The sequence below is a fragment of the Larkinella sp. genome, from assembly GCF_965227735.1.
GTDB lineage: Bacteria > Bacteroidota > Bacteroidia > Cytophagales > Spirosomataceae > Larkinella.
Map to the genome: position 1 here is coordinate 2,018,247 of NZ_OZ245776.1, position 57,671 is coordinate 2,075,917.

A 57,671-nucleotide genomic window follows, 5' to 3' on the forward strand; every position below is an offset into this window, starting at 1 on the left:
ACCCGGCTTTTTGCGGCTCTGCGACTCATCAAAAATGACTTTGAAAAAGGGAAAACCGAATTCAATGCCGCGATTGCCGACGGAATTTTGACTAGCCAGAGCGATAATATTTTCTACAAATACATCGCCGGTGACCCCAACAACTTCAACCCCTGGTATGTCCATTATTCGATCAACACCCGGAACGACTACGCCATCAGTTCCACACTGACGGATTACCTCGAACCGCTGGCTGACCCCCGGTTGCCGGTGTATGGCGAAGTGCTGCCGGGCAACAAGATCGTGGGACTATCCTACGGTTTGTCGACCGCCCGCAACATTCCCAGTATCTACAGCCGCGTGGGCGACTCTTTCCGAAAAGACAATTCCCCGGCTGCGGTCTATACCTACGCGCAGGTGCTGTTTGTGCTGGCCGAAGGAGCCAAAGTGGGTTACCTCAGCGGGGGCGACACCAAAGCATCCGAATACTACCTGGAGGGGATCAAACAATCCTTTACGCAATACGGTGTGTTCGATACCGCCAAATACAGTGCGTACATCGCCAATCCGGCCATTGCCTATTCGGCCACCAAAGGTCTCGAACTGATCATTACCCAGAAATGGGTGCACCAGTACCTGAACGGCTACGAAGCCTGGACCGACTGGCGGAGAACGGGTTTCCCGAAACTGACCCCCGCTCCCAACGGCTCGATCGCTTCCATTCCGAGGAGACAGGGCTACGCCGTGGCCGAAAAATCGCTGAATTCGAAAAACTACGCAGACGCGATTGCCCGCCAGGGAGCCGACAACCTGACCACCCGGATCTGGTGGGATAAATAAAATCGACCCGGCAGCAACGGCTTGAAAACGGGATGGTTTTCAAGCCGTTGCTGCCATGACCACTGCGGGTAAATCCACCCGCAAAACCCTGTTGAAAATGGCTTACTTCGTCATGAAAGTAACGGTGTCCAACATCGAACGCTTGTGGTTTGCGGCCAACACCCCGCTTCAGCAACTGAAAATCAAGGCCAATCCGGAAATCTGGAAAGCCTGTCAGGAAGTTGCCGTCCGATTTACCCCGCCTTCCGGTCGCAGTACGGTTGAAAGATACCGAAAATCGGATCGGGTCGCTTTTGCCAAAGCCGTGCAGGAAGTATACTGGTCAAAAAACCGGAACCAAACTGACCATTCGTAAAGGGCAGTGGGAGTTCAAAAAACATTTCCATACTATCTCTATAAATTATGTAGAATAATTTGGAAATACGAAACGGTCGTCCTTATCTTTACACCGTCTTCAATTACTACCTGCAAAGTAGTCGTGGATTTATACAACAGCAGCGAAGGGGCAGCCCGGAAGCATCCTTCTGTTTCTATCCAACGGAACCAGGATCTGTTCACTTATTGAAACGTATAAATTCGAAATCCCATGCAAACACTTCTTTTACTCCGCCAGCCTTCAGGCTACCCGGTTTTTGTCGACTCATCCCGTTTCTTTTCTTATTGTTGCCCGTAACTCCTCCTGCTGTGTCTTCGGCAGTTTTATAATCTCCTCCAATCTGATTTTCAACGTGGTTTATCATCGACTGATGTGGAATTAGACCTGAGGATGTTTGCCAACTTCCCGTTTTGGTACGATTTGTTGAAATAATCAGGGTCCCGATTATTTTGCTAATCGCATTGACGTATATCTATACCGTTAAAAAGCTCTTCTATACTCCCTGCAATCACAATGCTTCATTAGTATTTCACTTTCAAATTCAATCACGTATGAAAATCAGCAAGTCCATCAGGCTGTTTGCTCTGGCTGGCGCAGCCACCATCAGCAGCTTTGCCAATGCTTCGGAAGGTCCCGGTTTTGGGAAACCGGGCATCAAGACGCCGAAGGCGGGAATCTGGCGGGGCGAATTCGTCATCAGCGAGACCAAAATTCCGTTCAATTTTGAGTACAATGTCAAAGACCCGGAACATCCGGTGCTCACGTTGCTCAACGGTACCCGTCGTGACGATTTCAAGGTAAAGCAAATCGGCCCGGATTCCATTTTCGTCAAAATGAACACGTACGACGCGGCCCTGGTGGCACGCGTAGAATCCGACGGCAACATTACCGGCGAATACCGGAGCCTGGTGCCCGGTTTTCGGGGCAATTCGCTTCCGTTTGTGGCCGAGCACGGGAAGAACTATCGCTTCGTGGAAAAGGGAAAAGAACTGCCTACAAAGCATAATCTGACCGGGAAATGGGATCTAAAAATTTATAGCAAGGCTAAATTACCGGACAACGTGGCTTTGCTCAGGCAGGAAGGTAACAAGTTAACCGGCGTGGTGATGTCGACCGTGGGCGACAGTCGCGAACTGGAGGGCATTGTGCAGGGTGACGAGTTTGTGCTGTCGCACTTCTCCGGTCCGAATCCGCGCGTCTACCGGGGCAAAATTAACGAAGACGGTTCCATAACCGGCGAACTCAGTTCCGGTATTTACAACAGTACTAAATTTGAAGGTGTACCCAACAAAACCGTCGAACTGCCTGACCCCTACAAGATTACCCATCTGAAAGAAGGCTACAAAAAACTGGATTTTACCCTGCCCGATCTGGATGGAAAGCAAGTTTCGCTGTCCGACGACAAGTACAAAGGCAAGGTGGTTATTGTCGAAATCATTGGAACCTGGTGCCCGAACTGCACCGATCAGACGGCTTTTCTATCGCCCTGGTTCAAGGCCAACAAAAACCGGGGGGTGGAAGCCATTGCCATCGGTTTTGAACAGAAGGATGATCTGGCCTACGCCAAATACACGCTGGGAACGCTGCAAAAGAAATACGGCATCGAGTACGACATCCTGTTTGGGGGCATTGCCGACAAGAAAGTAGCTTCCGAGAAACTGCCCGCCCTGAACCAGATGATGGCTTTTCCGACCACGATCATCATCGACCGGAAAGGCGAGGTTCGTCAGATTCATACCGGGTATACGGGTGAAATTACGGGCGAGTATTTCAAGAATTATGTCACCAAGTGGAACCGGGATCTGGATGCCCTGATCGCCGAACCGGTCCCGGCGGACCTGTCGAAAACCCGGGCATCGCGGCAATCGGAATAACCTGCAACAACCCCATTTGTATTCGGTTTCAACCTCCGGTTTAGTGACACGACCGGCTATACCGGAGGTTGAAACCGTTATCCCAAAAGCACAATGAATCCGTTTAAGATAGGACCGATTTGCCGAAGTTTAGGCGCGATACTGCTGTTTATTTCCACATTTGCCGTTGCGCAGGAAGCCTCGGAAATCACCAAATGGAACGTTCAGCTATCGAAACCCACGGCCAAACCGGGTGAGGTGGTGGACATCATCTTTTCGGCGACCATCGAGGATGCCTGGAAACTATACTCTTCCGATTTTGCGAGCGATATTGGCCCGCTGCCGACGGAATTTAACTTTGACAAAGCCACTTCGTATGCGTTGGTTGGCTCCATTCAGGCCATCAACCCGAAAAAAACCGTTGATCCGGCCTGGGATCAACCCTATACGTATTTCGCAAAAAAGGCCGAATTCCGGCAAAAGATCAAAGTGCTCTCCAGCGGGTATCGCGTAACGGGTACGATCAAAGGCTTGCTTTGCAGCACCAAAAACGGCCTTTGTATTCCATTTTCAGAAGCCTTCAAAACCGGTGCCCAAGGACTTTAGCCCGTAACCTTCTCTTTCGAACTTCCAAATCAACGAACATCGCCCGGAAAATATCCGTGATTCTTCTATCACCATGAAAAAAATTCTTGTCACCGCCCTCGCATTGAGTTTAGCCGGGCTGGGTGCCTGCACCAACAAAGCAGGTTCCGATCCCACCGACGAAGACGTATCCAGAATCCATCAGGCCAGTCTTACCATCGATCCGCACATCGATCTTCGGGATGATTTCGACGCCGACAGTAACGATGCCGGGAGCGAAACCGTCGATCAGATCGATTTGCCGAAACTGGAAAAAGGCGGTTTGGATGTCGCTACACTGGCTCTTTTTGCAGACCCGCTCCGACGAACCCCCGAAAACATCGCCCTGGCCCGGAAACAGGTCGATGCAAAACTGGCGGCCATTCAAAATTTCGTCAAAAAACACCCGGACAAGCTGGAACTGGCCCGGTCCTCAGCCGATCTGGAACGGATTGCTGCCGAAGGCAAACATGCCATTCTGCTAAGTTTTCTGAACGCGCTTTCGCTCGGGAAAGATACCTCGCTGATCGACCATTATTACCGGGAAGGCGTACGGCTTTTCGGGTTTGCCCATGCCGGCAACAACGATTTCACCGATTCATCCCGGCCCAATGCCGCGTATGGCGATAAACCCAACGAAGCCGGTGGACTCACCGAAATCGGAAAACAGGCTGTGCCGATTCTGAATCGGCTGGGCATTATTATTGATGTCTCACAACTCACCACCGACGCACTCAATCAAACGCTGGCCCTCAGCCAAACGCCGGTCATTGCCTCCCATTCAGCCGTAAAAGCGATTGTCGATAATCCCCGGAATCTGTCGGATGCCGAACTGAAAGCCATTGCGGATAAAGGTGGCGTCGTACACATTGTGGCTTTTGCGGCTTATTTGAAAGATACGGCGGCTTTTCGGGCTGATTACAAGGCGAAAATTTTCGATCCGCTGGGACTGAAACTGGGCGTCGATGATCCGAAGGAAAAACTGAGTGCCGCCGATTACAAAAAATTCAAGGAAGCTTACCGCGAATTTTCCCGTAATGAGTGGAAATATGCCACGCTTGCGGAGTACATCAATTCCGTTGATTACGCCGTGAAGTTAATCGGGATCGATCATGTCGGTTTCAGTGCCGACTTTAACCACGGCGGAGGTGTACAGGGCTATGCCAGCGTTGGCGACGGCCCGAACATTACCCGGGAACTTCTTAGAAGGGGCTATTCTGAAGAAGACATCAAAAAGCTGTGGGGTGGAAACTTCCTGCGCGTCTTGAAAGAAGTAGAAGCCTTTGCGGCAAAGAAGTGAAAAAGGGAACTATACGTCAGAATTTAAAACCAGCCGGTTACCAGGCGTCCCTAAAACTTCCTGTTGGCTACCCCGTCAGCGGTCAAAGACCCTGACAGCGGTAGCCAACAGGAAGTTTGTACATTATTACGAAAAACTAAAAGAAAAACAACAAAGTGATACCCTGTGTTATTTTGTGTGGATGAGATGTAGTCAATTAAGAGAAGATCGCTTTTATTTGAATATCTATTTAATCAATAGATATTACCTACTTTTATTCATTTCTTCTTTACGCCTTGAACAGTAGACCATTTACATTTAAAAACCACCTATGAAATTATTTGTATCACCCAGCAAATTACGGTTCTGGTTTTTGGCGGTCTGGCTGTTGCCGCTGCTGGCCAGAGCCCAGGATCGAATCCTTTCAGGAACCATTCGGGACGAAAAAAATGCAGCCATTCCCGGCGCTTCGGTCATCGTTAAAAATAGCCAGACCGGTTTGACCTCGGGAACCCTCAGCGACGCGACCGGTGCGTTCAAGGTCAGCAACCTACCCGCAGGCAATGCCTTTTCGGTGATCATTTCTTTCATCGGCTATGAAACGCAGACGGTAACCGACGTCCGGCCCGGATCGACACCGCTGTCCATCCAGTTGAAAGAATCGGCGTCCGTTCTGGAACAGGTTGTTGTCATTGGGTACGGGAGCCAGCGGAGACGCGAAATAACTGGCGCCATTGCCTCCGTTCGGGCCGCCGACCTGAAAGACCAGCCTGTCGCAAACCTCGAACAGGCCATTGCCGGCAAACTGGCCGGGGTGCAGGTGCTGCAAAATTCCGGGGCGCCCGGTGGCAGCATGAGCATCCGGATTCGGGGGCTCAATTCCATTTCGGCAGGCACCGACCCGCTGTACGTAATCGACGGTTTTCCCATTTCCAATGACCTGAAAAACCTCCAGGGCAGCACGGACCTGATCAATATTTCCGGGATCTCTTCCTTCCAGAAATCGCCGAATCCGATGAGCACACTGAACCCCGACGACATTGAGTCGATTGAGGTTCTGAAAGATGCGTCGGCGGCTTCCATTTACGGGTCGCGGGCGTCCAATGGCGTCATTCTGGTGACGACCAAACGGGGCAAAAAAGACGGCAAACCGACGTTCAGCTACAGTTCGTACGGCGGGGTGCAACAGGCGAGTCATACGATCAAACTCATGGATGCCTACCAGTGGTCGCAACTCGTATTGGATGGCAAAAACAATTCCTACCTGGATGCCAACCCACGGGCCAGCATCAACGATGACAACACGGTTCGGGCCAGTTCTACCTACCAGATTCCGCCGGAAATCCTCCCCTATCTCGCCAAGACGCCCGGTTTGACCAATACCGACTGGCAGGATGCTATTTTCCGGAATGCCGCCCTTCAAAATCATACGCTGTCGGCCTCGGGTGGAAACGACAAGGTCCAGTATTACATCTCCGGCAATTATTTTGATCAGCAGGGAATTGTCATCGCGTCCGGGTACAAGCGCTACGGCGTCCGCACCAACCTGACGGCCAACCTGACCTCCAAATTGAAGGTAGGTCTGGGTTTTAACCCGACGGTTGATCACTACGATCTGGTGAACACGGAAGGACCGTTTATCTACGACGGCATTATCGATAACGCCCTCAAAGCCGCTCCCATTTTCCCGGTTTACAACCCGGACGGATCGGTCGCCATCAACAAGCAAAACGCCATTGCCTACGGTTTTTCGGGCGGTGAAAACCCGGTAGCCCTCGCTACGCAGATCAAGGACAAACTCAACCACGTCCGCTTGCTGGGTAATTTATTCGGAGAATACGAACTCCTCAACGGCCTGACGTTCAAGACCTATTTTGCGTCGGACCTCAACTATTTCGGCCGAAACTATTACCGCCCATCCACGCTTGGAGCGTACCGCCCAATCCAGCAGAACGCCCCGACTATTCCCAAAGGCTCGGCGCAGAACGCCAGCGCCCGGAACTGGCTCTGGGAAAATACACTGACGTATGCGTTTACGCTGCACGAAGCGCATAAGTTTAACGTGCTGCTGGGCTATACCTCCCAGAAAAACCGCACGGATGCGAGCCAGGTCGACGGCACGGGTTTCCCCAATGATGCAGTTCAGACGATCAACGCGGCCACGATTACGAGCGGCACTTCCTCGGCTTCGGAGTGGTCGCTCCTGTCCTACCTGGGACGCATCAACTACAATTTTTCGGATCGGTATTTCCTCTCCGCCAGCCTGCGTCGGGACGGTTCGTCGCGGTTTGGTGCCAACAACAAATGGGGCTATTTTCCGTCCGTATCGGGGGCCTGGCTGATCAGCGGGGAGAATTTCTTCAAGATTCCGGCCATCACCGAACTGAAACTGCGCGCCAGCTACGGATTAACCGGCAATTTCCAGATCGACAACTACGGCTCGCTCGATTTACTCCGGGCCAACAACTACATCCTGGGTGCCGGAACGGGCACGACCAACAACGGCGTCGGGTTGTCGCAACCGGCCAATCCGGATCTAACCTGGGAAAAGACCGCACAGTTCAACGCCGGTCTGGACCTGGGGTTGTTCCGGGGGCGGATTTACCTGTCGGCGGATTTTTACAAAAGCGTCACCAAAGACCTGCTGCTGTCGGTGAATGTGCCGTTGAGCTCCGGTTTTGCGACGGCGCTGCGCAATGTCGGCAGTGTGCAAAACACCGGCGTTGAACTGGGTTTGACCACCCACAACCTGGAAGGCGCGTTTAAATGGAACACCAATTTCAACATATCGGCCAACCGGAACAAAGTCCTCCAGCTCGGACCGAACGGCGCACCGATCATTTCCGACGGTGGGGTTGCCGGCATTTTTATCACGCAAATCGGTTCGCCGATTGGCAATTATTACGGCTACGTCAACGGGGGCGTGTTTAAAAACCAGTCCGAAATCGATGCGTATCCGCATTACGCCACCGCCAAACCCGGCGACCGGAAGTTCATCGACGTGAACGGCGACGGCAAAATCGACGCCAGCGACCGGACCATCATCGGCAGTTATTTCCCGAAGTTCATCTGGGGTCTCACCAACGACTTCCGCTACAAAGGCTTCGATCTGTCGGTTTCATTACAGGCGGTTCAGGGCAGTAAAATCCTGAACCTGCAACGCCGGTATATCTACAACCTGGAAGGCAACGCCAACCAGATGATCGAAGCGTTGAACTACTGGAAATCGCCCACCGAACCGGGCGACGGCAACACCACGCGGGCCAACCGGGTGACCAATGCCAACAGCGGCCAGATCAGCTCGTTCCACGTTGAAGACGGTTCGTATGTCCGGCTGCGAAACGTAACGCTGGGGTACAGCCTCAACCGGAAATGGCTGGCCGACAAGATCAGCACCGCGCGGTTTTATTTCACCGCCCAGAATCTGCACACCTGGACAAAATACACCGGCTACAATCCGGAAGTGAACGCCCGGCCGGAAAGCCCCCTGTCGCAAGGCGAAGATTATGGAACCTATCCCTTATCGAGAACCTACACACTGGGACTCAATCTTTCATTCTAACGAAACCGATCATGAACTATACACGAATGATCCGATTGCTTTGGCTGGTCGGAACCGCCGGAATGCTGAGTTCCTGCAAAGAAGATTTCATCAATCTGGCGGCCATTTCCAACCAGACCAGTTCAACCTTTTTCAAATCCGCGTCTGATTTTCAGCAGGGTGTCAATGCCATTTACGATGGGTTGCAAAGCACGCAGACGTACGGAAAAGCCTACTATTACCTGATGGAAGTCCGCAGTGACAACACCGATATCGGCGACCGGGGCGCGAATGCCGGTATTGCCTCGCAGGTCGATCTGTTCACCGAAATCACCAGCAATCCGTTTGTGCTGGATGCCTTCGCGGGGTCGTATGTGATCATTGCCCGGGCCAATGCGGTGCTGGATCGGATCGATGCCGCCACCATCGACGAAACGGCGAAGAAACAGTTTAAAGGCGAAGCCCTGTTTCTGAGATCATTAGCCTATTTCAATCTCGTACGGTTGTACGGCAAAGTGCCGCTGGTGATTCGGACCGAGTCGCCCAACGAATCGCTGAATGCCCGGCGAAATGAGGTCACGGAAATTTACACGCAAATTGAAACCGATCTGAAAACCGCAGCCGGTCTGTTACCCCTTTCCTACACCGCAGCCACCGATCTGGGCCGGGCCACCAGCGGGAGTGCCAATGCGTTACTGGGCAAAGTGTATGTGACGGAGAAAAAATGGAGTGATGCCGCCACCGTCTTGAAAACCGTGTTGCCTACGTATTCGCTGCTGCCCAATTACGCCGATTTATTCAAAGCCGAAACGCCCATCACGGCCGAAACGATTTTTGCCGTTCGCTTCCGGAAAGGCCAAAGCCCGTCGGAAGGAAATCTGTATTTTAACGACATGATGCCGTTGATCTATGTGAATGGCATTACGTATTCCGGGGCCGGAAACAACCGCCCAACGGCCAATATCGCCCGGGCCTACGAACCGGGCGACAAGCGGTTTGCCGCTTCGCTGGACACCTTGTATAACCGGACAGCCACGACCGTTGTCAAGGGAAATTACGTCAAAAAATACTTCGATCTGCCCGCAACAACCGGTGACGAAGGCAACAGCTTTCCGGTTTTGCGGTATGCCGATGTGCTGCTGCTGCTGGCCGAAGCCCTCAACGAACAGGGCTATTCGGCCGCAACGGCGGAAGGCAGTGCGCTGGGGTATTTGAATAAAGTTCGCAGCCGGGCGGGACTGGCCGCCAAAACCGCTGCGGATTTACCGGGTCAGGAGGCCGTGCGGGACGCTATTTTCAGGGAACGACGGGTAGAACTGGCCTTTGAAAACGACCGTTGGTTTGATTTGATCCGCTATTCAAAAGCGTTGCCGATTTTGCAAACGCACCTGGCGACGGAATATGGTTTGACGACGCCGGTTTTGACGGCGAATCGGTTGCTGTACCCGATTCCGCAACGCGAAATCGACGTTCACAACGATCTGACGGCCTTTCCACAAAACCCGGGCTACTGAAAGGGAGCGGATACCAGAGGTGAAATCCGTTCTGGTTTTCAACAGCCAACGAAAATCCGTCCATGGAATCATGGGCGGATTTTATTTTTCCTAATCACTCTTTCTGAAAACAGGCCCGGTTTAAGCGGTTGCTAAACCGGCCTGCGTCGCTTCCGCCACTTCATTGAGCTTGCCGGTTTTTACGTCGTAAACAAACCCGTAAACCGGGATGTCTTTCGGAACCAGCGGATGACTTTTGATGCGTTTTACATCCTCGGTTACGCTGTCGGTTAGGTTGGTAAAGGTTAGGAAAGGAATGAACCGGGCTTCATCTGAACCCCCTTCTTCCGTTACATTTCGCCAGCCGTTTTCGTCTACCGTGGCGGTTTTCAGGCTTTTCGACAGCAGATTCCGAATGATCGTATCCGTAAACAATTCCATCCCGCAGTCTGTATGGTGAATCACAAACCACTCTTTCGTCCCCAACAGTTTGTGTGAAATAATCAGCGACCGGATGGCATCATCGCTGGCACGGCCACCGGCATTGCGGATCACGTGCGCATCACCTTCCGATAATCCGGCATACTGCGCCGGATCGAGCCGGGCATCCATGCAGGTCAGAATGGCAAAACCCCGGCCCGGAGGCAAAGGCAATTCGCCTTTTGTCCCGAAATTGCCCGAATACGCTTCATTGGCGGCTAATACTTCCTGTAAAACCTGACTTGTAGACGAATCACTTACCGATTGAGACATGGCGTTGAAGGGTTGAAAGTTTAACAAACAAAAAAAGTATATAAATTCACTAGAGTTTATATACTTACGAACACAATCCAGGTTTAGATGTTTGATTTTGAGGTAACTAAAAATTAAATCTCGCTGGTAAAACGGACTCTTGACTGGTAACCGGCGCGTAGATGGCAGTCAAAACTGCAACCAGAAAGTCGATTTCTTTCTCCGAATTATATTTCCCCAGCGAAATGCGGATATTTTCGCGATGCGCAGGGGTGCTGAGGGCTTCCAGTACGTGCGAACCGACCCCGGCGGCACAGGCACTGCCGCCCGAAACCGCAACACCGGCTTCATCCAGCAACTCGACCAGCGATTTTTCCGATACCGAAGGCAGGCCCACATTCAGAATGGTCGCCAGGCTCTCGCCCGGCAAACCGCTGGTTCCGTTAAAGACGACTTCGGGCAACGTTTCCTGAAGCTTTCCGATCAGGCGGTTTTTCAGACGCAGGATATGGCTCTGGCTGGTTTCCATATTCCGGCAACTGATTTCCAGGGCTTTGGCCAGACCAACAATCCCCGCGACATTTTCCGTACCCGGTCGCCAGCCGCGCTCCTGGCTCCCACCATGTAGCAGGGCGGGAACGCGGTAAGCCCGGCGGGCGAATAGAAAGCCTACACCTTTGGGGCCGTGGAATTTGTGGGCAGAACCCACCAGAAAATCAACCGGAAGCTGTGCCAGATCATAGCTGTATTGCCCCATCGTCTGGACCGTATCCGAATGAAAAACCGCCTGATAATGCCGACTCAGCCACCCGATCCGCTCAATGTCGTTGAGGGTGCCGATCTCGTTGTTGCCATGCATCAGGCTAACCAGCGCGCGCGGATACTGCCGGAGATACAATTCCAGATCCGCCCAGTCAATTCTGCCCTGCGCATCCAGATGCAGCCAATGGGTTTGCACGTAACAGTCTTTTTCCAGTTGATGAAGTGTTTGCACGACGGCTTTGTGCTCGATCGGACTGGAGACAACGTGTCGGATTCCCAGCCCGCGAATGCTGCCGACCAGCGCCATATTGTCCGATTCGGTGGCCCCGGATGTAAAAATGATCTCATCCGGCTGGGCATTCAGCAGATCCGCTACGGTTCGCCGGGCGGTTTCAATGGCCCGGCGGGCTTCCCGGCCTTTGTGGTGTACCGAAGACGGATTTCCGTAGTGTTGAGTCAGGTACGGAAGCATGGCTTCCAGCACTTCCGGGTCGAGTGCCGTCGTAGCGGCATTGTCAAAATAAACTTCCATACAGACAACAGGGAATTTTAAGTTGGTCGAAGGGGTATTTCATCGTCAGAGAAAGTAAAATAAAAAAGAGGGTTGGCGTTTATTGAACCACGGGATGCTCCAGCAATTGAGCCCCAAAAGCGGGGTTACTCCCTGCCAGACCGTGGGTAAAAACCGTATAAATCTTGCCGACCTGCAGGGTCAGCGCACCGGAATTGCCGACCGCTGTTCCATTGGCCCGTGTGAAGTTGAGCGTGACGGTTCCCGGTTCAACCGAAACGAACGGCCCCAGCGAGAAGGCACTCAGGGCCTCGCCCGACAATGCCGAGTTGGCCGCCCGCCCGTAGGCCACATTCGTAAACAAAGCCGTTCCGTTCGCCAGCGACGCATTTAACTCCCCAACGCCCGGCGACAGATTAACAAACCGGAGTTTGGCTTTCCCGGCGGCTGGTGCTTTCAGATCGTCGTAGAAAAGAATCAGCGTATCCGCCGTCGCCTTGGCATTTCGGGCGGCAAAAACCGTATGGCGATAGGTTGCAATCGGACCGTTGGGACGACCTGATGCGGAGAAAGTCGCACTTTTACCAAACTGAAGTGAGGCTTTGTAACTGGTGTTGGTGCCCTCCGTCACGTTGATCTGGACATTGCCAAAAACCGTTGGCAGATACGCCGAAGCCTGATTCGGTGCGATGGGCGTGGTAGTCACCTGCGTCGTGAAGGTCCAGAATTGCAAACCCGCATTACTAGGCCGGGCGTTCACAAAGCTGATGTAGGCACTCAAGGGCGGTCGTTCGGATGCGTTGATATCGAGGTAGTCGGTTTTGTCGCACCCGGCCAGAAACAGCAGGGAGGCTACGGCCAGTACGAGTGTTTTCAGTTTTTGAAAACCGGCCTGTTGATGCGGGTTGCGTTGATTTTGTGGCGTTTTCATGAGAAGGAAGTTACAGTTTGGCGGCTAGCCGAATGAAAGGTTGAATACCGGCACTGCCGTTTTGAATACCGATGACGGTTGGGTTTCGCAAACCCGCCAGCTTGGGATCGGAGTAGTCGCCGAAGGTGTTGAACGCGTTGTTGACGCCGACCGTGGCCTGAACGGCGGAAGAAATGGAATAGCTCACCGAGGCATCCGTCACCCAGATCGGTTTCAGCGTCTGGTAGAAATAATCCGGTTTGGGAAAATTGGCATTCTGGGCCGATGCCGTGGTGACGGAACCGAAATAGACCGTTCGCAGGAGGTACGTAAACCGCCCTTCGCGAAAGATGGCCTGCGCCGTAATTTTCTGTCCGGGAATATTCGTGGTCACCCGCGCTTTCTCGCCGTCGTTGAAAATAATGTACTGATAGGCTTCCAGTCCTTTCGGCGTATTGACCTGTATCACTTCGTTTTTTACAAAATTACCGCCCAGCAACAGGTGGAGGTTTCCGTTTCGGAATGGCGTCCGGTAACTGCCCGTAAACTCGATGCCTTTGGTGCGGGTGCTGAACGAATTGTAGAAAAATTTTGCCTGAACGGTTCCGGTCTGGACAAACAGGTTGCGGACTTCGAGGGGAAGATTCTGATCGGCAGCCGAGAAATTACCGGTGTTGCCCACGCGGTTATCAACCTCCACCAGATAAGCATCCGCCGTGAATTCCAGATTCCGAATGGGTTGAGCTGTAAAGCCGACCGTATAGCCTTTCGATTTTTCCGGGGTCAGACTCGGAAAACCCAGCGAGCGCGTGGCCGCACTTTTGTTGGATGCCGTGACGAGGTCGATGGCGCGGCCCTGCTGGAAGGTGGTCGACGTTTCGGTGTAATAAAACTGGGCCAGATCGGGCGCGCGAAAACCGGTGTTCAACGATCCCCGAATACCCAGCCAATTCGTAAAACTGTAGCGGGTGGCCACTTTATAGGTCGTTACATTGCCAAAATCCGAGAAATTCTCGACCCGCAACGCACCCGACAGCAGCCATTTCCGGGTAATATTCGCTTCCAGATCAAGATAACCGGCTACAATCGCCCGGTCGACGTTGACTTCGTTGGCAGGCCGGAAACCGGCGTGAATCTGCGAACCGGGCGACAATCCGTTCAGGCCGATGCTGCCGGTGGTATTCAGGTACGTAATGCCGCCGGTCGTCGTATCCACGCGATACACCGGACGCAAATCGGCTTTCGAGTACGAAGCTTCTTCACCCGCAATAATCTGGTAAGTTTCGACCCGGTATTGCGCACCAAAAGCCACGTTTACGCCCCGCAGGGCTTTGTCGAAATACCGGCTGAAATCCAGGCTGCCCGTGTTCTGGCTGGCATTGTACTTTCCAGCGTCGAAGGTCGTGGGGCTTTTCAGACCCAGGCTGGCGTTGATGGAATTGGTGATGTAATTCCCGAAATCATTCCGGCCATAGACGTTCGATACATCGACGTTCCAGTTCTTGATTTTGCCTTTGATGCCGACGGTCAGCGATTTATCGGTAATGATGTTTTCCATGGCGGGCAAAAAACCGTCGGGATACAGAAAAGCGTTGGTTCGCTCGGTCCAGCCCGGCAGCCGATACACCGCCGTAAACTGGGAAGTCCGGTGACTGATCCCGCCAAAAGCGTATACCTCCGCGTCTTTCCGCAACGGAATGGCCGAATTGAAGAACAGCAGCGCATCTTTCGCCTTGTTGGAACCGCCCCCCCGCTGATCGAAATGATGCCGGTCGAGCCCCCGGCTGGCCAGAATGGCATCGTCGATTTCTTTGGTATAAATGGCATCGAAGGGGCGGGTGTTGGCTCCCCCACCGTAGGCCGGGCCGTTGTACAAACCGGCCTCATCGCGGCCCGGTGGCAGGGAAATGCCCTGGGTTGCAAATTCAGCCGTTGCATTCAGAAAACCGCCTTCTTTGCCCAGCGCAAAACCGTAGTTGGCGTTGGTGCGGGTGGTGATGCCGTCGCCCCGGCGTCGGGCGCTGGCCGTGGTGCTAACGGCCAGTTCTTCGGTGGTTTTTCGCAACACGATGTTGATGACTCCCGCAATGGCATCAGACCCGTATTGAGCGGCTGCCCCATCGCGCAAAATCTCCACCCGCTCGATGGCCGCCGTCGGGAGCGAATTCAGGTCATAGCCCGTTGTTCCGTTCCCCAATCCACCCCAGTTGACGTTCGAGGATTTGTGCCGCCGTTTGCCATTCACCAGCACGAGCACCTGATCGACCCCCAACCCGCGCAATTGCGACAGACTCAGGGCCGAACCTGCATCCCCGGCATTGGTGCCGTTGACGGAGTGAAACGACGGCGAAACGTATTGCAATAACTGGGTGATGCTCACCTGCGGGGCCGATTCGCGCAGCGGTTTCAGGTCAATCACGTCGACCGGAACCGGCGAATCCAGCTTGGTCCGGTTGGCATTGCGGGAACCCACCACCTGAACCTCACCCAGAATCTGCGAAGCCGCCGACAGGCGGATGTCGAGGGGCGAATCCGAACTAACCTCCACCTCCCGGCTGCTAAAACCAATGAAGGAAAAGACCAAAACCGAACCCCGGCTGGCCCGAATCGTAAACTGACCCGCTCCGTCGGTCGTCGTCCCCTGGTTGGCGCCTTTAACCGTGACCGAAACACCCGCCAGCGCAACGCCGTCTTCCGCAGCCGTTACTTTGCCGGTTATCGTGCGGTTCTGCCCCCAGGCAGTAAATGAAGTCAATATAATCAATAGAAGTAGTAGATTTTTCATAAATGCGTTTGCCTGTTAAATACTCCTTCAAACCGACTCCCGGATGGAAGTCGGATGAAGAAGTGGGTACTACCAAATTTAAACCAACTATGTTTCTTTAGACAAGAGAGGAGAGAGAAGAGAATAAAGACTCGTTATTGCCATGAAAGTCAGTACTTTTCCTGTCTTTACTCTCTTGTCTCTACTCTCTTGTCTCACTTCTTTATTCTCTTCACAAACCGCTCATCGGTCAGGGCGTGCAGAAAGGCTTCCAGATCGGAGAGGTCGTTTTCTGACAGATTCAGGGGTGTACTCAGCGAGAGATCCCGGTTATGTCCATTTTTGACAAATTCATCCGGTTTGTTGTAATAATCAAGCACTTGCCGGAGCGTTTTGAACATGCCATTGTGCATATACGGCGCCGTCAGCGCTACGTTTCGGAGGCCCGGCACTTTGAAATGGCCCAGTTGCGAGCTGTCTCTGGTGACCGCAAACCGACCCGGGTCGGTTAATTTTTTACCGTCATACAACCCGATGTTCTTAAACCGGTCAGCCGTAAAGTCTTCCCCCGCGTGACAGTTGGCGCAGTTGGCTCTACCGATGAACACTATACGTCCCCGCTGGGCGGCTGGCGACAAAGCGGTGTCGTCACCATTGATAAACCGGTCGTAGGGCGTATTGCTGGTCTCCAGCGTTCGCTCATACGTCGCCAGGGCTTCTGCCAGATTCTTCTCCGACGCATTCGTGCGAAACACGTTCCGGAAAGCCCGGGCATAATACGGATCGGCATTCAGACGGGATACGGCTTCGGCGATGGGCAGGTTCATTTCGTTCGGGGCGGCAATCGGCTGTAGAGCCTGCATTTCCAGAGACGACGCGCGCCCGTCCCAAAACAAATGAATTCGTCCTGCCAGGTTCATCGCCGAAGGCGTATTTCGGTCTGTTACCTGACCATTCACGCCCAGGCTCAAAACCGTCGTGTCGGCAAAGGCAAACTCCGGCTTGTGGCAGGAAGCACAGCTAATGGTGCGGTTAGACGACAGGATTGGGTCAAAGAATAACTTTTCGCCCAGGCTGCTTTTCGTGAGCGGTTCGTCGCCGGGTTGATTTTCAGCAGGCCGGGTGACAAAGCTCAACAGAAAAAAAACCGCACTTCCCAACAGCAGAGTCCTTTTATGCCAGGTTACCAAAGCGCTCATTGGATTGAAAAAACAAACAGTTGTTCAAATGGCAGGCAAAGCCTTTTTTTCTCGTTGCAATACTGCCCCCGAATCACGCCTTTCACGATGTAGTCGGGGCTTAGAACCCGGATGCGCTGCCGAAATTCGGCTTTCGACGCAAAGTAAGAGACCTCCATGTTCCCGGCTTTGTCTTTTTTCCGCCGGGGTTCAACGGATCGGATTCCCCCTACCCCTTCGAATGAATCGTCAGGAATGATCTCGAATGTGGTCGTTTGTGAGCCTGCATCCGCCGAAAAATCGGTCGAATAGACACACCATTCCGGGTCCAGGGTGGCCGTAAAAATCAAATCGATTTCGTCGCCCGGTTCCAGTTCCACCGTGGCCAGCGTCGATGGGGTCGTTTTGAAAGTCCAATAGGCAACCGGCTTATCCGCCACGGCGCCCGCCAGCAGCAGGACCAGGGGAACAAGAACAAGGAATCGTTTCATGTGAATGCCGAGGTGTTTGATACGGGATTCTCCGGGGGTATCAAAACGCCCCGAAGAATCTCCGTGGTGATCAGCGGCTGGCTTTCAGCTCCGGATTGGTGGCAACCAGCGACACATCCAGCGTAAAATTGTCGTCGATGGCTTTGTCACCCAGGTTTTCGAAGAAGTTTTTCGAGCGGAACTTGATGTCGTATTTCGTCCGGTCGACGGTTACTTTGGCCGTAGCCGTCAGTTTGTCTTTGTCGGTTCTGACCAGTGCCGGGAATTTCACCTCGTTGGTGATGCCTTTGATGGTCAATTTCCCGATGACGTCATAGTTGCCATCGCCGGATGGACTCGCCGACGTGATGACCAGTTTGGCCGTCGGGTGTTTCTCCACCGAAAAGAAATCGTCGCTTTTCAGGTGTGTCGTCAATTTGGCGTTGTAGTCGGGGTCCGTCAAATCCGTCACGGTCAATGCTTTCAGGTTAACGTCAATGGAGCCGCCTTTGAGCCGGCCGCCATCGAGCACAACGGAACCGCTGCTAACCGGAGCCAGCCCGCTGTGTTCTCCGGTTACTTTTTTGGCGTTCCAGACCAGTTTACTCTGCTGGGGATCGACTTTGTAGGTGGTTTCTTTGGCTTTTTTGTCGCCGGGGTTCGTGAATGAAACGAACGAAAGAGCCGCCAGGCCGAGGAGTACGAATGTGTTTTTCATGAGAATGCAGGTTTTATGCGTGAATTGGTTTGATTCAGAAAAAGCCGGGAGGAGCGACCAACCTCACTCCCGGCGGCAATCTGCCTTTAGCGAGCGGCCAGGGCATCTTTCGGAGCCGGTTCGGCAATGTATTTGCTGAGATCGCGGTTCCATTTCTTCACGTATTGCTTGAAATACTTGCCGGTAATTTCGCCGGTATAGCCGGTGTGGATTTGCTTGACGGTGCCGTCGCGGCCAATGATGATGGTGGTGGGAAAAGCCATCATGCGGTTGAGCGACGGAAATTTCCCGGAAGCCACCTTCTTGTCGGCAATGCCGCCGAACAGAATGTCATATTCAATCTTGTACTTATCCCGCAGCTTGCCAAGGGTATAGCGGGCGTATTCCAGGTCGTCTTTCTGTTCGAAACCGACCGCAATGGCTTCCACACCCCGGTTTTTGTTTTCCCTGAACCAGGGCGCGAGAAAGGCCGTCTGATCGGTGCAGTTCGGGCACCAGGTCCCGATGATTTCGATGATCACGACTTTGCCTTTGTATTTGGCATCGCTCAGCGAAACCGGATTACCGTTCAGATCCGGCAAGGAAAAATCGAACGTGGAAACGCCCTCTTTCAGGTGCGTCAGCGCATACGGATCGGGCAAATCGGCTTTCTTGTCTTTTACGCCTTCAAATTTCTGGTTGAGGTAAATGCCAAATCCCATTTCGCCCGACAGTGACTTATCATCATTGATCGTTCCCCGCACAATAATGGGCGATGGTCCGGTAAAACCGGATAACACGAACTCCCTGCCCTGCACGGTTCCCTCCAGTTCGCGGGTATCGCCCACGACGGACATGATTACGCCGGTCAGTTTGTTTCCTTTCTGCTCCAGCAGGGCCACACGACCCGGTGTAGCATCTTTGCTGATGATGTTCAGCTTCCATTTGCCCGACAGGTTTGCAGCGGGTTCCTGGTCTTTGCCCGGTTCAACGAAGCGGTAAGATTTGCCATGGACGGCCACAAACGGGAGCGAATTGCCCCGCAAACCCGGAACCAGACTCTTGTAGGCTCCCGTCAGCGTGCCATCGTCTTCGATCTTCGCAACCAGAGCCGCATCGTAGGTATTCATTTTGATGAACAGCGAATCCGGAGCGGTTTGTTTTACGACAAAATAATCCCGGCGCGTGCCGTTGATAAGCGCAAAGGAAGCGTCCGACGCTTTCTGGCCTTTCACCTCAAAATTGAACGGAACCTGCAATTCGTTGACGGTGAATATTCCCCGCCAGATGCCTTCTTTGATGAATTTGTCCTGAGCCTGCGCGCCGTTGCCCGCCAGGATCGCAGCACCGACGCTGCACAGGGCAAGGAATGATTTTACTTTCATGGTACCTGTTTTTTGAAATTATGGAGAGTTTGATTTACTATAGTATTCATAGCGAACAAGTATAGTAATTGGGCAAAAACTAGAACCGGTTCCGTTCGGGGAATTTAGCGACGCAGGCAATCGATAAAAACCGGAAAAGGGAAGACAGGTCTAACCGTGTTGACCGGTGGCTTGACAACATCGGAGGGCAATAGACTGGTCCTGATCAGGCGCGCAGCGGTGTTGAAATTGGAAAAAAAGCGTAGACATGGAGATTGTAAATTTATAATTCTCAGGGATCAGCAAGTTCGTTGCTCCCTTTCCGATATAAATCCACAAGTACTTTGCAGGTAGTAATTGTAAGACGCTGTAAAGATAAGGGCATGAATTTTGATTTTCCAAACTTATTCTACAAAATTTATAGAACAAGTATTTTTTTGATGAAATTCATTACTTTTGCGCAACGTATCCACGGACTTTAATCCACAGATCTGCGCTTGCCATGTCCCGCATTACACCAGTGCCCCGCGAGGTCGCCCCGCCCGACGTTCAGGCGGCATACGACCAGCATGTAGCCAATTATCCGGGTAGCCGGATTACGAACATGAAAGCCACGCTGGGCCGGTCGCTGCTCAGTTTTCAGGTCTATATGCAGTGGTATCCGCTTTACGAACAGGTAAAGGAAATACTGGGAAACCGGCTGGCGTATCTGTACGCCCACGCGATTTCACAGGGTTCGAACTGTCCGCTGTGCACAACCTTTTTCCGGCGGATTATGATCGACAACGGTGAAAAGCCCGAAGATCTGCTGCTCAGCCCACACGAACAACTCCTTGTCGATTTTGGCAGCGAAATTGCCCGCAACAAGGGTGAGGTGTCCGACGTACTTTTCGATCCGGTTCAGGCTTTATATACCGATGCGCAACTGGTGGTACTGGTGGCCTTTGCCGGACAAATGATTGCGACCAACGTCTTCAACAATGTCCTGGAAGTAGAAATCGATCCCTATCTGTTTCCTTATCTACCCCTAACGACCTCATCAGCGACGTAAGCTGTTTTTTAGTCTTTTACTATATAAAATCCATATACAAACAAATTTTCGATACCGACCTTTTCTGAATTCATCAACTATGTTAACGACTTCACAACGCATGGAAGAGTTTGAAACGCCCGCAGAAACCCCCACGAAATACTATCGTCAATTTGTACTGCTCTGGTTACTGGCGCTGGTTGGTTCCGTCAGTTTCCGCCGGAGCGAGAACCCATCGGTTTACAAAGCCCAGATAGACCAGTGGCATACCGAACGAATTACGGCTTTGAAAAAGGAAAGTGGCTGGCTGAATCTGGCCGGGTTATTCTGGCTGAAAGAGGGTGACAATACCGTTGGTGGCTCGGGCAGTGCCGTTGCCTTCCCGTCGGGGAAAACACCTGCTCATCTCGGCACCCTCCGTTTAAAAGACGGAACCGTCTCCTTTACAAGCGCGCCCAGGGCCGATGTTCGGGTGGATGGAAAACCGCTCACCGAATCCGTTACGCTCTTTTCGCCTTCCCTGGCTAAACCGGTTGTTCTCCAGCACGGGTCCCTGCGATGGTTTGTCATCAAGCGGGGCAATCAGTACGGAATCCGGCTGCGGGATCTGGAAAGTGCCCGGTTGAAATCATTCCGGGGCATCGACCGCTTTCCGGTCGATGGTGCCTGGCAGGTAAAGGCCCGGCTGAACGTACCCGATCAACCCAAAACCATTGCCATTACGGATGTGCTGGGGCTGACCCACCAGCAACCCCTGGCCGGAACGCTGGTTTTTGAACTCAACGGTTCTGCTGTTCGGCTGGATGCGGTTGGCGAAGGCGAAAAACTGTTTGTGCTCTTTGCCGATCCCACCAACGGCCATGAAACCTACGGAGCGGGGCGCTTCCTGTATGTGGACAAACCGGGTCCGGACGGCACAACGATCGTGGATTTTAACAAATCCATCAATCCACCCTGCGCCTTCACCGCCTATGCGACCTGTCCGTTGCCACCGAAACAGAACCGGCTGGCCCTTCGGATTACCGCCGGGGAGAAAAACACCGAAAATCACTGAAATTACCGCCCAGTTACCCCATGAAACGTAAACACCTGAGCCGGGCACTTTCCCACTTCCACGAACTATCGTATCAGGATCAGCTCAACAATGTCTGGCAGCAGGGCAAACTGCTGGAAGCCCGGCGCATACCTGGTTTCTGGCTGCACCTGTATGCCGTGAATACCTTTTTTGTTGAAATGTGGATTTGCCAGCGCCGGTATGAAGTAACCCTGCTGCGCGGTTTTCTGAACACCGAAGACCTGGAACCGTACCTGGACAAGATTACCCTGAACGGTATTCTTCAGGATTTATAACCCTCAACAATGCGGTTTACCGGGAGAGCAGCCCGGCATCCAGCACAAACTGGGAACCCGTTACGTAGCGGGCTTTGTCGGACACCAGATACAGTACCATTTCCGCTACATCGTTGGGCTCGACCCACGGAACCGGCAGCAGATTACCGGCCGAGCGTTCGGCAATTTCCTCCGTGGTGGCCCCTTCCAGAGCCGCCAGCCCATCGTTCATCGGCGTGTTGACCCCCGTGGGGTGAATGGAGTTGACCCGAATAGAGTATGGAGCGAGTTCGATGGCCCACGATTTGGTCAGCCCAACCAGCCCCCATTTGGATGCCGCGTAGTGGCTCAACCGGTTCATGCCCCGCAAACCGGCAATCGAGGAATTATTAAGAATGACCCCGGATTGCTGGGCAATCATGACGGGAATGATCGAACGGGCGACGAGCCAGGCTCCTTTCAGATTGGTGTCCAGCATGGCGTCCCATTCGTCTTCCGACAGTTCGTGCGCCAGTCCGTAGGCACAAATTCCGGCATTATTGAACAGAATATCGATCTTTCGAAAGTTACGCAGGGCCGATGCCACCGCCCGCTCAACATCCGCTCTGCACCGGACATCCCCCTGCACCGTCAAACACCAAACACCCAGCGCTTCACATTCCTGCTGGAGGGATTCAAGATCACTGACCGACCCCAGCGGATAGCCGGGATAGGTCAGCGACTGAGCGACATCGAAGGCTACAATGTGGGCCCAGGGCCAGGGCGACGGCCCGCCCCTGTCCGTGGGCGGCTCCGGTGATAAAAGCTACTTTGTCGGTTAAATCAGGCATGGTAAACCTCCCAGCGAGGGATTCAAAGCAATTGTAAAATGCAGCCGGTTTTATTTACCAGATTGGCTGGTGACGGTCTTCGGAGAGGGTTCCTTCAGCAGTTGGTCGACGTCGGCATTGAATTCCTTCACAAACTCTTCGTAGTATTTGCCCGTAGCGGGACCGGAATAGCCGGTGTGAATCTTGGCAATTTCACCCTGGCGATTGACGTAAATGGTGGTTGGAAACGACAGCACTTCACTCAACGCAGGCAGTGCGGACGAGGCATATTTTTTATCGGCCAGGCCCGAAAAGAGGATGTCATACTCGACGCCAAACCGTTTCTTCAGCGTTTCAAGCCGGGTTTTGGCGAACTCCGGATCATTCTTGCGTTCGAAAGCCAGCCCGATGATTTCAACACCCCGGTCTTTGTTGGCTTTATACCACGGTGCCAGAAAACCGGTTTCGTCCACGCAGTTGGGGCACCAGCTACCCAGAATGGTGACGATCACCACTTTGCCTTTGTACTTGGGATCTTTCAAGGACACCGGTTTTCCCGTGAACGCGTCCGGAAAAGTAAAATCGAATGGAATGCCTTCCTTGTTCTTCGTCAGTGTATACGCATCGGGCAGAGCCGCCTGGTCGTTGCGAATGCCTTTGACGGGTTGCGAACCCCGCGCGCCGATGAATTCAGCCGTCAGCTCGTTGCCGTCGATCGTTCCCTTGATTAGCGTCGGACTGGAACCGCTGAAGGCCGATAGCGCAAACGCATTGCCCTGCACCGACCCTTCAAAATACCGGTAATCACCCGTGGTCGAAAGGAAAGTTCCGGTTAGCTTGCTGCCGCTTTGTTCAAATACCCCCACAACTTTGTTCTCTTTACCAATCGTGACGTCCCAGTTTCCCTGCAACCTGGCGGTGGCTGCGGCCGGTTTTTCAACAAAACGGTAGCGTTTGCCAAATTCGGCCCGAAACGGAATATCAGCAACGGGCGTGGTGGTTCCGAGTCGTTTGAAGACGCCCGTCAGCGTTTGGTTCGTTTCGATTTTTGCCGCCAGCACCGCGTCGTAAATAGCGACGGGCAAAAACAGCGAGTCGCCTTTCTGATGAACCCCTGTCAGTTCAAACCGTTCGGACCCGTTGAGCAACCAGGCATTCTGGCCTTTCAGTTCAAAATTAAAGGGCGATTCCTGCCCATTGGCGACGGTAAACGTGCCGCGCCAGAAACCGTCCTGCGGACGGGTTTGAGCCTGGGTAACGGAGCCGGTCAGCAGCAAACCGGCTAGGGCGAGAGGGGCCATGCGTTTCATGAGGTACAATTCGTTTTAGGTTGTCGATTTCATTAAAAAAGAATCCAGATGTTGCGCAGACTCAGGCCGATGATGACAAGTCCCACGATTACCATCAGAATTTTGGGGTTTACTTTTCCGCAGATAAAAGCCGCAAACGGCGAAGCCAGCACCCCACCCAGTAGCAGACCCGCTGTGATGGGCCAGTTTCCGGTGCCAATCATCAGGATAAACGTTCCGGCTCCGGCGGCTGCAATGAAAAATTCGGCCATATTGACCGAACCAATGGTGTAGCGCGGATTGCGGCCCTGCCCCAGCAGCGAGGACGTTACGACCGGCCCCCAGCCTCCTCCGCCAACGGCGTCGATAAAGCCCCCCAGCAATGCAAGCGGCCCAACCAACCGGGTTTTCTGTTTTGCGGTCTTCCTGACCAGGGCTTTGCGGATGATCACCAGCCCCATAATAATCAGGTAGACGGAGATATACGGTTTGAGAAAGGACCCGTCGAATGAACTGAGCAGATAGGCGCCGGTTACGGCCCCGATAATGCCCGGAATGACCAGAATTTTAAAGAGTTTCTTGTTGACATTCCCGAATTTCCAGTGTGACAGACCGGAGGCTCCGGTCGTGAAAACCTCAGCGATGTGAACGCTGGCGCTGGCCGCAGCCGGACTGACGCCCAGACTCAGCAGCAGCGAATTTGAACTAATTCCGTAGGCCATTCCCAAAGCACCATCGATGGTCTGCGCCAGAAAACCCGCCCCGACACACAGCCAGAATGTGGGGGTAACGAGTTCGGTTACGACCGGAGTCAGCGCCGGTCCAAATGCATACCAGATCACAATTCCGCCTACGACGAGCAGAACAAGGACCAGGGTCAAAACCGGGATTGGATTCGTAACAGCAAGGGTACGGGGTTGTTGTTCAGTCATCATTCTTTGCGGCAGTTAACATATTTAACCTATATACTTTATAGACATTTTATTAAAAAACAGAGCCAGAGCGGCTGCTCTGGCTTGGAAGTACAAACGTGGGATATTTTTTTTAGAGTAAAAAATATTTTACCCTCAATTTTCTGTCGCGCCCGGGAATTTATCAAACAGAGCCTTCAGTTCCCTGGTCAGGGTGTTCCGCCAGTACATTCGACCGTTCGCTCGGGTCACGGGCGAGGTTAAACAGTTCCCTTTGGGGCTGAACATTTCCGTCTACCGTGGGCGTGTTTTCCCGGTATTTCTACCATTTTCCGATGCAGGCGGTCGAATACCCCACGGCTTTCAGCATTTCGGCAATCGTCACTTCCTGATCCGGAATCTCCCGGTCGATGCCGGATTCCTTTTTCATGTTAAATGTACTTAGTTGGGTTCAGGAATAGCCAGTCAGTTTTTACTCCAGAAATTTCCACTCTGCAACGTGCGGGGGACGGTGCTCTTTTTTAACAATGGCATCGAACTGCGCGATTAACGCGGGATGGGCATCCGCCAGATCGGTGGTTTCCTTCCGGTCTTTGGCCAGATCGTACAGTTGCCAGCGGGCGTTCGGATTTTTCCTTAGATCCAGTTTTACCGCTTTCCAATTCCCCATCCGAATGGCCAGTTGTCCTCCTTTTTCGGGATATTCCCAGTAGATGTATTCGTGTTTTTTCTGCTGCTTGGTTTTCCCCAGCAGGGTGGGTAAATACGAAAGTCCGTCACTGGCGACCGGTTTTCCTCCGGCGACCTCAACCAGCGTTGCCAGCACATCATAATGAACGCCGACGTGATCGGTCACCCGCCCGGCCGCAATTTTCCCCGGCCAGCGGGCCACCATCGGCATCCGGACACCGCCCTCGTAAACATCCATTTTCAAGCCCCGAAACCCACCTACGCTATCAAAAAAGTTGGGATCGACACCGCCGTTAAACGTCGTACCGTTGTCGGACGTAAAGATGACCAGCGTGTTGTTGTCCAGCCCCAGTTCCCTGAGTGTTGCCATTACCTCGCCCACTTTCTGATCCATGTACGTAATCATGGCGGCATAAGTTGAGCGGGGATAGGGCGTGGATGCGTAATTCTTTTCGCCGTAATACGGTTTTTCTTCAAACTGCCCGACATACTTCTGCACCTCCGCATCCGGTGCCTGCAACGACGCGTGCGGGATGGTAAAAGGCAGGTATAAGAAGAAGGAATTGTTCTGGTTGGCCCGAACGAAACGGAGCGCCTTTTCAGTCATCTTGTCGATGGCGTAATCCTTCCCTTTGAAATATGCAAAATCCGCGGCTGTGGCCGTTTCCGGGTCCAGCTTCCGGTGAACGTCGATCACCGGATTTCGCAAGGTGTCCCACTTCCCGTTTTCCCACAAATGCGTTGGATAGTAGTTATGAGCCTGTTTCTGATCGTAATAGCCGTAGAAATAGTCGAAGCCTTGCTGGTTCGGATTGCCAGTGCTGTTGCCCATTCCCAGTCCCCACTTGCCAATGCACGCGGTTTTGTAGCCTTCTTTTTGCAGCAGTGTTCCGATCGTCTGCGTGTTGGCCGGGAGCGGCATCTGACCCCGTTCTGTGGAATCCGGAAAACCGCCTAACTCAAAATTGCCACGAATGTAGGAATGGCCGGCATGAGTTCCGGTCAGCAGCTGGCAGCGCGACGGAGCGCAAACCGGGGTGCTGGTGTAGTAATTCGTAAAGCGAATTCCCTCCCGCGCAAGCCGGTCAATGTTCGGCGTGCGGATTTTGGTTTGCCCATAACAGCCCAGCTCCGCGTAGCCCAGGTCGTCGGCAAAAATGTAGACAATGTTGGGTTTCGACGGTTTCTGACCGACGACTGTCTGGGACCAAGCCAGCACAAACAAAGCGGAAATTAGAACCAGGCGCATGGCTTTCAGAACGGTTTGTATTTAGTTTTCGGATTTTCCGGGAAACTTGTCGAAGAGTGCCTTCAAATGGTGCGCAATTTCCGGATAATCGGTTAAAACATTGGCGCGTTCACTCGGATCGCGGGCCAGATTGAACAACTCGACTTCCGTTTTCGCTTCTCCATTGGTAGTGGTGGTGGTCACCCGGTATTTCCAGTCGCCCTGCCGGACAGCCGCGCAGATTCCGCCGTTAACGTAATACAAATCACGGTGTTTTGGCTTGCCCGGTTTGCCCAGCAACACATCCGAAACCGATTGTCCGTCGAGCGTTCGGCCCTGGGGCAGCGCGGCACCGGTCCACTCCGCCAGCGTCGGCAGCACATCCAGACAACTCAACATATCCGGCACGGTTTTTCCGGCTGGCGTATGGCCTTTCCAATAGACGATAAACGGAACCCGGTGCCCCCCCTCGTAGGTCATGCCTTTCGAACCCCGGAAAACGCCCGCCGTTCCGACGTGCCAGGGCTTCGTAAAGCCATCGGCTGCCATCCGATCCGGATAGTTGATCCAGGGTCCGTTGTCGCTGGAAAAGAAAAAGATGGTATTGTCGGCCAGCCCCTGTTCTTCCACGGCTTTCCAGATTTCGGCCAGACCCGCATCCAGTTCTTCCAGCACGTCGCCCAGCGGCCCACCGCCCGACCGGTTCTGGTTCTTTTTCGAGGATGCCAGCGGCAAATGTGGCAGGTTATGGGCGAGATACAGAAAAAATGGCTGGTTTTTACCCTGCTTTTTGATGTACTGTTTCGCTTCGTTCGTATAGCGCGCTGTCAGCGTCGAGTCAGCGGGTTTGTAGACTTCCGGCGTCCGGTTCCTGAAAATTTTCAGTGTAGTGTCAGTCTGGACATACGGTGGTTTGTAGTCGTGGCTATACAACAGCCCAAAATATTCGTCGAAACCCTGCGCGGTCGGATGGTGGAAAGGCTGGGAATCGCCCAGGTGCCATTTGCCGATCATCGCCGTCCGGTAGCCCACCGTTTTCAGCATTTCGGCAATCGTCACTTCCTGATTCGGAATCCCCAGTTTTGAACCCGGTCCAATCGGCGCCGGCAGGTTCATCCTCGATGGGTACCGCCCGGTCAGGAGCGACGCCCGGGATGGCGTACAGGACGGGGTCGTAACCACATAATTCGTCGCCCGAACGCCCTTTGCCGCCAGGCCATCCAGAAACGGCGTTTTAATCACCGGATTGCCGTAACAACTCAAATCGGAATACCCCAGATCATCGGTCAGCACGAAAATGATGTTTGGCTTTTTCTGGGCCCAAACCGGGTTTTGAATAAGCGACAACACACTGATCGTCAGAATATAATAAAATAAAAAGCAACTTTTTTTAGCCGTGATCATTTTATTTTCAGTTTACGACTTCCGTCAAACAGGCGTTTAAACGCGCTTTTACCAATTGGGGTTTTGCTTTAGATTCGGATTCAGATCCCGTTCCTTTTGCGGAATGGGCCAGAGGTAATGCCGGTTTTTATCAAAAACCCGGTTAGACGAAACCGCCTGAATCGTCACCAGCTTGCCGGTATTGTCGGGATAGGTGATGCCGTAAACCGGGCCTACCATCACCGTTTCCGCAATTTTCCACCGGCGAATATCGAATAAGCGCTGCCCTTCAAAAGCCAGTTCCACGGCTCGTTCGCGACGCACGATTTCCCGCAGGGCGGCCTGGGTCGTAGCGGTAACGGAAGGCAATTTCACATCCGTCCGCCCGTTTCTAACGGCATTGATCGCGGTTAAAACCGTCGGATCAATCTGGTTCAATTCAATTTTGGCTTCAGCGTAGGTCAGCAGAATTTCGGCATACCGCAGCAGAATGATGTTGATTCCGCTGTTGGCCGGATTGGCATAGTCGTCGGTGTTAATGTATTTCTTGATGTTAAAACCGGTCGTCGACGCGATGTAGGTACTTCCAATGGCATCGGCAGATCCGCTGGTGGGCCGGGGCTGGAACGTAATGCCGCTCGGCAGCACATCGCCTTCCAGGAAAATGGAAAACTTCAGCCGGGGGTCACGATTCAGGTACGGTTTGGCCGGGTCGTAGCCGCTGGTCGGGTCGGTTATTTTTTTGCCATCCAGCGTTTCGTACGTGTCGACCAGCACTTTGGTCGGCACGACATTGCTGCTGCTGTTTTTCTGGCTATACGGCCCGATGTACGCAAAAACGTTGTTGGAGTAGATGTCCTTCAGAAACTGTTTATCCAGCAGGATCTCCCGGTTATTTTCGGCCGCGTAGGAATACAGCTTTTCATACGACTCATGCAAGCCATAAACGCCCAGTTTGATCACCTGATCGGCGGCATCCGCGGCTTTCTGATACCGGCCCGCATACAGACTGGCCCGCGCTAAAAGCCCCAAAGCAGCGCCTTTGGTAACGCGTCCTTTTTCGGCAGCGGCATACGTGGCGGGTAAAAGGGTAGCCGACTCCGTGAGTTCTTTTTCCACAAAATTCCAGATTTCCTCCACCGGCGTGGTGGTGAGTGCCCGGCCTTCGTCAATCGTTATGGACGACGTGACCAGCGGAACGGAACCGTATAAACCCGCCAGCTTGCTATAGTGATACGCCCGCAGCGTTTTGGCTTCGCCTTTAAACTGGTTGATCAGAGCCGTGTTGGTCGAAGGAATTTTACCGACGTTTTCCAGAAAGTAGTTTGCCGCCCGAATGCCCTGGTAAGCCGTCTTCCATTCGGAGTAGATTTTCGAACTGGTGGCATCGTACGTTCCCAATTCGATGAAAGCATCCACGTTAAAGTTGGTATTGATGTGCGCAATATCCGTCATCCCATCCCAGGAAATCAGGTTGGTTCCGTCGAGATCCGTGTAGAGGGAGTTTACCGCCAGCTTGGCATCGGCTTCGGTTTTCCAGAAAAGATCCACGGCAAGGCGGTCGTTCGGAACGGTTTCCAGCAATTCCCGGTCGCAGGACGTCAGTCCGAAAACCGTTAAAGTCAACAGGCCGCTATAAAAGAGAGTTCGGTATGTTTTCATGAGAGTCAATGCGTTAATCAGAATTGCAGGTTTAATCCAAAAGTATACAGGGCGGTTTGCGGAAAATACACCGCGCGGCCCGAGGGCACTTCGGGGTCCAGATTCCACTCGTTGAGTTTCGAGATCGTAAACACGTTAGTCGCCGACGTATACACCCGAATGCGGCTGACCCGCAGTTTGCTGGTCAAACTGGCCGGGATGACGTACGCCAGTTGCACGTTTTTCAGTCGAACGTAGGACCCATCGATAATCAGGCGGTCGGACGTGGCCACATTCCGCAGGTCAAATTTGACCGGGCGGGGAAACCGGGCGCCCGGATTTTCCGGTGTCCAGTAATTGTTGGCGTAAATCTCGTGCGTAAACCCTTCCTGATTGCCCATTTCGGCCAGAGCCCCCGCCAGCCGCGCATCCACTTTGGCCGCTCCCTGAAAGAGAATGTTCAATTCGAAGTTTTTGTAGGAAAAATCGGTATTTAAACCGAACGTGTATTTTGGAAAGGAATTTCCGATGGTGGTCATGTCGTCCGCACTGATCTTGCCGTCGCCGTTCAGATCCACATACTTCACGTCGCCCGGCTTGGTGTTGGAGGCATACGTCGCTTTGTATTCCGTAATTTCCTGCTGCGTCTGAAACAGTCCGTCGGTTTTATAACCCCACAACGTATTGATGGGCAGACCTTTGGCAATAATGTAGCGGGGATCGATGTCCGAACCGGCAATGTACGGACCCGTTCCTTTCAGATCGACTACCTTGTTTTCATTGATGCTCAGATTACCGCCCAGACTATAGCGGAAGCCGGACGAATGGGGTACTCCCCGGTAATTGGCGCTGAATTCCCAGCCTTTGTTCTCCACCGATCCGGCGTTCTGGGGCGGAGCGATCAGGCCAATCGTGGCCGGAATGTCGAGGTTGAGCAGAATGTCGTTGGTCAGTTTGCGGTAATAATCGACCGTCAGGTTCAGTTTCCGGTTAAAGAACGACCCATCCAACCCTACATCCAGTTGCGTGGTTGATTCCCACCCCAGGTTGGTATTCGCCAGCGTCGTTGGCCGGTAGCCCTGCACGGCGGCCCCGCCAAACGTATAACCATTCACCGTCAATGCCGAATAGTAACTGTACAAATCGACCGACTGATTGCCGGTGATTCCCCACGAACCCCGCAGTTTCAGGTCATCGACGGTATTGGACAATCCCTGCCAGAAGTTCTCCTTCGAAATCCGCCAGCCCGCTGAGAAGGAAGGGAAAAAGCTGTACTGTTTGACCCCGGTGAATTTCGACGAACCGTCGTAGCGTCCGTTGGCTTCAAACAGGTACTTCTCGCGGAAATCGTAATTGACCCGGCCGAAATAAGACCGTAAACCGTATTGCGCGTCATTGCCCGAATTGCTCTTGGTTCCGTCGTTGGCACCCTGGCCAATCGACGTGATGTCATTGTTGTAAAACCGCTCCCGGTAGGCCGATAGAAAAGTTTGGGTATTCCCAATCTGCGAATACCCCACCAGGGCCTTCAGGTTGTGTTCGCCAAAGCGTTTTTCGTAGGTCAGTAAGCTGTTGATCGTGTATTCACGCAACGTGTTCCGGACCTCGGTCAATGAGTTGATGGCAACGGTTTTGGTAATATTGGTATTCTTATCGACGTTGGTGTAGGCATTGGAAAAGTTTTTCTGGTAGATGAAAGTCCCCCTGCCGGCGATTTGCGTCGAAAACGTCAACCCATCCAGAATGTCCCAGTCGCCCTTTACATATCCAGCCAGATAATCGGTATTCTGTGTTGACTGGCCACCAATCTCATTGTACATCAGGGGGTTATTACCCTGCGTACTCAAACCGTAAGTACCGTCGGCATATTTTGGAACCGCCCACAATGTTCCGTGGAAAAAGTTGTTCAGAGGAGTTGGGTTGGAGCCGCTGTTGTTAATGGTTGGATTCAGAGCCTGATTATACCGGTAATTGATATCGCCACTCACCCGGATTTTCTTCGAAACCGTGTAATCCGTGTTCAGACGGAATTCACCGATTTTATTCGAATACCCGGCAATGACGCCCTGCTGATCCTGATACCGGACACTCAGCCGGGTCCGAAGCACGTCGTTTCCCCCCGCCACCGACAGCGTGTGATTTTGCTGGGGAGCCGCGCGGAGCATGGTTTCGAACCAGGTGTTTGGCAAGGGATATTTTTCCCGATCCGTGGCATTGATATACGCCTGAATAGACGCTTCCGTAAAACGCGCCGGTAAAGCCGTATTGGCGTTGGTATACGCTATTACCTGGTGACGCATGTAATCCTCCAGACCCATCATTTTGGGGGCATTATTGGATTTCTGGATCGCGTAATAGCCGTTGTAATCAACCTGAACTTTGCCCCCTTTGGCCCGTTTCGTCGTAATCAAAACCACCCCGTTGGTAGCCCGCGAGCCGTAAATCGCTGTCGATGAAGCATCTTTCAGAATGGAAACCGATTCGATGTCGTCCGGATTGATATCGCTCAGGCGTTGCTCGATGCCGTCGACGATGACCAGCGCGTCGTTTTTACCCAAATCATACCCGCTTGTATTGCTGCTGTTGATGTTGAAGGTGGTAATGCCCCGAACCCGGATGCTCGTGTTCGATTTGCCCGGCGATCCGCCCTGATCCAACACCGTTACGCCCGGCATCAGGCCCTGAAATGACTGCTGGATGTTCGAAACGGGCCGACGTGCCACTTCTTCTCCGCTGATTTGCGAAACCGAGTTGGTCAGGCTGTTGCGTTTCTGTGTTCCATAGCCCACCACCACGACCTCGTCCAACTGACTCTGATCGGGGGTAAGCTGAATTGCCAGATTGGTCTGTGAGCCGACCTTCACTTCCTGTCGTTTATAACCCAGAAAGGAAAAAACCAGGGTTGCGGAGCCATTGACCCGGTTTTCGTCCGCAATTACGATCTGGAAAGCGCCTGTTGCATCGGTTGATGTTCCTCTGTCGGTATCTTTCAAAATGACGTTCACACCGGGCAACCCCTCCCCTTTTTCGTCGGTCACCCGGCCTTTTACCGTGACGGGTGGAGCGGGTTTGGCGAAGATTTCCACCGTTTTGCTTCCGTTTTGATCGAAAACGATGTCTGCTTTGCCGGGCGTTGTGGCCAGCAGTAACGTGAAAAATAAACCCAGAAAGGGTTGAATTCTCACCTGAACAGGCCTAACGCCTGTGTTTGAAATAAATAGAAGTAGATTCATAGAAAAAGTAGATTAATAACAGACATGATTCATTTGAGCTACTTTGACAGTAGTCTGGTAAAGAAGGGTTCACAGAAAAACAGATTGGTTAATACCCAGCCAGGATGGCAGAACGGGTCTACGGGAAGAGCAAAGTCCTTACGGACAACAATGTGGTCTGTGGCAAGTCATCAGGTGTATTTTCAAAAACATATATCTAATTAATCTATATACAAAATAGATTAATATTTTAAAAACAGAGCCAGAGCGGTTCCTCTGGCTTCTGGCCACAAACATGGGGAAAAATCTTTTAAATCACAAAACGATTGAGGACGATAATCTATTTCGCGTTCCTTGACCCGTCCTGAAATAGGTTCAACGCTAGTGCCTTTTTATTGCAGTCACCGGATCATCAGTAGTCGAGCCGGATTTTGGCCTGGCCCGAAAAGTCTTTTATCGAGACGGTTTCCGACTGTTCGTGATAAATTCCCCCGGTTACCTTCACGGGCTTTTTACCGGCGGGATGTGGAATCCGGATCAACACTTCTTTCGGTCTACGAGGATCCGGGCAGCTCACGGTAGCGGTAATGTACCCCTTTTCCGCTTCCGAAGTTACAGTCGCCGTAATTGGACCAAAATAGCTCCGGACATTATTCAGCGTTATGTTCTTGCCCTGCTCCAGCCAGTGGCGCGGTACCGTGTTGAACAATTTAAGGGTAGTCCCCTCTTCCAGATAGAGCATCCAGCGGGTTTCCATTAAAAACCAGGCTTCCTCGTGGGTCTTGTGCGGACTTACCTTAAATAAATGCTCCCAGAAGGTGTAGGTTTCCCGATCGGCATGGGCCGCAAACGTGTTGTAGTAGGTACTTAAAAAAGGTTTGGTCATTCCCAGCTTCGCCTGCATCCAGTTATGGCGGCTGTAATACGGTTGACTAAACGCGGAGTTTTCCTGGTAGAAAAGCTCGCTATGGTAGTTCAGAAGCGCTTTAGCCGCTGGCTCATGCGGGTCGAGTACTTCGCAAAAAATCAGATGCATGGGACCAAGCATCCCATCCGGTGCCGTAAATGTACCATGCGACCAGAAAGTCTCACGTTTCTGATACATCCCTCTCAAACCGGCCCCTTCCGTCCAGGGCGGAGCCGTGGGACACCAGGTACCATCGCCCAGGGGAACCACCGGCGACATAGCCACCGAAGTAAAAAACGACTGGCGGATATCTTCTTTCCAGGCATCCGCTTCCTTTCGGAGCCGCTCGGATTGGGAAGGGTCAATACCAGCCAGCATTTCGGCACAGCGGCTCATGCCGAGGTAGGCATAGCCATTGAGCATGAACTGATGAAAATGATCTTCGGGGTCCGCTACTTTTCCTTCGATCATCCCATACCCCCGTCCGCGTAACTCTTCCTTCTTGTTCCGGTTGCGCCAGGCAATCAGGTAATCACATGATTTAAGGAGTTTTGCTTTTATTTCCCCGACCCATTCCCGGTCGTTGGTATACCGGAAGTATTCGCCCATGCTCCATAAAGCCGCCCCGGTTTCGACCATATACCCATTGAAATTCTGGATAAAACCGTCTTCGTGCTGTTTGTCAAGAAAGTAGGCCAACGACCTTCTGGCAACATCGGTCCAGCCCATAGAGGCATAAAACTGAATAATTGGCGCACTTTCCGTTCCGATGGGTGAATAGACGCCAATGGTCGGAGCCAGCGTAGCGTTGGGCTCATTGCCGTACGTAATCAGGTCAAGATGAAGCAATCCGGCCTGGATCATTTCGTCAATCCGCTTTTCGGGGACGTGGATTTGTGCCGCTTTCCCTAATTTGGCGAGCCAGAAATCCCGGCTTTCAGCGTAACGCTGCTCAAAGGTCAGCATCGCCAGTTGCGCAGCCCGTTCCTGGGAAACGGGACTGTGGGGAATAAAAAAATCAAACAGTGCTTTTTCACCGGGTTGCAACAAAATCGACATTTCTTCACCGGGCAGTGGTTTTCCGTTCAGTTTGGAAATACAAAAAACCTGGTTTTCCGAATAAGCTGAAAAACCGGTTTTTGCTTCGAAACGATACGGAAATTTCTGCCACCAGGCGGTGCCTGGCCGTGGCGTTTTGAACCAGGCATAACGGGGCACGGATCCGCTATTCACGGCCTCAACCCGGAAAAACAAAACGGTTTCCTCGTCTGGATTGAGTGCTTTCTCCGATCTGGTTTTCACCAGTTCCTGCTGCTCTTTGGTGAACATGTGACCGCCACTATAACTGTCGGCCACCAGAAAATCGGTTCCTTTCAACGCCGAAAGGGGTGATTTTTCCAGGGATACAAACGTGGTCGATTTGTAAACCACATCGTCGTCAGTCAGCGTGGAGTGTAAAATCGGCAACGTTCCCTGTTCCAACCGGCGGGAGACATTCTCCTTCACGCCAACGCCCCGGCCATAGGTGTACAGATAATGGACCGGTTCATTTTTTGTCTCGACCAGTCGCAAGGCTGTCGACGACCGTTTGGGTGAAATAATACTGGCTTCTCCCTGGGATGCGTCCGGTAGGTTTTCGACAATCTCGAAAATTCTAAAATCCCGGCTGGTCCCCAACCAGGTAGGCACGGTCATGTTCCGGACCTTCTTCTCGACCGAGGAAAAAGAAACCTCCCGCTCGGTCTCAATACGCTGTAACTTGGTCATTGTTTTTCGGGAACGTACGGTAGCCTCGACGTCCCGATAAGACCGCCCATCCGTCGCCTTCAATACGACGACGCCATAATCCGGTAAATAAATGGGCGAAGTGGCCGTAACGTCCCGAAGAAAAAAGGAGAAGGGATTTTTGGCCGTTTTGATTGACACGACGGTGGCTCCGGTTCCGTATTCGTTCCGGACACTATCAATCGTTATCAGAATGCCCGGGCGACTGCCTGACCCGACCTGAAAGGCATTGGCGTTCATTTTGCCTTTTCTGGCTGACCCTTCGATTTTACGCAGTACACCGTGCTGCAACTGAACCGTACCGGATGGCGACGAACCTTCTTTCCATTCGACCCTGACCTGTCCTACTGTCTGGGAAAAAGCCTTTGGGCCCAAAAGCAATAACAAAAAAATGAAGGCATTGAAAATCCATTTGTAATTCATATTCGAGCCCTATTCGGTGTTTTTTGGTCATCCCGACGCGGGACGGGACCGGTCGGGACGACCAAAAAACGATTGGAACAAAAGTTTAGATAGCCTCGCCAGGAAACGGATAGAGATCAGCGTCCCGGCAAGGTCAGGCCGGTGGAATGGGCGGAATAGACAGCCGGTTTTTTTCGGTCGGGGTCAGTGATCAGCATGGGGGTTAGGTTAGCCTGCTTCACATCATCGAGCACCACGGCGGGACGGTAGTCTTTTTTCAAACACGTTAGTTTCACGTTATCGAACCGGATATTTTGCGCATGGCGAATGTAAAAACCCCAGGCCGGTAGTTCGCCAAACATGGAAAAATCCGGGTAAGCCGTCGGCTTTTCGGGTACTTTGTCGAGCGCCGTGAGCGGTACGTTTGCCACCATCGAAGAACCCCCGCCGGCGTAGATAATCTCCACGTTTTTCAACGTCACATCCTTAACAAGGGCATCGGGCATACCAACAATCGACGAGGGCGATACATTTCGGGGCATGTCTTCGATTGGGCCTTCATATTCATAGCCTGCGTCGGGTTTCGTAGCGGGCACCTCGACCCGGATGTTCGTCAGCCGAACGTTTTCAAGACGGCCTTTTTTTCCCTTCACCCGCTCGCCGATTCGCAGAAAAATGGCGTTTCCGGTATTGATAGCCTGTAAACTGTCAATCAATACGTTCTCGACAAAACCGCCATCCACCGCTTCCAGGGCAATAGCGGAGCGATAGGTATCGTAGACTTTGTTCTGTACCATTTTGATGTTTCGAAAACCTCCATAGCTGGCCGTACCAAATTTGATCGCATTGGCACTCGACCGGATGGTACAATTGCGGACGTATATATTCTGACAAACCTGCGAGGCATCGTGCGATTTCAGACAAATGCCATCATCGGCCGAATCGATGTAGGAGTCGGTAACGCTGACACTGTCCGAATCCACAATGTCGATGCCGTCATTGTTCCAATAGGCTTTGCTGTCGACCGTAATACCGGCCAACTGCACGTTGCGGCACTGATCGTAAATTTGCACCCAACTCGCGGCATTCCGTAACGTTACGGTTTGAATTTTTACCCGCTGACATCCCTTGAAGTATATAATCACGGCGCGCGCTTCGGCCTCAGGACGATCGTAACGAAACAAGTCTTTGACGAGACCTTTCTGAATCACATTCACGACATTACGGGCTAATTGACGCCCCTGCCCGTCGATGACCCCCTTGCCGGTAATGGCAATATTTTGCTGATTTTCGCCGAACACCAGTGCCGTCCAGACGTGCCGATCGTAATCGAAGGGATTGAGTGATCCCATGAGCACGGCTCCTTCTTCCAGGTGCAGCGTTACGTTCGATTTTAAATGAATCGAACCCGTCAGATACCGGCCGACGTAGAACACCAGCCGACCGCCCCCATTGGAATGAATATAGTCGATAGCGTACTGAATGGAACGCGTGTTGAGCGTAGCGCCATCCGAATAGATGCCGAAAAACGACGCCGGATAATCTTTGGCTTGAAGGCTCAGGCTGGCCCAGAGCAGAAGTAGGGCGGTTCTTAAATAAATCATGGATTATGAAGATGGGTTTTAGGTAGCAAACGTCAATCAACAAAATCACCACTTTGGGTGGCACATCAACTATAAAACTACTTATCGGTAGCTAGAACTGGTAATAAAGGCTAAATAAATGGTATAAAAGCATCATTTTCTGCTAATAAACTGGTATTCTTTAGTGCTCCAAAGCACTAAGTTTACGTTGCAAAAATTATAAGTTTTTTATAAAAATTAATACATATTAAATGTGAGAGAGATACCCTGATTAGCTGCAATACTTTTTCGACTTTTAACACTGTTTGGCTATTCACTACTTTCAAGCTTTACCAATGAAGATTTTATGGTTTACTATTCTGGCGCTGCTGTCTACCTTTTTAGCATACGGTGACGACCAAAATAATGATTTGAAAATTAGTAATCTGCGGACTGAGTATTTAGTAAATCCAATTGGAATTGACGTCAAACAGCCTCGCCTGAGTTGGGAGTTGGTTTCTACAAAGCGAGCACAGTCTCAGTCCGCCTATCAGATCTTGATTAGTGCGGATTCCCTATCCCTGGTAAAAGGTGTAGCGAATATATGGGACTCAAAAAAAGTTGAATCCAATAGTGCCAATCAAGTGCGGTACACCGGGAGCAAGCTGCTTACCAGGACCAAATACTTTTGGAAAGTCCGCGTTTGGGACGCCGGGAAGAATGTTAGTTCGTGGAGTGCCATTGCCAGCTGGTCGATGGGGCTGCTCCATAAAGAGGACTGGCAGGCACACTGGATTGGCGCGCCAAATGAAAATGTACCTGACAGTGCAAAATTCGACATCTGGCACAGCTTTCAGTCAGGTTCCGGCCCTACGGAGAATACGGACAATCAATGGGTCGATGTTAATTTAGGTTCGCAACAGGAAATTCGTCAAATTAAACTCTATCCCGTAGCGTATAAACTTCACCCAGGCGGCTACTTATTTCCCAAACGTTTCAAGATTTTGGTATCGGCTACGGCTGACTTTAAAAAACCAACGGTCGTTGCTGACGAAAGCGACCGGGATTACGAGCAGAGAGGGCTGGAACCGTACAGCAAACCGATTGCGCCCACAACCGGCCGGTACGTCCGGGTAGTCGTTTATAAACTCCGAAAAACGAACGAGGGGAAATACGCCTACGCCATCGCCGAATTAGAAGCCATCAATGCCCGTTCCGAAAATGTTGCGCTGAAAAAACCGGTCGCAGCCTCCGTTCCCTACGCTGCGTATCCGGCCTTTTCAGCGGAAAACTGGAGCCCGGGCAAATTGACGGATGGCGCCTACACCGGCAGTTCGGCAAATCGCAAGCCCTTCAAAACGTCCATACCCGCATCGCCGTTGTTAAGGAAGACTTTTACGGTAACGAAAGAAGTGAAACAGGCCACCCTCTACGCGAGCGCCTTGGGTATGTATGAGATGACCCTGAACGGCAAAAAAGCCGGAAATCAGGTTCTGGCCCCCGAGTGGACCGATTACCACGAACGCGTTCAATATCAAACGTATGACGTCACAAAATCCCTGAAAAAGGGTGTCAACGTGATGGGGGCAATGCTGGCAGATGGTTGGTACGCGGGCGGCCTTTTTTCCCATCCAGACCGGGGGGCGTATGGATTCGACCGGCGGTTGATCGGGCAATTGGAGCTGCTGTTCGACGACGGTACCCGAACCCAGATTGTTACCGATGCCAGCTGGAAGCTGTTGGAAAACGGGCCCATCCAAATGGCATCCATCTTCGACGGCGAAAATTTTAATGCAAAACTGTTGCCCGCCAGGTGGATGGAGCCGGATTTTGATGACGCTGGGTGGAAATCAGTTACCGTCGACAAAACCGTCTCAATCACACTCAACGCCCAGCTCAACGAGCCGATTAGAGTGATCCAGGAAATTACGCCGATAAAGGTGGTGAAGGTGAAGGAAGGAACGTACATTTTTGACCTGGGTCAAAATATAGCGGGGTGGGTAACCCTTAAAATTCCTTATAATCCAGCCCAGAACATCACGTTTCGGCACGGCGAAGTGCTGGACGAAACTGGCCAGCTTTATGTAAGCAACCTGCGGGCCGCTAAACAGATGGATGTATACACACCCGGGTTAGAAAAGTCCATTGACTATGAGCCTCGCTTTACGTATCACGGCTTCCGATACGTTGAGATTTCCGGTCTTACCCAGGAACCTAAACTCACTAACGTAACGGGGAAAGTAGTGGCGTCGGCTGCGCCCTTGGCCGGTGCATTTGAAAGTTCGTCGCCCGATCTTAATAAGTTGTGGGACAATATTTTATGGACCCAGCGAGGTAACATGCATTCCGTGCCGACCGACTGCCCCCAACGGGATGAGCGGGCGGGATGGATGGGGGATGCCCAGGTATTTGCCCAGACGTCTATTTTCAATCTGGACATGAGTGCCTTTTTCACCAAGTGGGTACGGGATATTGCCGATTGCCAACGAGCCGACGGACGTTACCCGGATTATACGCCCCAGGTCGATAAGTGGAATCGCTATTGCAATGCCCCCGGATGGAGCGATGCGGGGGTTCTGGTCCCCTGGCGAATGTATGAGAACTATGGCGATACGGCCATCCTGGCCCGCCAGTATGCGTCGATGAAAGCCTACATCCGGCACATCCTGGACACCAATCCGGATCTGTTGTGGAAAAATGAGCGGGGGAACATGTACGGCGATTGGCTGAATGGAAATACGATTATTGCGGACGACTATCCGAAAGAGGGTGGTAAAGTGGATAATGATATCTACTCGACGGCCTTTTTTGCAAACTCAACGCGCACCGTCGCCAAAGTTGCCCAACTACTGGGTCATCAACAGGATTACATGTACTATGACTCGCTGGCTAACGCAATAAAGACCCGGTTTATCAAAGAATACATGACCGATGACGGTATCATTGCCGGTAATACGCAGGCGGCTTACGCACTCGCTCTGGAATTTGACCTGGTGCCCGAAAAGCTGAAGAAACAAGCCGCAGCCCATATGGTCCAGGCCATTAAAGCGTATGATTACCGGATCTCAACCGGTATTCAATCGACGATCCGGTTGATGAATCAGTTGTCGGAATACGGATACGCCGACGTGGCTTATAAATTACTGGAAAGCCGCCGGTTTCCTTCCTGGATCTACTCAATTGATCAGGGAGCAACCACCATTTGGGAACGCTGGGACGGATACGTCAAGGGACGCGGTTTTCAGAACGTAGGCATGAATTCATTCAATCATTACGCCATCGGCGCCGTGGGCGAGTGGATGTACCGAAGCATCCTGGGCATCAATGCCGATTCTGCTGGTTACAAGCATTTTACCATTAAACCGCGTTTGGGAGGCAGCCTGACCTGGGCCAAAGGGTCTTATCATTCCATCGCCGGAAAAATTGCCGTTGACTGGAAAGTCGATAACGGCACGTTCCAGTTAGCCGTTCAGATTCCGGCGAATACCACGGCTACCGTGTTCCTGCCATCCGGGAAAAGCATCAGCGAAAACGGGCAACAGATTGCCGGATCAAAAGACATCCGGATTATTGAGACCACGGCTGTGGGTACGGCTTTACGCGTGCCATCCGGTAGTTATACGTTCAGCGTTGCTTTGTGAAGTAGGATAAACCGATGAAGGGGAGAAAAATAACGTTACTGGTCGTCTTACTGCTGAGTGTCGGTCCTGCCGTAGAAGCGCAACTTCGGGTGGTTGCTGCTTTATGCGACAATCGGGCGAATTCGGTCGGTATCAACCCCCGCGATCTGTTTTTCTCCTGGGAAATGCAATCCTCCAAGGAAGCGGTTTTGCAGTCGGCCTATCAACTGGTTATTGCCTCATCGAAAGCAAATTTGACGGCGGGTAAGTTTGATGTATTCGATACCGACGTGGTGAAAAGCGATCAGAGCATTCAGGTTCGTTATGCGGGAAAAGAGCTTCAGTCGGCACAGACGTATTTCTGGAAAGTTCGGGTATGGGACACGGATAAAAAACCGTCGGCCTGGAGTGTTACGCAACAGTTTACAACGGGAATCTTTACCCCGGCGGATTGGCAAAATGCCCGTTGGATCGGTTACGAAGATTTGCCCGATTCCGGGCGGGTTGTGCCCTTCGTTCACCTTAAAATGAAACCGGGTGATTCCCGGATTTTTAAAAACGCCCGGTCACCATTGCTGCGTAAAGAATTTACAATGACCCGAAAAGTTGCGAAAGCACTCTTGTTTATCAGCGGTTTAGGTCATTATGAGGCCAGTATCAATGGCAGCCGGATTGGAGACGCTTTTCTGTCGCCCGGCTGGACTAGCTATGATAAAACCATCCTCTATAACACCTACGATATTACCGCGCAACTGCGTCCCGGAAGCAATGCGATTGGTGTCATGCTGGGCAACGGTTTCTACTCCATTTCGCAGGAGCGGTACGTGAAAGGAACGGGAACATTTGGTAACCCCAAACTGATCGCCTTGCTGAAAATGACGTATACCGATGGCAGCACGGATCACGTAATTTCTGACCAAAGCTGGAAAGTAACCCCATCGCCCATTACATTCAATACGATCTATGGCGGAGAGGATTATGACGCCCGGCTGGAGCAAAAAGGCTGGAATAGGGCCGGTTTCGACGATAAGACCTGGAAGAATGCGGTTTTAGTGACTTCGCCAATTGGGAAACTAATGCCCGAAATCGATTACCCCGTCCGGTTTCTGGACTCCTTAACCGCCAGAAAAATGACGGTGGTCGGCCCGAATACCGTCGTGTATGATTTTGGCCAGAACTGTTCGGGAATTCCCCGCATAACCGTAAAAGGAAAAGCTGGACAAAACCTGAAAATGGCACCAGCCGAGTTGCTGCATGCGGACGGTACCGTCAATCAGGCGGATGGCGTTACGCCCCATTCGTATTCGTATACGCTGAAAGGCGATGGAGCAGAAACCTGGCAGCCCCGGTTTTCCTATTTTGCCGTTCGATACGTTCAGGTGGAGGGCGTCCGGGTCAAGGGAGAAGAGGCTGATCTGCCGGTGGTTACGGAACTAAAAATACTTCACAACCGCAATGCCGCTTCGGCCAATGGTACGTTTGCGTGTTCGAATCCGCTGTTCAACCGGATCTATACCCTGACGGATTGGGCGATCAAAAGCAATCTGCAAAGTTACATTACCGATAATCCCCAACGGGAAAAACTAAGCTGGCAGGGTGAGCAGAATTTTATGCGCACGGCGATTAATTATACGTACAATGTGTACAATCTGTATCACAGTCTGATTCAGAACATGACCGACGCGCAGCATGAAAATGGCCTGGTGCCCGACATTGCCCCGGAGTATATCAAATTCGAAGGCCCTTTTGTTGATTCGCCCGAATGGGGCACCACGGCGATCCTGGATTCCTGGTTTTTGTATCGGTTTTACGGGGATACGTCGGTAGTCCGCAAAACCTACCCGATGATGACCCGGTATGCCGGTTTTCTGGAAGGCCGGGCGAAAGACAACCTGCTTCTTTACGGTTTGGGCGACTGGCTGGATATCGGAAAAGTGACACCCGTCGGCGTTACGGCTACGGCTTATTACTACCATTCCATCAGTGCCTTAAGTGCCATGGCAGCTTTGATTGGAAAACCGGACGATGCCACGCGTTACCGCAATCTGGCCGAAACCATCAAAACCGCCTTCAATACAAAGTTTTTTAATCCGGAAAAGAAACGATATGCAACCGGAAGCCAAACGGCGATGGCGATGCCGATCAGCCTGGGTCTGGTAGAGGAAAAATACAAAAATGAAGTGCTTCATAATCTGGTGACGAACATTCAGTCCATTGACGCCCACCGGCTAACGGCTGGTGATGTAGGAAACCGGTATCTGATCAAAGCACTCTACGAAAATGGACACCCCGAAACGCTGTTTACCATGACCAACCGCGACGACGTGCCGGGCTATGGGTATCTGCTGAAACACGGGGCGACGGCACTGGTCGAAACCTGGGATGGCAAATCATCGCAGAACCAACTGGCGATGGGCCATATTCTGGAGTGGTTTTACGAGGGCATTGCCGGTATTTCTCAGGAGCAAAATTCCATCGCGTTCAAGCACCTGAAACTTCGTCCCCAGCCAGTGGGTGATCTGACCTGGGCTAAAGGCAGTTTTCATTCGCCCTACGGCTGGATTAAATCCGGCTGGACCAAAACCGACAACCGGTTTAGCTATCAGGTCGAAATCCCCGTAAACACCTGGGCCACCGTTTATTTGCCCGCGAAGGCCCGTTCAAAAATTTTTAAAAATGGGATAATCGTCCGGGACTATAAAATGGAAGCGGATGCGGTTTTGCTGGAATTGGGTTCGGGTAAATACGAGCTAAACGTGGAATGACCAAGGCCGTAAAATGAAAGTGATGGATCTATGAGAGGACTAAAAAATAAAACCGTAGTGATTACCGGCGGCCTTGGCGACCTGGGTTATGCCACCGCCACCCGTATGACCGAAGAAGGGTGTGTGGTTGTTCTGGTTGATCTTCAGCCCGATACGAAACACAAAGCCTCCGATCTGGATGCCCATTTCTGGCAACTGGATATCAGTGATGAAGCGGCCGTGGCGGAAACCTGTGCGGCCATTGAAAGGGAGGTTGGCCCCGCTCATGTGCTCATCAATACCGCAGCCCGGTTTATCTTCAAAGGAGTTGAAGCTACCGCCGATGAGTGGCAGCAGATCAATGCGGTCAACATTGGCGGTACGTCGCTGATGGCCAAATACATCGTTCCGCAAATGAAAAAGAACGGCGGTGGGAGTATCATCAATTTTTCATCGGTGAGCGGTTTTGTCGGCCAAGCCAACTTCGCTACCTACAACGCCACCAAATTTGCCATTCGGGGACTCACCAAATGCTGGGCGCAGGATCTGGCGCCGTTTGGTATCCGGGTGAATACGCTTTGCCCGGGTTACATCTATACCAGCGCCTTTATCGATTCATGTGAAAAATTAGGCCTGAACATCGACGAAGAAGACCGTCGGGCATCGGCCATGCACCTGCTGAACCGGCAGGGACGTCCCGAAGAAGTAGCCGCAGCGGCCGCCTTTCTGGCCAGTGACGATTCTTCCTTCATGACCGGCAGCGACTTAGTGGTCGATGGCGGCTATCTAGCTAAATAAAACGATGAAACTGGTCGATCTATCCCATCCCCTGGTCCACGGACAGCAAACGTTTCCGTCTGACCCCAAGCTGAGCATCGTTCCGCACGGAAATACCCGCACCTTGAAATACAACATTACGCAAATCGTGATGGGGTCGCATCAGGGAACGCACCTGGACGCGATGTACCATTTTCTGGATGATGGCAAAACACTGGACCAGATGCCTTTACACTGGTTTTACGGGAAGGTGCATGTCCTGAGAATACCCAAAGAGGCCCGGGAAGAAATTACCGTGGATGATTTTTTACCCTATGAACAGTTGCTGACTCCCGAGGCAAAAATCATCTACGACACAGGTTGGTACAAAAACTTCGGGAAGGATGATTTCTTCGAAAATTTCCCCTCGCTGACGCAGGAAGCCAGTGCGTACCTGGCCGACCGGAACATCCGGATGCTGGGCATGGATACCCCAACGCCCAGTCGCGACTGGTATGAGGTGCATCACATTCTGCTGAAAAAAGAGATCGTCATTGTGGAAAGCCTGACGAACCTGGATCAGGTTCCTGACGAATTTACATTCATGGGATTTCCGCTCAACTTACAAGGCCGTGACGGCTCCCCCATACGGGCAGTCGCTCAATTCTGAAAGTCAGCTACCGATGAAAGCACTTTTTTATCCCGAGTTTAACAAACTCACGATTGCAGAAAGGCCATTACCTTCCTTTTCCGGGGATGAGGTCTTGCTGAAAGTACTGGCTTGTGGTATCTGCGGGAGTGAGCTGGAAACCTTTAAAAACCAAAGCCCGCGCCGTGTCCCGCCTTTAATTATGGGCCATGAATTTTGTGGAACGGTTGAGGATATGGGTTCCAATGTAATGGGCTTTCGGAAAGGCGACCGGGTGGCCAGTAATAGCGTCGTGTCCTGCGGAACCTGCGATCCCTGCAAACGGGGATTAACGAACCTATGCAAAAACCGCCAAATTTTCGGGATGCATCGGGGGGGGGCCTTTGGGGAGTACGTGAATGTACCGGCCCATTGCCTGGTGCCGATCCCGGAGAATAGTACGCCACAAGCCGCCTGTATGGCCGAACCACTGGCCAATGGGATTCATATCGTTAACCTGATCAGGCACTTAAACCCTAAAAAAGTGTTGGTAATCGGTGCCGGACCCATCGGACTTGTTACGCAGCAGGCCTTTCAATCCCTGCTTGGCGTAGCGGTGTACGTTGCCGATCTGCGGAATGAAAGGCTTGACATTGCCCGAAAACTAGGCGCTGCGGCCACCATCAATTCCTCGGAAGAAGACCTGGTTTCCGCTATTTACCGAGTTACCGACCAGGAAGGAATTGACCTGGTAGTTGATGCCGTAGGGAGTCTCCAAACGAACCAGCAGGCCTTAAAAGCCGTGCGGCCAGGCGGGGCCCTAGTGCTCATCGGTCTGTATGAAAACACACAATCATTTTTTTCATACGACCTTATTTTATCCGAAAAGAAACTCATTGGCACCTACGCGGCCACGCAGCAGGAAATCAACGAATCGTTGCATTTAATCGCTTCCGGAAAAGTAGACGTCACGTCGTGGGTTCATTATTACCCGCTGGATAACGGGGTGACGGCCTTTACCGACATGATGATCGCGAAGGCGGCTCACGTCAAATCGGTTATCCTGTTTTAAAACTCTTTTTTCGCCAGGCTTTTGCGTATCGTTCGACCTTTACTTTTTATGAATAGAAGCACAAAGAAAATTGTCATTACGGATCACGGTTTTTCAAACATTAACCCCGAAAAAGCGGTGCTGGAACAATCGGGATATGAGTTGATCGACGCCCAATGTAAAAGCGAAGCCGATTTACTAGCGGCAACCAGGGATGCTTTTGCCCTGATCGTCCAATGGGCACCCATCACGGAAACCATCATCCGAAACCTGGATCATTGTCGGCTCATTGTCCGCTACGGTATTGGCGTTGATAATCTCAATCTGGCGGCAGCCCGGGAACGGCAAATTCCGGTTTGTAACGTACCGGATTATTGCATCGATGAAGTGTCGGATCACACGTTGGCCCTGGCGATGGCGCTTCACCGGCAAATCCCTGCCACGGACCAGCGGGTTCGGGAGGGTGTTTGGAAAATCATTCCGCCCGGTACGGTTCCAGCCTGTAAAGATGCCCTGTTTACAACGTTGGGATTTGGACGGATTGCCCGGGTTGTCCTCAAAAAAGCCGCAGCCTTCAATTTTAAACTGGCTGCATTTGATCCCTTTGTGAGCGAAAAAGAAATGCAGGCATTGGGAGTCCAAAAAATAACCTTTGATGAAGCCCTGGCGAATTCGGATATTCTCTCCCTGCATTTGCCCCTCAACGACAAAACCCATCACCTCATGAACCGGGAAACGTTAATGAAAATGAAGTCGAATGCGGTTTTAATAAATACATCCCGGGGTGGGTTAATTAATACCATCGACTTGGCTCAGGCATTAACTAGAAACGAAATCGGTGGCGCCGGTATCGATGTCTTTGAACAGGAGCCTCTTCCTGACGCTCATCCGATCCTTCAGGCACCCAATACGATACTCACCTCTCATACGGCCTGGTACAGCCAACGCAGCATTCCGATTCTTCAGCAATTTGCCGCCGAAGAAGTATTGAGAATGATAAACGGAGAACCGCTGAAGAACCAGGTGACTTAGTAATTATTCAGCCAAATTGTTTTCCTGAAGCTGATATAATGATGCCTGAAAGTACATAGATTTATGCTTAAGTTGGAATTGTTTAGGTGACAGTCCGGTAAAGCTTTTAAATTGTTTGTTAAAGTTTGAGACATTTTGAAAACCGCATTCAAAACAAATCTGCTGTATACTGAATTTATGCAACATTAATAGTTTACAGGCATAGCCAACTTTCAGTTCATTTATAAATTGCGAAAATGGCTTCTGCATTCGTTGTTTAAAATACCTTGAGAAGGCTGTTGGACTCATACTGGCAATATCGGCAGCATCAATTAATCGAATAGATGATTTAAAATTATTCATGATGTAAGCATGAACTTTATTTAATCGGTCATTCGTGTTTTCATTGATATTTAAGTTGTATCCCTCGCTGGATAATAAGATTAACTCTTTAGAATCAGCTAATAAGCAAAGGATTTGCAATAATTTGATTAATTTATGAACACCACTTAACGTCTGGATCTGATACATTTGATCGATAACTGCGGTCTGGGTTTTACCCGTTATTTTGATTCCTCGCTGGGATAGTTGCAGAAACTGTTCTATTGAATATAATTCTGGTGTTGTAAAAAAAGATTCTCCTAAAAAATCTTTTTTAAAATGGATTACGAGCGCTTCTGACGACTGATTTTTTTCTTTACAACTATCGGACTTCCAGGTATGCGCTAAATTTTTTCCAATAAAAATCAGATCATTTTCATTATAACGATCTATATGATCTCCAACGAATCGGGTTCCAGCGCTTTTAACGATTAGCGTTAATTCATATTCAGAATGGTAATGCCACAAGCCCGGAAACGAACCATTATATTTAAAATAATTGACACTGAAAGAGTCAGTTTCTGTTTTTTTAACCTTCAAAAGAAGAGGATCCATAGAATGTATTTTCGACAGCTAACCAATTTGAGAAAAGTAACCACGCTCCAATTACTGGATCGTTCAACGATTAAGACAGAGATATGGTTAAGGTCTGAGGTCCTTCCTGGCCACATTCAACATAGGCCGTTTTCCAATTGGTATACCATGTCCATCAATGTTTACGCTGGAATGTGTTACCATAGCAATACTCCTGGTTACTAGCAACAAACCGGGATGAAAGTGGGACGTGTTTTTCATGATGTGTTGACGATTTCAAATGAATTTGTTCAAATAATTTTACTTGGATGAACATGAATTTATATTGGAATAATATTATTTTTAACACAAGTTCTTTATTTTGAATTCTTGTTTACATTTTTCTTAAACCAATTATTTTGCCGTTTGACTATTCACCTTTACTTCTGTTCACGCATGCTCAAAATCATTACAATCAAAAGAAAAGGATCCTTATTCCTTCTGTGCAACCTGCTTTTTAGCCTGGGTCTTTATGCACAGGTGCAGGTTTCCGGCAAGGTTACCGATGCCTCAGGGGCCACGTTGCCCGGGGTGAGTGTAATCGTTAAAGAGACAACGATTGGCACTGTCACCAATTCCGATGGAATTTTTACCATCCCGAATGTTCCTACTACAAATTCCACCCTCGTGTTCTCCTTTATCGGATACACCACCCAGGAAACCGTTGTGGGCAACCGGAAAAATATTGAAATTAGTCTGGCTCCGGCAGACAACCAGCTTAGCGAAGTAGTCGTGATCGGGTACGGTACCGCAAAGAAAAGCACGCTTACGGGTGCGGTATCACAGGTTGATTCTAAAGTCATTTCTGTGCAGGCAAACTCCACGGTTACCAGAGCCCTTGAAGGTGTGGTACCCGGGATTCAGGTCTCTTCCATTGATGGCCAGCCCGGTCTGGACATGGGTATTCGTTTACGCGGAGCGGGATCTACCAGCCAAAACAGCTCCAATGCCCTGATCGTGATCGATGGTGTGCCCACTGAATACCCCAATGCACTGTCTTCCATCAATCCGAAGGACATTGAAAGCATCAGCGTGCTGAAAGATGCCGCTTCCACTGCCGTTTATGGTTCGCGTGGAGCCAATGGGGTTGTGCTTGTGACGACTAAAAGAGGAACAAAAGGGAAGCCGAATATTTCGGTACAAACCCGGGCGGGATTCAATTATCTGGGTGGATTGCGGTTTGATCTCATTGATGATGCCAAAGACATTTATGAACATGCCTGGCTGGCCATCTACAACTCCGCACGCTACGGGGTGAACGGCGGATCATCTACCGACGGTAAATTCACGACGAATGTGGCCAATCCAAACATGTCTCATGAAGCGGCCGGATTGTTTGCCAGCGCCCATTTATTCGATTACACGGGCTCAAAGACAAACTTTGCCATGAACCTGTTGGGCAATTACATGGCGTATGACGTGCCGGGCGCGGTGTATACCACCACCGGTAGCGGAGCCAATGCCAGCGCGACCATGTCGGGTGCCTACCTGATTGACCCGACAACGGGCAAGTTGAATCCGAATGCAAGACCACTTTGGGAAGCCGGATCGTATAAGGATTACTTCTTCGAAAAAATGTTCCGTCAGGAGCATACGGTATCGGCAAGCGGTGGCTCCGATAAAATGGATTACTTTGTTTCTGTGGGCATGCTGGAAGATCCTTCTTATATCAGAGGGTCGACATTCAAGCGGTATAACGCACGGACCAATGTGAATGCGCAACTCACCAGTTGGCTGAAAGTAGGAACAAATCTGGGTTACAGTATGCGGAATACCCAGTCGCCGGCTACCCGTTTCGGACGTAACCCCGGAACTGTGCAGCAAAACGCGTTCAGGTGGGTAAATGGGCAGAATCAACTCGTACCGTTGTTCGCCAGAGACCTTCAGGGAAATATCCGTAAAAATCCGAACGGCACCGACATGGTATCTGATAATGCGAATGATACCTATTCGCCCCTTGGCGTTCAGCCCAATTTTCCGAACGGAACCACCAGCCAACCGCTTTATGCAACCAACCTGATTGACCTGTTGGATAAAGACATCGATCGTAGGGAATCGCACGACTTGAACCTGAAAGGGTATTTCACGGTGAATTTCCTCAAGAATTTCAGCTTTACAAACAACATTTCGTATGACCGCTTTACGGAAGAGCGGACGCGTTACGGTACGCCTGAGACGGGAGCTGTAGTGGGTATAGGTGCGATTGGAAAGTATTATACGAACACCGGCGTTTTCAACACGCAACAGCTGCTTAACTGGGGTAAAGAATTTGGTCGCCACTCCGTTACGGCACTGGCTGCCCATGAATTCTACCAATTTAAAAGTGATCTGGTAAACTTTGCCTCCGCGTATTCTCTGATCAATGGGTTTACCGGCGCCGGTAACTTTACCAGCCGGTATAATACGGCGGGCGCACCGTTCGGTGTTCCGGGTTATGGTGGAGACATAACGACCATGGATAGCTATTTTGGCCGGGCGGTGTACAACTATGAAGACAAGTATTTTGTGGAAGGCTCGCTGCGCAGAGACGGTTCGTCTAAATTCCGATTCAACGAGAATCGCTGGGGCACCTTCTGGTCGGTTGGTGGTGGATGGCGTATTTCTCAGGAAAAATTCATGCAGAGATTCAGTGACGTCATCAACGAACTGAAACTACGGGCCAGTTATGGAGTTATCGGTAACCAGAGCGGTATCGGTAACTATTCGGGTTATCAGACCTGGAGCTACGGTGCAGTTTACACAAACTCAACGGCTGGAACGGGGGTTCCTGCCACGTACACCCTTCAGCAAGGCGCTGCCGTAAATGATAAATTAACCTGGGAAAACACGCATACCTTTGATGCCGGTATCGATTTCACCCTTTTAAACAGGAGAGTGAGTGGTACCATCGATGTCTACAACAAGAAGACGGTGAACTCCGTGTTTGCACAGCCTCTTGCCGCTTCAATGGGACAAGCTTCACTCACCCTGAACAACGCTGAAATTGTCAACCGCGGTGTGGAAATTGCCCTGGATATCAAACTCATCCAAAATAAAAATATCAACTGGAGCATCGGATTGAACGGTACACACTACCGCACCATTCTGACTAAATTCCCCAAAAGTGTCGGTTCGCCATCCCTGGGCGGAAACTTTACAGGCTTCATCGATGGATGGGGAATTGCCAATGGCGGTGCTAACACTGCCGGACAGATCATGTACCTGCGTGGTGAAAATAAGGATTACTACAATCTGTATCTTTACAAATATATGGGTGTAGATCAAACCACGGGTCTACCACAGTTTGGACATACTGTTACGCAGGCTGACCTTGATGCAGGGCGTTTTACTGGAAACACCATAGGATCGACCGTAGCAACCACCAACTATACTTTGGCCAACCGGTATGAAATGGGAAGTGCAATTCCCAAAATTATTGGTGGCTTTTCGACAAGTTTTCAATATAAAGGCTTCGACTTCACCGCTATCCTGGCCTACCAACTGGGGGGAAAATTCCTGAGTGTGGAATATGCCAACCACCTGTACCGATCGGGGAACATAGGGAACGCCTTATCGAAAGAAGTATTGGGAAATACCTGGACACCTGAGAACAAAGATGCCAAATTCCCGATGGCATTTTATGGAGATACGTTCTATACGGGCGGGTCTACCTTTGGGCCCTGGCAGTATACCGATCAGGCTCTATTCAGCGCTTCTTATCTGAATGTCAAAAACCTCACCCTGGGTTATACACTTAGTGGCGCTATCCTGGACAAGTTGAAAACAAAAAGTATACGGGTGTATGCATCCGGCGACAACCTGACCATGTTGACGGCTCACTCCGGTATTGATCCGCGCATGTCGCTGGTTGGTGGAATGGAAGTTGGGGCGGCAGTGTATCTGCCTATGAGCACTTTTTCAGTGGGTATTAATTTTAACTTTTAATGAGTCGAAAGATGCGTATTCTCAATAAATATATAACGGGGTTGGCGGTTTCGGGTATGCTGCTATTTTCCGGGTGTGCCGATAAGCTGGAAGTGGAGCCACCACACAGTATTAGCGACAAGCAAATAGCCGAACTTCTGGCGTCGGGTGACGAGGCCAAGATCCGGATCGTCATGGGTGGAATGGCCAACGCCATGCCCCTGCTGTTCAACAACGTAGGTGCCACCGGTGCGGGTGTTGCGGACATGTATTATTCCAGTCAGGGACTGGATGTCAATCGCTCTATTGAAGGAAACGATATCATTCTGGGAGATCAGGAAGGGCTGAACGTACTCTCCGGTTCAATCGAATACCAGCTCGGTGACTTCATTGGATCAGCCAACGCAAAGAATGGTAATTACTGGCGGTACGGCTGGTTTTGTATTACGACTGCTAACCAGATGCTCAATTATCTTCCGGATGAAACCGTAGCCAGCAACAACTTTCTGAAGGAATGTAAAGCCAGAGGATTGTTTGCCAGAGCCTATGGATACAACTACCTGATGGAAAATTATCAGGACGCGTTCCTGCAGGGCGGAAAGGACAAACTTGGCCTTCCGCTGTATGACCGGTTTCAACCCACTCAGGCAAACAAGCCCCGTTCGTCTGCTGTAGATACGTATGCCTTTATCAAAAACGACCTGAACCGTGCCATTGCCTTGTTCAAGGAGGCTGGGATTGGCTATACGGCTGATATAACGGATATCGATCTGGCTGTGGCCAATTTCCTGCTGGCCCGTGTATCGATCTGGACTGGGGACTGGGCTACTGCGATCAGCGCGTGCAATGAGATTCTGGCAAAGTATCCAACGCTTCTAAGCCAGGCACAGTATGGAGGTAAGAACATAGGCACCGCAGCAGCTCCCGAAATAAGGCCGGAAACCAATGGCTTTCTCAATAATGCGCAAAATCCGGAGGTCATTTTAGGTTTCCCGCTTGGTGCTGCTAACACGTACTTTACCGCTTACATGAATCCCTACGGTAGAGGTAACGGAGGGCTTGAAAGAGCTTACAAGCGGATTGATAACCGACTGTATGAAAAAATAGCACCCAATGATTTCCGTAAAGATGCCTTTTCGCTGGCACCACTTGGCAATTACACCTATCCGCCCAACAACACGGTTTCATTTATCCCTTCTTACACGAACCTAAAATTTGCAGCTACCCACGGATTGAACAGCAACAACAAAATTGATGTGGGCGCTTCAACGGCGTTTTACATGCGTACTTCGGAAGTATTGCTGATGAAAGCGGAAGCGGAAGCGATGTCGCCAGCCACAGAAGCTGCTGCCAAAGCAACGCTCGACAGGCTGTTGGCTGCGCGTACCACAACGGGAATGACACCGCTCACTACGGCTACTTATCCTGCGATGCAGGGGCTCACCACGTTACAAATGGTGCAACTGCAAACCCGCATTGAACTATGGGGTGAAGGCGGTCGCGAGTTCTACAACAACAAGCGCTGGAATATTCCTGTCGACAGAGCCAGCTCGGCTAACCATGTTACAAAGTCGAGTTTACCGGTAGCCAAAATGACCCTTCAGATTCCCGAAGATGAAATTTTGTACAACCCGTTGGCTGTGCAGAATTAATCAATTTTTGAAGTTATGAAAGAGAGGTGGCTCTTACGGGCCACCTCTCTTTTTTTGGGCTTTGCAAAATATTGAACCACATGGGCAGTGAACTTGCCACAGGACACTAGCGATTTTTTGTTAAGCGGCCATTGAGGATGTGTAAAAATAAGATTCCTGTTGACAGGGTGTGCGGTAACCCAATGCCGAATGTTTTCGTCGATAATTATACTGCTCGGGCGGCACCGCGGCCCTCAATGTATTATTTTGAAGTAAAAAGGTAAATGTAGTCTACTCATGTTAAATACTCATGTAGAACTTTACACAGGTTATTTCAAAAAAATGTGTTGAGAAAGGGGATAAACAACCGAGCTTGATCATGAAATTATAGCTTTACAACCCTATCAGGACGCAACAAAATAAGAGGCTCATATTGGGTCAGGATATGGGTTCAGAAAATGAGTATCAATAATCGCTTCTGATTCCCTTTTTGTGCTATCCTTTACTGAATGCGAAAGACAGCCATTGCAGCCATTCAAGTCCCCGGTGTGAAAGAACAAGAACTACAACAGTCACATGAGGAGGCCAATCGTCTTTCCAAATAATAAAAATTGAGCTTATCTTCGTAACGGATTTGCCGCACCGGTAGTCCGGTCTAACTGTGATAATTTTAGTCCACGTTGCCGAAGATTCGCTGCACCCAACTCTCTATCAAACCGGCTGCACCATTCCGTAGACACATACTATTTCTTTGCCGAATGACTAGTAAATAACATGGACATAGCCGTGAAGGTGCTCATTGTAGAGGACGAAATGATTATTGCTGCCGATATCGCCCTGCAACTCAGCAAACTCGGCTATGAAGTGAGCGGGATCGTTCCTCGGGGCGAAGAAGCTATCCGAAACGTCGAAACTAACCGACCTGACCTGATTCTACTGGATATCAGTCTCAAAGGATCACTCGACGGTATCGACACAGCCCATGCTATCCGCCAGCAGTGGAACATCCCGATTATTTACGTCACGGCCAACACCGATGAAGCCACCTTTGCCCGCGCCAAAAAAACCCGTCCCTACGCTTACATTTCCAAACCAATTCGGGCCATTGAGCTACAACGTGCCATTGAGCTGACCATCAGCCGCCTGGCTGATGAGCATCACTCCGCTGCCGACCCAGCACCCGACGCCCCCTTTGTGCTCAGTGACCGGATTTTTGTGCGGCACCGCGAAAAGATCGTCAAGATTTTCATCGCCGATATTCTCTACGTGGAAGCCGACCGCAACTATTGCCACCTCTACACGGCCGACAAAGAATACCTGCTGACAACGACCCTGAAGGTGATGGAAGACAAACTCCCGGTCAACTATTTTGTGCGGGTGCACCGCTCCTATCTGGCAAATCTGACGCAGGTCGATGAGGTATGCGAAGGCCATATCGGAATCGGGGGTAAAACGATTCCGCTCAGCCACCTCCTGCGCGAGGCCCTACTGAAACGAATCCAGACCATTTGAGGCCTCCGGGCAAAACCGGCATTACCGTTCACACATCCGGTAAGAAAAAACCCCCTTTCGGACAGTAAAAGGATTCGCTCGTCCGGGCGAACTTGGTTGAGTAATGCGCTGGCGGTAGTTTAGATCCGTTGTCGGCCAAATCGCTTTGCCGGGCTGATTGGGCCGCTCCGTTCCAGACCCCACCCAAACTATGTTTAACCATGCCGTTCGCGTTTACCACTCACATAACCATACTCACCCATGAAAACCAGTAACTTATTTTTCGTCGTAGCCCGGCTGTTGACTCTGTTGCTCCTCCCGGCCTTCGCAGCCACCACCCTCGCTCAGGGCCTCAACCCCGAAGCTGTTGCCTTTACCAAAACCTACCAGACAGCCTACAACAAAGGCGACCGGCCCACGCTGATGACCCTTTTTGCCGACAATGTGGGCTGGGTAAACCCCGATGGCAGTGTAACGCCCGGTTCTAAAGCCGATGTTGAAGCCGACTATGTACGCGATTTCGGCGAAACGGCCGGGTCGTATATGGACTTCACGGTGGTCAGCACCGAGGTTCAGCCCGATGGCAAGGTAAAAATCGGCACGACCGTCAGCGGCTACGATTTTGTGCGGAAAACCGGCGCGAAGCTCAACCCTACGGCGGGCACCTACGAAATGCTGATCGGAAAGGTCGGCGGACAGTGGAAAATTAGTCAGGTCAAGTGGAAAATGAACACGGTGGGGCTTGAGATACGCGACCTGATGAAGCGGTTTCAGGATGCCTACAACCGCGAGGAAGCAGCGACCCTGAAAACGATGTTCACCGCCGATGCCGTGCGGACGGCTACGGACGGCACCACCACAAAAGGGGCTGCGATAATTGACTTTTACACACAGGGGTTTGTCGATGCAGACGTGACCAACGTCGTTTCGCTGGCCAATGTTAGCCCACAATTCGATGGCAGCGTGATTTTCACGGGAACCTATCACCTAACGGGGCGGTCGGCAAAAGGAGATCGGATTGTGAGGGAGGGGGCTTACAGCAACACTGCGGTCAAAGAGAACGGGCAGTGGAAGATCAGCCGCAACACACAATCCAAACTCGTCAAAGCGATGGTCTATCACAAAGTGGCCGACTATGCCGCCTGGAAAAAAGGCTTCGATTTGTTTTATAACGAACGAATGCTGGCGGGCGAACTAAATGCCGAAGTCAGTACGCTGGCCGATGACCCCAACACGGTTTGTATCATCAGCGAGTGGGCATCGCCCGACGCACCGAAGGCTTTTTTTGCCCGCCCGGATTTGGCGGAAACGATGCGAAAAGACGGTGTCATTGGTAAGCCTACCATGCTGATTATGAGCAAGAAATAGCCGAATATACCCCCACCACAGTCGTCCGGTTTGCAGCGTCGCAAACCGGACGAAACAAACAAGCCAAGTCAATGAAAACCAACCCATTCGCCCCTGTTCTGCGCCTTTTTGCTTCCTTGCTTCTGTTTGCCGCCGGTTGCAACGCACCTGCCAAAGAAACGCCTTCCCAGACGAACGACGTGCCGACAATGACAACCGAACACAAGCAGGCGATTGAACAGGAAATTTCTGGTCTTGTGAAAGAATTCTTCCAACAGGTCGAAAAACTGGACATTGAAACGTGCATGACCTACTTTGAAAACACGCCTGATTTTCAGGCCGTCAATCCCGATGGCACCCTGGGCAACTACGACGCGCTAAAAAAATTGAACGCAGACGGGTTTAGCCAGATGAAGACGTTGAGCGTCGTACCAAATAAGGAAGCGATTCGGGTTTTGACTGACTCGCTGGTACTTTATACGTTCTCGATGGAACAGAATGCAACGCTCAAAACCGGCCAGAAAATGAAGTTTGAGCACGTAGCGGGAACGATGCTCTTCTCCAAAATCAACGGCGCGTGGAAAGCGACGTTTTACCATGAGTCTGCATCGGCACCAGTAGCCGTCAAGTAGCAAAGACTGCGCGCCTATAAAATCTGTATCCTCGCAGCCTTTTTTCCATTCAATAGACCAATGAAAATCAGTCAATTTCTACCTTCGCTGTTACCGGTCACTTTTGCTGTTTTGCTCATTGGTCTGACCGTTGTCGGCTGTGACCCAAAACCAAACGCCGACAAGGCTAACGCACTCCAAACCTACTTTGCTCCCGCCGATACGGGTATGCAAACCGGGGGCGTGAAAATAATCCCGATCAAGACTCCGAAGGGCACATTCAACGTGTGGACGAAGCGGATTGGCAACAACCCAACCGTCAAGGTTTTGATTCTGCACGGCGGCCCCGGTGCAGGCCATGAGGCCTACGAGG

The 57,671-nt window shown here is 51.4% G+C and carries 41 protein-coding genes (2 of these 41 cut by a window edge); 22 read left to right on the plus strand and 19 right to left on the minus strand.

Annotation, left to right across the window (positions count from 1 at the left end; all coding sequences use genetic code 11):
- Both ACO064_RS07660 and ACO064_RS07665 read left to right on the plus strand, forming a co-directional pair.
- Positions 1 to 819: the 3' portion of a SusD/RagB family nutrient-binding outer membrane lipoprotein gene (locus tag ACO064_RS07660; protein ID WP_421826799.1), read on the plus strand. Its footprint begins 618 nt before the window's first position; only the last 819 of its 1,437 coding nucleotides appear in the window; its start codon lies off the left edge, out of view; the stop codon is at positions 817 to 819.
- Positions 820 to 874: 55 nt separating this feature from the next.
- Complete coding sequence (locus tag ACO064_RS07665; protein WP_421826800.1) at positions 875 to 1,174, plus strand: hypothetical protein; 300 nt, start codon at positions 875 to 877, stop codon at positions 1,172 to 1,174.
- A gap of 199 nt (positions 1,175 to 1,373) precedes the next feature.
- Here ACO064_RS07665 and ACO064_RS07670 read toward each other — a convergent pair whose 3' ends face one another.
- Positions 1,374 to 1,559: a hypothetical protein gene (locus ACO064_RS07670; RefSeq protein WP_421826801.1), complete on the minus strand. Its 186-nt coding sequence runs from the start codon at positions 1,557 to 1,559 to the stop codon at positions 1,374 to 1,376.
- A 187-nt stretch (positions 1,560 to 1,746) separates the two neighbouring features.
- On the opposite strand from ACO064_RS07670, the gene ACO064_RS07675 reads away from it, so the two are divergent.
- From ACO064_RS07675 to ACO064_RS07695, 5 genes are all read left to right on the plus strand, one after another.
- On the plus strand, positions 1,747 to 3,069 hold the full coding sequence (locus tag ACO064_RS07675) for a peroxiredoxin family protein (protein WP_421826802.1): 1,323 nt from the start codon (positions 1,747 to 1,749) through the stop codon (positions 3,067 to 3,069).
- A gap of 93 nt (positions 3,070 to 3,162) precedes the next feature.
- Positions 3,163 to 3,654: a protein-disulfide reductase DsbD domain-containing protein gene (locus ACO064_RS07680; RefSeq protein WP_421826803.1), complete on the plus strand. Its 492-nt coding sequence runs from the start codon at positions 3,163 to 3,165 to the stop codon at positions 3,652 to 3,654.
- Between the two features lie 73 nt (positions 3,655 to 3,727).
- Complete coding sequence (locus ACO064_RS07685) at positions 3,728 to 4,972, plus strand: dipeptidase (RefSeq protein WP_421826804.1); 1,245 nt, start codon at positions 3,728 to 3,730, stop codon at positions 4,970 to 4,972.
- Between the two features lie 310 nt (positions 4,973 to 5,282).
- Complete coding sequence (locus tag ACO064_RS07690) at positions 5,283 to 8,513, plus strand: SusC/RagA family TonB-linked outer membrane protein (protein ID WP_421826805.1); 3,231 nt, start codon at positions 5,283 to 5,285, stop codon at positions 8,511 to 8,513.
- Positions 8,514 to 8,524: 11 nt separating this feature from the next.
- Complete coding sequence (locus ACO064_RS07695) at positions 8,525 to 10,006, plus strand: RagB/SusD family nutrient uptake outer membrane protein (protein WP_421826806.1); 1,482 nt, start codon at positions 8,525 to 8,527, stop codon at positions 10,004 to 10,006.
- 120 nt (positions 10,007 to 10,126) lie between these two features.
- Here ACO064_RS07695 and ACO064_RS07700 read toward each other — a convergent pair whose 3' ends face one another.
- The 8 genes from ACO064_RS07700 to ACO064_RS07735 form a co-directional block, all read right to left on the minus strand.
- A complete protein-coding gene (locus ACO064_RS07700; protein WP_421826807.1) occupies positions 10,127 to 10,738 on the minus strand; it encodes a beta-class carbonic anhydrase in 612 nt (203 codons plus the stop codon).
- A gap of 106 nt (positions 10,739 to 10,844) precedes the next feature.
- On the minus strand, positions 10,845 to 12,011 hold the full coding sequence (locus ACO064_RS07705) for a cysteine desulfurase family protein (RefSeq protein ID WP_421826808.1): 1,167 nt from the start codon (positions 12,009 to 12,011) through the stop codon (positions 10,845 to 10,847).
- A 79-nt stretch (positions 12,012 to 12,090) separates the two neighbouring features.
- Positions 12,091 to 12,921: a DUF4397 domain-containing protein gene (locus ACO064_RS07710; protein WP_421826809.1), complete on the minus strand. Its 831-nt coding sequence runs from the start codon at positions 12,919 to 12,921 to the stop codon at positions 12,091 to 12,093.
- Positions 12,922 to 12,931: 10 nt separating this feature from the next.
- Positions 12,932 to 15,685: a TonB-dependent receptor gene (locus ACO064_RS07715; RefSeq protein ID WP_421826810.1), complete on the minus strand. Its 2,754-nt coding sequence runs from the start codon at positions 15,683 to 15,685 to the stop codon at positions 12,932 to 12,934.
- A gap of 194 nt (positions 15,686 to 15,879) precedes the next feature.
- Complete coding sequence (locus ACO064_RS07720; RefSeq protein ID WP_421826811.1) at positions 15,880 to 16,863, minus strand: cytochrome-c peroxidase; 984 nt, start codon at positions 16,861 to 16,863, stop codon at positions 15,880 to 15,882.
- The gene (locus ACO064_RS07725) at positions 16,860 to 17,333 is read right to left on the minus strand and encodes a hypothetical protein (protein ID WP_421826812.1); all 474 of its coding nucleotides are present in this window, start codon (positions 17,331 to 17,333) and stop codon (positions 16,860 to 16,862) included. Before ACO064_RS07725 ends, ACO064_RS07720 begins: the two co-directional genes overlap by 4 nt.
- Before the next feature lie 70 nt (positions 17,334 to 17,403).
- Entirely contained in the window at positions 17,404 to 18,030 is a 627-nt protein-coding gene (locus tag ACO064_RS07730) for a YceI family protein (protein WP_421826813.1), read from the minus strand.
- Positions 18,031 to 18,116: 86 nt separating this feature from the next.
- On the minus strand, positions 18,117 to 19,394 hold the full coding sequence (locus tag ACO064_RS07735) for a peroxiredoxin family protein (RefSeq protein WP_421826814.1): 1,278 nt from the start codon (positions 19,392 to 19,394) through the stop codon (positions 18,117 to 18,119).
- 481 nt (positions 19,395 to 19,875) lie between these two features.
- Here ACO064_RS07735 and ACO064_RS07740 point away from each other — a divergent pair, with 481 nt between their 5' ends.
- From ACO064_RS07740 to ACO064_RS07750, 3 genes are all read left to right on the plus strand, one after another.
- Positions 19,876 to 20,424, plus strand: coding sequence for a carboxymuconolactone decarboxylase family protein (locus tag ACO064_RS07740; protein ID WP_421826815.1), 549 nt, complete (start codon positions 19,876 to 19,878; stop codon positions 20,422 to 20,424).
- A gap of 79 nt (positions 20,425 to 20,503) precedes the next feature.
- Complete coding sequence (locus ACO064_RS07745) at positions 20,504 to 21,457, plus strand: DUF1684 domain-containing protein (protein ID WP_421826816.1); 954 nt, start codon at positions 20,504 to 20,506, stop codon at positions 21,455 to 21,457.
- Between the two features lie 20 nt (positions 21,458 to 21,477).
- Positions 21,478 to 21,753 (plus strand): hypothetical protein, encoded by a 276-nt coding sequence (locus tag ACO064_RS07750; protein WP_421826817.1) that lies wholly within the window; start codon positions 21,478 to 21,480, stop codon positions 21,751 to 21,753.
- A 16-nt stretch (positions 21,754 to 21,769) separates the two neighbouring features.
- On the opposite strand, the gene ACO064_RS07755 is transcribed toward ACO064_RS07750, so the two are convergent.
- The 9 genes from ACO064_RS07755 to ACO064_RS07795 form a co-directional block, all read right to left on the minus strand.
- On the minus strand, positions 21,770 to 22,366 hold the full coding sequence (locus tag ACO064_RS07755) for an SDR family oxidoreductase (protein WP_421826818.1): 597 nt from the start codon (positions 22,364 to 22,366) through the stop codon (positions 21,770 to 21,772).
- A gap of 246 nt (positions 22,367 to 22,612) precedes the next feature.
- Positions 22,613 to 23,851, minus strand: a complete 1,239-nt coding sequence (locus ACO064_RS07760; protein ID WP_421826819.1) for a TlpA disulfide reductase family protein — start codon at positions 23,849 to 23,851, stop codon at positions 22,613 to 22,615.
- A 32-nt stretch (positions 23,852 to 23,883) separates the two neighbouring features.
- Positions 23,884 to 24,765, minus strand: coding sequence for a sulfite exporter TauE/SafE family protein (locus tag ACO064_RS07765; RefSeq protein WP_421826820.1), 882 nt, complete (start codon positions 24,763 to 24,765; stop codon positions 23,884 to 23,886).
- A 448-nt stretch (positions 24,766 to 25,213) separates the two neighbouring features.
- The gene (locus tag ACO064_RS07770; protein ID WP_421826821.1) at positions 25,214 to 26,680 is read right to left on the minus strand and encodes an arylsulfatase; all 1,467 of its coding nucleotides are present in this window, start codon (positions 26,678 to 26,680) and stop codon (positions 25,214 to 25,216) included.
- Between the two features lie 21 nt (positions 26,681 to 26,701).
- Positions 26,702 to 28,063 carry a sulfatase gene (locus tag ACO064_RS07775; RefSeq protein WP_421826822.1) on the minus strand — a complete coding sequence of 454 codons (1,362 nt, stop codon included), beginning with the start codon at positions 28,061 to 28,063 and terminating at the stop codon, positions 26,702 to 26,704.
- Positions 28,064 to 28,111: 48 nt separating this feature from the next.
- Entirely contained in the window at positions 28,112 to 29,704 is a 1,593-nt protein-coding gene (locus tag ACO064_RS07780) for a RagB/SusD family nutrient uptake outer membrane protein (RefSeq protein ID WP_421826823.1), read from the minus strand.
- Between the two features lie 17 nt (positions 29,705 to 29,721).
- Positions 29,722 to 32,868 carry a SusC/RagA family TonB-linked outer membrane protein gene (locus ACO064_RS07785; RefSeq protein WP_421826824.1) on the minus strand — a complete coding sequence of 1,049 codons (3,147 nt, stop codon included), beginning with the start codon at positions 32,866 to 32,868 and terminating at the stop codon, positions 29,722 to 29,724.
- Between the two features lie 439 nt (positions 32,869 to 33,307).
- A complete protein-coding gene (locus tag ACO064_RS07790; RefSeq protein WP_421826825.1) occupies positions 33,308 to 36,010 on the minus strand; it encodes a hypothetical protein in 2,703 nt (900 codons plus the stop codon).
- 116 nt (positions 36,011 to 36,126) lie between these two features.
- Entirely contained in the window at positions 36,127 to 37,593 is a 1,467-nt protein-coding gene (locus ACO064_RS07795) for a glycoside hydrolase family 28 protein (RefSeq protein WP_421826826.1), read from the minus strand.
- A 602-nt stretch (positions 37,594 to 38,195) separates the two neighbouring features.
- Between ACO064_RS07795 and ACO064_RS07800 the strand changes: the two genes are divergently transcribed.
- From ACO064_RS07800 to ACO064_RS07825, 6 genes are read left to right on the plus strand one after another with little or no spacing between them, the layout of a single operon-like run.
- On the plus strand, positions 38,196 to 41,192 hold the full coding sequence (locus ACO064_RS07800; RefSeq protein ID WP_421826827.1) for a family 78 glycoside hydrolase catalytic domain: 2,997 nt from the start codon (positions 38,196 to 38,198) through the stop codon (positions 41,190 to 41,192).
- Positions 41,193 to 41,206: 14 nt separating this feature from the next.
- On the plus strand, positions 41,207 to 43,936 hold the full coding sequence (locus tag ACO064_RS07805; protein WP_421826828.1) for a family 78 glycoside hydrolase catalytic domain: 2,730 nt from the start codon (positions 41,207 to 41,209) through the stop codon (positions 43,934 to 43,936).
- Positions 43,937 to 43,966: 30 nt separating this feature from the next.
- Positions 43,967 to 44,713: an SDR family NAD(P)-dependent oxidoreductase gene (locus ACO064_RS07810; RefSeq protein WP_421826829.1), complete on the plus strand. Its 747-nt coding sequence runs from the start codon at positions 43,967 to 43,969 to the stop codon at positions 44,711 to 44,713.
- Between the two features lie 4 nt (positions 44,714 to 44,717).
- The gene (locus tag ACO064_RS07815) at positions 44,718 to 45,341 is read left to right on the plus strand and encodes a cyclase family protein (RefSeq protein ID WP_421826830.1); all 624 of its coding nucleotides are present in this window, start codon (positions 44,718 to 44,720) and stop codon (positions 45,339 to 45,341) included.
- Between the two features lie 13 nt (positions 45,342 to 45,354).
- A complete protein-coding gene (locus tag ACO064_RS07820) occupies positions 45,355 to 46,371 on the plus strand; it encodes a zinc-dependent alcohol dehydrogenase (RefSeq protein ID WP_421826831.1) in 1,017 nt (338 codons plus the stop codon).
- Between the two features lie 48 nt (positions 46,372 to 46,419).
- The gene (locus ACO064_RS07825) at positions 46,420 to 47,382 is read left to right on the plus strand and encodes a C-terminal binding protein (RefSeq protein ID WP_421826832.1); all 963 of its coding nucleotides are present in this window, start codon (positions 46,420 to 46,422) and stop codon (positions 47,380 to 47,382) included.
- A gap of 3 nt (positions 47,383 to 47,385) precedes the next feature.
- Here ACO064_RS07825 and ACO064_RS07830 read toward each other — a convergent pair whose 3' ends face one another.
- Complete coding sequence (locus ACO064_RS07830; RefSeq protein ID WP_421826833.1) at positions 47,386 to 48,297, minus strand: AraC family transcriptional regulator; 912 nt, start codon at positions 48,295 to 48,297, stop codon at positions 47,386 to 47,388.
- A gap of 414 nt (positions 48,298 to 48,711) precedes the next feature.
- Between ACO064_RS07830 and ACO064_RS07835 the strand changes: the two genes are divergently transcribed.
- The 6 genes from ACO064_RS07835 to ACO064_RS07860 all read left to right on the plus strand — a co-directional run.
- Positions 48,712 to 52,239 carry a SusC/RagA family TonB-linked outer membrane protein gene (locus ACO064_RS07835; RefSeq protein ID WP_421826834.1) on the plus strand — a complete coding sequence of 1,176 codons (3,528 nt, stop codon included), beginning with the start codon at positions 48,712 to 48,714 and terminating at the stop codon, positions 52,237 to 52,239.
- Positions 52,240 to 52,250: 11 nt separating this feature from the next.
- Complete coding sequence (locus ACO064_RS07840; protein WP_421826835.1) at positions 52,251 to 53,870, plus strand: RagB/SusD family nutrient uptake outer membrane protein; 1,620 nt, start codon at positions 52,251 to 52,253, stop codon at positions 53,868 to 53,870.
- A gap of 753 nt (positions 53,871 to 54,623) precedes the next feature.
- Complete coding sequence (locus ACO064_RS07845) at positions 54,624 to 55,361, plus strand: LytR/AlgR family response regulator transcription factor (RefSeq protein WP_421826836.1); 738 nt, start codon at positions 54,624 to 54,626, stop codon at positions 55,359 to 55,361.
- A gap of 240 nt (positions 55,362 to 55,601) precedes the next feature.
- A complete protein-coding gene (locus ACO064_RS07850; protein ID WP_421826837.1) occupies positions 55,602 to 56,708 on the plus strand; it encodes a DUF4440 domain-containing protein in 1,107 nt (368 codons plus the stop codon).
- 71 nt (positions 56,709 to 56,779) lie between these two features.
- The gene (locus ACO064_RS07855) at positions 56,780 to 57,319 is read left to right on the plus strand and encodes a nuclear transport factor 2 family protein (protein ID WP_421826838.1); all 540 of its coding nucleotides are present in this window, start codon (positions 56,780 to 56,782) and stop codon (positions 57,317 to 57,319) included.
- 60 nt (positions 57,320 to 57,379) lie between these two features.
- Positions 57,380 to 57,671: the start of a proline iminopeptidase-family hydrolase gene (locus tag ACO064_RS07860; protein WP_421826839.1), read on the plus strand. Its footprint extends 767 nt past the window's final position; 292 of the gene's 1,059 nt are visible here — the first part of the coding sequence; its start codon is at positions 57,380 to 57,382; its stop codon lies off the right edge, out of view.

Bases quoted from the DNA above. Each gene is read 5' to 3' on its own strand.
- ACO064_RS07665 (WP_421826800.1), top strand. From the start codon at position 875: ATGACCACTGCGGGTAAATCCACCCGCAAAACCCTGTTGAAAATGGCT.
- ACO064_RS07670 (WP_421826801.1), bottom strand. From the start codon at position 1,559: ATGATAAACCACGTTGAAAATCAGATTGGAGGAGATTATAAAACTGCC.
- ACO064_RS07675 (WP_421826802.1), top strand. From the start codon at position 1,747: ATGAAAATCAGCAAGTCCATCAGGCTGTTTGCTCTGGCTGGCGCAGCC.
- ACO064_RS07680 (WP_421826803.1), top strand. From the start codon at position 3,163: ATGAATCCGTTTAAGATAGGACCGATTTGCCGAAGTTTAGGCGCGATA.
- ACO064_RS07685 (WP_421826804.1), top strand. From the start codon at position 3,728: ATGAAAAAAATTCTTGTCACCGCCCTCGCATTGAGTTTAGCCGGGCTG.
- ACO064_RS07690 (WP_421826805.1), top strand. From the start codon at position 5,283: ATGAAATTATTTGTATCACCCAGCAAATTACGGTTCTGGTTTTTGGCG.
- ACO064_RS07695 (WP_421826806.1), top strand. From the start codon at position 8,525: ATGAACTATACACGAATGATCCGATTGCTTTGGCTGGTCGGAACCGCC.
- ACO064_RS07700 (WP_421826807.1), bottom strand. From the start codon at position 10,738: ATGTCTCAATCGGTAAGTGATTCGTCTACAAGTCAGGTTTTACAGGAA.
- ACO064_RS07705 (WP_421826808.1), bottom strand. From the start codon at position 12,011: ATGGAAGTTTATTTTGACAATGCCGCTACGACGGCACTCGACCCGGAA.
- ACO064_RS07710 (WP_421826809.1), bottom strand. From the start codon at position 12,921: ATGAAAACGCCACAAAATCAACGCAACCCGCATCAACAGGCCGGTTTT.
- ACO064_RS07715 (WP_421826810.1), bottom strand. From the start codon at position 15,685: ATGAAAAATCTACTACTTCTATTGATTATATTGACTTCATTTACTGCC.
- ACO064_RS07720 (WP_421826811.1), bottom strand. From the start codon at position 16,863: ATGAGCGCTTTGGTAACCTGGCATAAAAGGACTCTGCTGTTGGGAAGT.
- ACO064_RS07725 (WP_421826812.1), bottom strand. From the start codon at position 17,333: ATGAAACGATTCCTTGTTCTTGTTCCCCTGGTCCTGCTGCTGGCGGGC.
- ACO064_RS07730 (WP_421826813.1), bottom strand. From the start codon at position 18,030: ATGAAAAACACATTCGTACTCCTCGGCCTGGCGGCTCTTTCGTTCGTT.
- ACO064_RS07735 (WP_421826814.1), bottom strand. From the start codon at position 19,394: ATGAAAGTAAAATCATTCCTTGCCCTGTGCAGCGTCGGTGCTGCGATC.
- ACO064_RS07740 (WP_421826815.1), top strand. From the start codon at position 19,876: ATGTCCCGCATTACACCAGTGCCCCGCGAGGTCGCCCCGCCCGACGTT.
- ACO064_RS07745 (WP_421826816.1), top strand. From the start codon at position 20,504: ATGTTAACGACTTCACAACGCATGGAAGAGTTTGAAACGCCCGCAGAA.
- ACO064_RS07750 (WP_421826817.1), top strand. From the start codon at position 21,478: ATGAAACGTAAACACCTGAGCCGGGCACTTTCCCACTTCCACGAACTA.
- ACO064_RS07760 (WP_421826819.1), bottom strand. From the start codon at position 23,851: ATGAAACGCATGGCCCCTCTCGCCCTAGCCGGTTTGCTGCTGACCGGC.
- ACO064_RS07765 (WP_421826820.1), bottom strand. From the start codon at position 24,765: ATGATGACTGAACAACAACCCCGTACCCTTGCTGTTACGAATCCAATC.
- ACO064_RS07770 (WP_421826821.1), bottom strand. From the start codon at position 26,680: ATGCGCCTGGTTCTAATTTCCGCTTTGTTTGTGCTGGCTTGGTCCCAG.
- ACO064_RS07775 (WP_421826822.1), bottom strand. From the start codon at position 28,063: ATGATCACGGCTAAAAAAAGTTGCTTTTTATTTTATTATATTCTGACG.
- ACO064_RS07780 (WP_421826823.1), bottom strand. From the start codon at position 29,704: ATGAAAACATACCGAACTCTCTTTTATAGCGGCCTGTTGACTTTAACG.
- ACO064_RS07790 (WP_421826825.1), bottom strand. From the start codon at position 36,010: ATGAATTACAAATGGATTTTCAATGCCTTCATTTTTTTGTTATTGCTT.
- ACO064_RS07795 (WP_421826826.1), bottom strand. From the start codon at position 37,593: ATGATTTATTTAAGAACCGCCCTACTTCTGCTCTGGGCCAGCCTGAGC.
- ACO064_RS07805 (WP_421826828.1), top strand. From the start codon at position 41,207: ATGAAGGGGAGAAAAATAACGTTACTGGTCGTCTTACTGCTGAGTGTC.
- ACO064_RS07810 (WP_421826829.1), top strand. From the start codon at position 43,967: ATGAGAGGACTAAAAAATAAAACCGTAGTGATTACCGGCGGCCTTGGC.
- ACO064_RS07815 (WP_421826830.1), top strand. From the start codon at position 44,718: ATGAAACTGGTCGATCTATCCCATCCCCTGGTCCACGGACAGCAAACG.
- ACO064_RS07820 (WP_421826831.1), top strand. From the start codon at position 45,355: ATGAAAGCACTTTTTTATCCCGAGTTTAACAAACTCACGATTGCAGAA.
- ACO064_RS07825 (WP_421826832.1), top strand. From the start codon at position 46,420: ATGAATAGAAGCACAAAGAAAATTGTCATTACGGATCACGGTTTTTCA.
- ACO064_RS07830 (WP_421826833.1), bottom strand. From the start codon at position 48,297: ATGGATCCTCTTCTTTTGAAGGTTAAAAAAACAGAAACTGACTCTTTC.
- ACO064_RS07835 (WP_421826834.1), top strand. From the start codon at position 48,712: ATGCTCAAAATCATTACAATCAAAAGAAAAGGATCCTTATTCCTTCTG.
- ACO064_RS07840 (WP_421826835.1), top strand. From the start codon at position 52,251: ATGCGTATTCTCAATAAATATATAACGGGGTTGGCGGTTTCGGGTATG.
- ACO064_RS07845 (WP_421826836.1), top strand. From the start codon at position 54,624: ATGGACATAGCCGTGAAGGTGCTCATTGTAGAGGACGAAATGATTATT.
- ACO064_RS07850 (WP_421826837.1), top strand. From the start codon at position 55,602: ATGAAAACCAGTAACTTATTTTTCGTCGTAGCCCGGCTGTTGACTCTG.
- ACO064_RS07855 (WP_421826838.1), top strand. From the start codon at position 56,780: ATGAAAACCAACCCATTCGCCCCTGTTCTGCGCCTTTTTGCTTCCTTG.